The organism is Phycisphaeraceae bacterium (assembly GCA_019636675.1).
Classification (GTDB): domain Bacteria; phylum Planctomycetota; class Phycisphaerae; order Phycisphaerales; family UBA1924; genus JAHBXC01.
In genome coordinates this window covers 978,798-1,034,640 of the sequence record JAHBXC010000001.1, presented here as the reverse complement: position 1 = coordinate 1,034,640, position 55,843 = coordinate 978,798, and the positions used below count along the sequence as shown (strand labels likewise).

Annotated in this window: 57 protein-coding genes (2 of these 57 only partly in view); 23 read left to right on the top strand and 34 right to left on the bottom strand. The window is 69.5% G+C overall.

The window, feature by feature from the left end; translation table 11 throughout:
* The 3 genes from KF684_04465 to KF684_04455 all read left to right on the top strand — a co-directional run.
* Nucleotides 1–1,144, top strand: partial view of a serine/threonine protein kinase gene (locus tag KF684_04465; GenBank protein MBX3352164.1) — the 3' portion only. 266 nt of this gene lie to the left of the window's left edge; the window shows 1,144 of its 1,410 coding nt (coding positions 267–1,410); the start codon falls outside the window, past its left edge; its stop codon occupies nt 1,142–1,144.
* 172 nt (nt 1,145–1,316) lie between these two features.
* Nucleotides 1,317–1,964 carry a fructose-6-phosphate aldolase gene (gene fsa / locus KF684_04460; GenBank protein ID MBX3352163.1) on the top strand — a complete coding sequence of 216 codons (648 nt, stop codon included), beginning with the start codon at nt 1,317–1,319 and terminating at the stop codon, nt 1,962–1,964.
* Nucleotides 1,961–2,257: a hypothetical protein gene (locus KF684_04455; protein ID MBX3352162.1), complete on the top strand. Its 297-nt coding sequence runs from the start codon at nt 1,961–1,963 to the stop codon at nt 2,255–2,257. Before fsa ends, KF684_04455 begins: the two co-directional genes overlap by 4 nt.
* Before the next feature lie 46 nt (nt 2,258–2,303).
* Here KF684_04455 and KF684_04450 read toward each other — a convergent pair whose 3' ends face one another.
* Both KF684_04450 and KF684_04445 read right to left on the bottom strand, forming a co-directional pair.
* Entirely contained in the window at nt 2,304–2,690 is a 387-nt protein-coding gene (locus KF684_04450) for a VOC family protein (GenBank protein MBX3352161.1), read from the bottom strand.
* Between the two features lie 13 nt (nt 2,691–2,703).
* Entirely contained in the window at nt 2,704–3,213 is a 510-nt protein-coding gene (locus KF684_04445; GenBank protein MBX3352160.1) for a RidA family protein, read from the bottom strand.
* Nucleotides 3,214–3,673: 460 nt separating this feature from the next.
* Here KF684_04445 and KF684_04440 point away from each other — a divergent pair, with 460 nt between their 5' ends.
* Nucleotides 3,674–4,852 carry a prepilin-type N-terminal cleavage/methylation domain-containing protein gene (locus KF684_04440; GenBank protein MBX3352159.1) on the top strand — a complete coding sequence of 393 codons (1,179 nt, stop codon included), beginning with the start codon at nt 3,674–3,676 and terminating at the stop codon, nt 4,850–4,852.
* A gap of 105 nt (nt 4,853–4,957) precedes the next feature.
* Nucleotides 4,958–6,604: a MiaB/RimO family radical SAM methylthiotransferase gene (locus KF684_04435; protein MBX3352158.1), complete on the top strand. Its 1,647-nt coding sequence runs from the start codon at nt 4,958–4,960 to the stop codon at nt 6,602–6,604.
* A 10-nt stretch (nt 6,605–6,614) separates the two neighbouring features.
* Here KF684_04435 and dacB read toward each other — a convergent pair whose 3' ends face one another.
* The gene (gene dacB, locus KF684_04430) at nt 6,615–8,108 is read right to left on the bottom strand and encodes a D-alanyl-D-alanine carboxypeptidase/D-alanyl-D-alanine-endopeptidase (GenBank protein MBX3352157.1); all 1,494 of its coding nucleotides are present in this window, start codon (nt 8,106–8,108) and stop codon (nt 6,615–6,617) included.
* A gap of 170 nt (nt 8,109–8,278) precedes the next feature.
* On the opposite strand from dacB, the gene metG reads away from it, so the two are divergent.
* From metG to KF684_04415, 3 genes are all read left to right on the top strand, one after another.
* Complete coding sequence (gene metG / locus KF684_04425; GenBank protein ID MBX3352156.1) at nt 8,279–8,650, top strand: methionine--tRNA ligase subunit beta; 372 nt, start codon at nt 8,279–8,281, stop codon at nt 8,648–8,650.
* Between the two features lie 127 nt (nt 8,651–8,777).
* Nucleotides 8,778–9,296, top strand: coding sequence for a hypothetical protein (locus tag KF684_04420; GenBank protein ID MBX3352155.1), 519 nt, complete (start codon nt 8,778–8,780; stop codon nt 9,294–9,296).
* Nucleotides 9,297–9,373: 77 nt separating this feature from the next.
* The gene (locus KF684_04415; GenBank protein ID MBX3352154.1) at nt 9,374–11,161 is read left to right on the top strand and encodes an anion permease; all 1,788 of its coding nucleotides are present in this window, start codon (nt 9,374–9,376) and stop codon (nt 11,159–11,161) included.
* A 4-nt stretch (nt 11,162–11,165) separates the two neighbouring features.
* Here KF684_04415 and KF684_04410 read toward each other — a convergent pair whose 3' ends face one another.
* From KF684_04410 to gcvH, 8 genes are all read right to left on the bottom strand, one after another.
* Entirely contained in the window at nt 11,166–11,732 is a 567-nt protein-coding gene (locus tag KF684_04410; protein ID MBX3352153.1) for a hypothetical protein, read from the bottom strand.
* A gap of 34 nt (nt 11,733–11,766) precedes the next feature.
* Nucleotides 11,767–14,715, bottom strand: a complete 2,949-nt coding sequence (gene uvrA, locus KF684_04405) for an excinuclease ABC subunit UvrA (GenBank protein ID MBX3352152.1) — start codon at nt 14,713–14,715, stop codon at nt 11,767–11,769.
* Between the two features lie 305 nt (nt 14,716–15,020).
* Nucleotides 15,021–15,533 (bottom strand): EamA family transporter, encoded by a 513-nt coding sequence (locus KF684_04400; GenBank protein ID MBX3352151.1) that lies wholly within the window; start codon nt 15,531–15,533, stop codon nt 15,021–15,023.
* A gap of 96 nt (nt 15,534–15,629) precedes the next feature.
* Nucleotides 15,630–17,774, bottom strand: a complete 2,145-nt coding sequence (uvrB, locus tag KF684_04395) for an excinuclease ABC subunit UvrB (protein ID MBX3352150.1) — start codon at nt 17,772–17,774, stop codon at nt 15,630–15,632.
* Nucleotides 17,775–17,812: 38 nt separating this feature from the next.
* Entirely contained in the window at nt 17,813–20,392 is a 2,580-nt protein-coding gene (locus KF684_04390) for an ABC transporter permease (protein ID MBX3352149.1), read from the bottom strand.
* The gene (locus KF684_04385) at nt 20,322–21,071 is read right to left on the bottom strand and encodes an ABC transporter ATP-binding protein (protein ID MBX3352148.1); all 750 of its coding nucleotides are present in this window, start codon (nt 21,069–21,071) and stop codon (nt 20,322–20,324) included. Before KF684_04385 ends, KF684_04390 begins: the two co-directional genes overlap by 71 nt.
* Nucleotides 21,072–21,186: 115 nt before the next feature.
* Nucleotides 21,187–21,999, bottom strand: coding sequence for a hypothetical protein (locus tag KF684_04380; protein MBX3352147.1), 813 nt, complete (start codon nt 21,997–21,999; stop codon nt 21,187–21,189).
* Between the two features lie 172 nt (nt 22,000–22,171).
* Complete coding sequence (gene gcvH, locus KF684_04375; GenBank protein MBX3352146.1) at nt 22,172–22,546, bottom strand: glycine cleavage system protein GcvH; 375 nt, start codon at nt 22,544–22,546, stop codon at nt 22,172–22,174.
* Between the two features lie 406 nt (nt 22,547–22,952).
* Here gcvH and KF684_04370 point away from each other — a divergent pair, with 406 nt between their 5' ends.
* Genes KF684_04370 through KF684_04360 form a run of 3 tightly spaced genes read left to right on the top strand, consistent with a single transcriptional unit; the run spans nt 22,953 to nt 25,275 of the window.
* Nucleotides 22,953–23,744 carry a sugar phosphate isomerase/epimerase gene (locus KF684_04370; GenBank protein ID MBX3352145.1) on the top strand — a complete coding sequence of 264 codons (792 nt, stop codon included), beginning with the start codon at nt 22,953–22,955 and terminating at the stop codon, nt 23,742–23,744.
* The gene (gene cmk, locus KF684_04365; protein MBX3352144.1) at nt 23,744–24,529 is read left to right on the top strand and encodes a (d)CMP kinase; all 786 of its coding nucleotides are present in this window, start codon (nt 23,744–23,746) and stop codon (nt 24,527–24,529) included. The genes KF684_04370 and cmk overlap by 1 nt, the downstream gene beginning before the upstream one ends.
* Complete coding sequence (locus tag KF684_04360; protein ID MBX3352143.1) at nt 24,526–25,275, top strand: 1-acyl-sn-glycerol-3-phosphate acyltransferase; 750 nt, start codon at nt 24,526–24,528, stop codon at nt 25,273–25,275. The genes cmk and KF684_04360 overlap by 4 nt, the downstream gene beginning before the upstream one ends.
* Before the next feature lie 88 nt (nt 25,276–25,363).
* On the opposite strand, the gene ruvB is transcribed toward KF684_04360, so the two are convergent.
* Nucleotides 25,364–26,389 carry a Holliday junction branch migration DNA helicase RuvB gene (gene ruvB, locus KF684_04355; protein MBX3352142.1) on the bottom strand — a complete coding sequence of 342 codons (1,026 nt, stop codon included), beginning with the start codon at nt 26,387–26,389 and terminating at the stop codon, nt 25,364–25,366.
* Nucleotides 26,390–26,428: 39 nt separating this feature from the next.
* Nucleotides 26,429–26,830, bottom strand: a complete 402-nt coding sequence (locus KF684_04350; GenBank protein ID MBX3352141.1) for a hypothetical protein — start codon at nt 26,828–26,830, stop codon at nt 26,429–26,431.
* Between the two features lie 120 nt (nt 26,831–26,950).
* On the opposite strand from KF684_04350, the gene KF684_04345 reads away from it, so the two are divergent.
* The 5 genes from KF684_04345 to KF684_04325 all read left to right on the top strand — a co-directional run bounded on the left by KF684_04345 (nt 26,951) and on the right by KF684_04325 (nt 33,190).
* Nucleotides 26,951–27,865 (top strand): MBL fold metallo-hydrolase, encoded by a 915-nt coding sequence (locus KF684_04345; protein ID MBX3352140.1) that lies wholly within the window; start codon nt 26,951–26,953, stop codon nt 27,863–27,865.
* 39 nt (nt 27,866–27,904) lie between these two features.
* Complete coding sequence (locus tag KF684_04340; GenBank protein MBX3352139.1) at nt 27,905–28,609, top strand: hypothetical protein; 705 nt, start codon at nt 27,905–27,907, stop codon at nt 28,607–28,609.
* A gap of 9 nt (nt 28,610–28,618) precedes the next feature.
* Nucleotides 28,619–29,851, top strand: a complete 1,233-nt coding sequence (locus KF684_04335) for a hypothetical protein (protein ID MBX3352138.1) — start codon at nt 28,619–28,621, stop codon at nt 29,849–29,851.
* Between the two features lie 184 nt (nt 29,852–30,035).
* Nucleotides 30,036–32,717, top strand: coding sequence for a DNA gyrase subunit A (gyrA, locus tag KF684_04330; GenBank protein MBX3352137.1), 2,682 nt, complete (start codon nt 30,036–30,038; stop codon nt 32,715–32,717).
* Nucleotides 32,718–32,842: 125 nt separating this feature from the next.
* The gene (locus tag KF684_04325) at nt 32,843–33,190 is read left to right on the top strand and encodes an STAS domain-containing protein (protein MBX3352136.1); all 348 of its coding nucleotides are present in this window, start codon (nt 32,843–32,845) and stop codon (nt 33,188–33,190) included.
* Between the two features lie 104 nt (nt 33,191–33,294).
* On the opposite strand, the gene KF684_04320 is transcribed toward KF684_04325, so the two are convergent.
* A complete protein-coding gene (locus KF684_04320; protein ID MBX3352135.1) occupies nt 33,295–34,074 on the bottom strand; it encodes a UvrB/UvrC motif-containing protein in 780 nt (259 codons plus the stop codon).
* Nucleotides 34,075–34,427: 353 nt separating this feature from the next.
* Here KF684_04320 and KF684_04315 point away from each other — a divergent pair, with 353 nt between their 5' ends.
* From KF684_04315 to KF684_04305, 3 genes are read left to right on the top strand one after another with little or no spacing between them, the layout of a single operon-like run.
* Nucleotides 34,428–35,408, top strand: coding sequence for an RNA polymerase sigma factor RpoD/SigA (locus tag KF684_04315; GenBank protein ID MBX3352134.1), 981 nt, complete (start codon nt 34,428–34,430; stop codon nt 35,406–35,408).
* A gap of 55 nt (nt 35,409–35,463) precedes the next feature.
* Nucleotides 35,464–36,198, top strand: coding sequence for a methyltransferase domain-containing protein (locus KF684_04310; protein ID MBX3352133.1), 735 nt, complete (start codon nt 35,464–35,466; stop codon nt 36,196–36,198).
* On the top strand, nt 36,195–37,331 hold the full coding sequence (locus KF684_04305) for an FAD-dependent monooxygenase (protein ID MBX3352132.1): 1,137 nt from the start codon (nt 36,195–36,197) through the stop codon (nt 37,329–37,331). The genes KF684_04310 and KF684_04305 overlap by 4 nt, the downstream gene beginning before the upstream one ends.
* A gap of 64 nt (nt 37,332–37,395) precedes the next feature.
* Here the strand turns inward: KF684_04305 and KF684_04300 are convergent, their stop codons facing one another.
* Entirely contained in the window at nt 37,396–39,444 is a 2,049-nt protein-coding gene (locus KF684_04300) for a S9 family peptidase (GenBank protein ID MBX3352131.1), read from the bottom strand.
* 394 nt (nt 39,445–39,838) lie between these two features.
* Here KF684_04300 and KF684_04295 point away from each other — a divergent pair, with 394 nt between their 5' ends.
* Nucleotides 39,839–40,291, top strand: coding sequence for an Hsp20/alpha crystallin family protein (locus KF684_04295; GenBank protein MBX3352130.1), 453 nt, complete (start codon nt 39,839–39,841; stop codon nt 40,289–40,291).
* A 124-nt stretch (nt 40,292–40,415) separates the two neighbouring features.
* Nucleotides 40,416–40,829, top strand: coding sequence for an Hsp20/alpha crystallin family protein (locus KF684_04290; GenBank protein ID MBX3352129.1), 414 nt, complete (start codon nt 40,416–40,418; stop codon nt 40,827–40,829).
* 215 nt (nt 40,830–41,044) lie between these two features.
* Here KF684_04290 and KF684_04285 read toward each other — a convergent pair whose 3' ends face one another.
* The 4 genes from KF684_04285 to KF684_04270 all read right to left on the bottom strand — a co-directional run bounded on the left by KF684_04285 (nt 41,045) and on the right by KF684_04270 (nt 43,811).
* On the bottom strand, nt 41,045–42,238 hold the full coding sequence (locus KF684_04285) for a DUF58 domain-containing protein (protein ID MBX3352128.1): 1,194 nt from the start codon (nt 42,236–42,238) through the stop codon (nt 41,045–41,047).
* A gap of 126 nt (nt 42,239–42,364) precedes the next feature.
* Nucleotides 42,365–42,937, bottom strand: coding sequence for a hypothetical protein (locus KF684_04280; GenBank protein MBX3352127.1), 573 nt, complete (start codon nt 42,935–42,937; stop codon nt 42,365–42,367).
* The gene (locus KF684_04275) at nt 42,934–43,518 is read right to left on the bottom strand and encodes a DUF1643 domain-containing protein (protein ID MBX3352126.1); all 585 of its coding nucleotides are present in this window, start codon (nt 43,516–43,518) and stop codon (nt 42,934–42,936) included. Before KF684_04275 ends, KF684_04280 begins: the two co-directional genes overlap by 4 nt.
* Nucleotides 43,515–43,811, bottom strand: coding sequence for a hypothetical protein (locus tag KF684_04270; protein ID MBX3352125.1), 297 nt, complete (start codon nt 43,809–43,811; stop codon nt 43,515–43,517). The genes KF684_04275 and KF684_04270 overlap by 4 nt, the downstream gene beginning before the upstream one ends.
* Nucleotides 43,812–43,846: 35 nt before the next feature.
* Between KF684_04270 and KF684_04265 the strand changes: the two genes are divergently transcribed.
* Entirely contained in the window at nt 43,847–44,353 is a 507-nt protein-coding gene (locus tag KF684_04265) for a hypothetical protein (GenBank protein ID MBX3352124.1), read from the top strand.
* Between the two features lie 95 nt (nt 44,354–44,448).
* Here KF684_04265 and KF684_04260 read toward each other — a convergent pair whose 3' ends face one another.
* The 15 genes from KF684_04260 to KF684_04190 all read right to left on the bottom strand — a co-directional run bounded on the left by KF684_04260 (nt 44,449) and on the right by KF684_04190 (nt 55,073).
* Nucleotides 44,449–45,060: a hypothetical protein gene (locus tag KF684_04260; protein ID MBX3352123.1), complete on the bottom strand. Its 612-nt coding sequence runs from the start codon at nt 45,058–45,060 to the stop codon at nt 44,449–44,451.
* Nucleotides 45,057–45,347: a hypothetical protein gene (locus KF684_04255; protein MBX3352122.1), complete on the bottom strand. Its 291-nt coding sequence runs from the start codon at nt 45,345–45,347 to the stop codon at nt 45,057–45,059. Before KF684_04255 ends, KF684_04260 begins: the two co-directional genes overlap by 4 nt.
* Nucleotides 45,344–45,613 (bottom strand): hypothetical protein, encoded by a 270-nt coding sequence (locus tag KF684_04250; protein MBX3352121.1) that lies wholly within the window; start codon nt 45,611–45,613, stop codon nt 45,344–45,346. Before KF684_04250 ends, KF684_04255 begins: the two co-directional genes overlap by 4 nt.
* 229 nt (nt 45,614–45,842) lie before the next feature.
* On the bottom strand, nt 45,843–46,082 hold the full coding sequence (locus KF684_04245) for a hypothetical protein (protein ID MBX3352120.1): 240 nt from the start codon (nt 46,080–46,082) through the stop codon (nt 45,843–45,845).
* Nucleotides 46,079–46,975 (bottom strand): hypothetical protein, encoded by an 897-nt coding sequence (locus KF684_04240; GenBank protein ID MBX3352119.1) that lies wholly within the window; start codon nt 46,973–46,975, stop codon nt 46,079–46,081. The genes KF684_04245 and KF684_04240 overlap by 4 nt, the downstream gene beginning before the upstream one ends.
* Before the next feature lie 18 nt (nt 46,976–46,993).
* Nucleotides 46,994–47,983 (bottom strand): DNA adenine methylase, encoded by a 990-nt coding sequence (locus KF684_04235; GenBank protein MBX3352118.1) that lies wholly within the window; start codon nt 47,981–47,983, stop codon nt 46,994–46,996.
* 203 nt (nt 47,984–48,186) lie between these two features.
* The gene (locus KF684_04230; GenBank protein ID MBX3352117.1) at nt 48,187–48,645 is read right to left on the bottom strand and encodes a hypothetical protein; all 459 of its coding nucleotides are present in this window, start codon (nt 48,643–48,645) and stop codon (nt 48,187–48,189) included.
* Nucleotides 48,642–49,277, bottom strand: coding sequence for a hypothetical protein (locus KF684_04225; protein ID MBX3352116.1), 636 nt, complete (start codon nt 49,275–49,277; stop codon nt 48,642–48,644). Before KF684_04225 ends, KF684_04230 begins: the two co-directional genes overlap by 4 nt.
* Nucleotide 49,278: 1 nt before the next feature.
* Nucleotides 49,279–50,601, bottom strand: coding sequence for an AAA family ATPase (locus tag KF684_04220; protein ID MBX3352115.1), 1,323 nt, complete (start codon nt 50,599–50,601; stop codon nt 49,279–49,281).
* Between the two features lie 11 nt (nt 50,602–50,612).
* A complete protein-coding gene (locus KF684_04215; GenBank protein MBX3352114.1) occupies nt 50,613–50,930 on the bottom strand; it encodes a hypothetical protein in 318 nt (105 codons plus the stop codon).
* Entirely contained in the window at nt 50,927–52,702 is a 1,776-nt protein-coding gene (locus KF684_04210) for a transposase family protein (protein MBX3352113.1), read from the bottom strand. The genes KF684_04215 and KF684_04210 overlap by 4 nt, the downstream gene beginning before the upstream one ends.
* 85 nt (nt 52,703–52,787) lie before the next feature.
* Nucleotides 52,788–53,204: a carbon storage regulator gene (locus KF684_04205; protein MBX3352112.1), complete on the bottom strand. Its 417-nt coding sequence runs from the start codon at nt 53,202–53,204 to the stop codon at nt 52,788–52,790.
* On the bottom strand, nt 53,204–53,710 hold the full coding sequence (locus KF684_04200) for a hypothetical protein (protein MBX3352111.1): 507 nt from the start codon (nt 53,708–53,710) through the stop codon (nt 53,204–53,206). Before KF684_04200 ends, KF684_04205 begins: the two co-directional genes overlap by 1 nt.
* On the bottom strand, nt 53,707–54,612 hold the full coding sequence (locus KF684_04195; protein MBX3352110.1) for a DUF3102 domain-containing protein: 906 nt from the start codon (nt 54,610–54,612) through the stop codon (nt 53,707–53,709). Before KF684_04195 ends, KF684_04200 begins: the two co-directional genes overlap by 4 nt.
* Nucleotides 54,609–55,073, bottom strand: coding sequence for a hypothetical protein (locus tag KF684_04190; GenBank protein ID MBX3352109.1), 465 nt, complete (start codon nt 55,071–55,073; stop codon nt 54,609–54,611). The genes KF684_04195 and KF684_04190 overlap by 4 nt, the downstream gene beginning before the upstream one ends.
* A gap of 291 nt (nt 55,074–55,364) precedes the next feature.
* Here KF684_04190 and KF684_04185 point away from each other — a divergent pair, with 291 nt between their 5' ends.
* A protein-coding gene (locus KF684_04185) for a helix-turn-helix domain-containing protein (GenBank protein MBX3352108.1) crosses the window boundary here: on the top strand, nt 55,365–55,843 show its 5' portion. Its footprint extends 151 nt past the window's final position; only the first 479 of its 630 coding nucleotides appear in the window; the start codon lies at nt 55,365–55,367; the stop codon falls past the right edge of the window.

Below are 55,843 nucleotides of genomic sequence, written 5' to 3'. Positions count from 1 at the left end.
GGTCGCCGCCGGCGAGCCCGAGCCCGCGAAGACCTCGCTGGGCACGATCCTCGTCGCGAAGCAGATCATCACGGCGCGCCAGCTCGACCGCCTGCGCGCGCAGGTCGACGCCGAGCGCAGCGGGCAGGCGATCCCCGGGTACTCGATCCTGGGCAAGCTGGGCGCCGGCGCGATGGCGACGGTGTTCAAGGCGCGCCAGCTCTCGCTCGACCGTCTCGTCGCGATCAAGGTGCTGCCGCGCAAGTTCTCGAGCAACCCCGACTTCATCGACCGCTTCTACGCCGAGGGGCGAGCGGCGGCGCAGCTGAACCACCCCAACATCGTGCAGGCGTACGACGTCGGCAAGGCCGGCGAATTCCACTACTTCGTCATGGAGTACGTGGAAGGCGCGACGGTTTACGACCAGATCGTGCAGCGCAAACGCTTCACCGAGGCCGACGCGCTCGACATCATCATCCAGGTCGCCGAGGCGCTCGAGCACGCCCACGCGAAGGGCCTCATCCACCGCGATGTGAAGCCCAAGAACGTGATGATCTCGAAGGAAGGCGTGGTCAAACTCGCCGACATGGGCCTGGCCCGCGCGATCTCTGATCGTGAAGCCGCCGAGGCGGAAGCCGGCAAGGCCTTCGGCACGCCCTACTACATCTCGCCCGAGCAGGTGCGAGGCGAGGTGCACGTCGACCAGCGCGCCGACATCTACTCGCTCGGCGCGACGCTTTACCACATGCTCACCGGTCGCGTGCCCTTCGAGGGCAAGGACCCAAGCGACGTGATGCGCGCGCACCTCAGGTCGCCGCTGACCTCGCCCGACCACATCAACCCGCGACTGACCCCGGACGTCAGCGAGGTCATCGAGATGATGATGGCCAAGCGCCCCGAGGACCGCTACCAGAACGTCAGCGACCTGCTGACCGACCTGAAGGCGGTCCGCAAGGGCGACAAGCCGGTCCACGCGCACAAGGTGCTCTCGGGCGCGCCCGAGACGCTCTCGGCGGTGCTCCAGCAGGTGCAGATGGCCGAGTCGGAGATCCAGCGCGACAAGACCCGCGCGCCCTCGCCCTTCTCGCACCCGGTCGTGCAGGTCATCCTGCTCGTCGCCCTCGCGAGCATCGCGCTCAACATCGTGCTGCTGGTCACTTCCTGACAGCGGAAGGCAGCGGGGAACAGGGAGCGGGGAGCAGGGGGGGACAGCCATACTCTCGAAGGAGTCGGACGCCGGGCGCGGTGAATCCGCGCCGCGAGCGAGGTAGGATCACGCCGGCGCGATCGTTCGCGCCCAGCCCCCCGCACGCCGACCGAGCCGGAGCCCGCCACCGATGGAACTCTACATCGACACCGCCAACCTCGATGAGATCAAAGAGGCCCACTCCATGGGCGTCCTCGACGGCGTGACGACCAACCCCTCGCTCATCGCGAAGGAGAAGATCGACTACGGCAAGCGCCTCGCCGAGATCTGCGAGCTCGTCGAGGGCCCGGTCTCCGCCGAGGTCATCGCCACCGAGTTCAAGGCGATGGTCAAGGAAGGCCTCGAGCGCGCGAAGATCGCCGAGAACATCGTCGTGAAGCTCCCCAGCACCGTCGACGGGCTGAAGGCCTGCAAGCACCTGACCGACGAGGGCATCCCGACGAACATGACGCTGTGCTTCCAGCCGATGCAGGCGATGCTCGTCGCCAAGGCCGGCGCGTTCCTCGTGTCGCCCTTCATCGGGCGCCTCGATGACATCTCCGAGGACGGCATGGACCTCATCGCGCGCATCCGCGCGATCTACGACAACTTCGGCTTCGACACCAAGATCCTCGCCGCCTCGATCCGCAGCCCCAAGCACGTCGTCGAGTGCGCGCTGGCGGGCGCCGATGTCGCCACGATCCCCTTCTCGGTCATCAAGCAGTTGATGAGCCACCCGCTCACCGATTCCGGCCTCGAGAAGTTCCTCGCCGACTACAAGAAGGCGTTCGGCGGGTGAAGTCGCCACAGGAACAAAAGAAGGACGACTTCCTGTTCATGCTCGGCTGGATGGTCGTGCAGGCCGGGATGCTCATCGACGATGTCGAAGCGGGCGTGCTCGAACTCGACCGCGACGCGGAGCACATCGCCGCGATGATGGGGTTCATTCAGGAAAAACTGAACTACGCGTGGCACATCCGCAGCCACGACGGTCGCCTCGAGCCCGACAACCCGAAGTACGACGCACTGGGCGACCTGATCCCGCGCTGGCACCCCGAGCACCGGCTGATCGACCCGTTCGGCAAGGCGTGAGCGGTCTTTCCCGGCTCCCCACTCCCTTTTCCCTGCTCCCTTCCCCTCACGGCTGATACAGCGCGCACGCCGCCCCGCCCGGGTCGCGGATGACGCAGTAGCGCGACGGGCCCATCGACTTCACCGGCGTGAGCGCTTTGCCTCCCAGCGCCTCGACCTCGCGCAGACTCGCGTCGATGTCCTCGACCAGGAAGTACACCATCCACACCGGGGGCAGGTCGGCGTTGGCCCCTCGCGCGTGGCAGACGCCCCCGACGGGCTTCTCTCCCCCAAGAGGCGGCATCATGACAAAGTCGCTGTAGCCGCCCATGTCGAGCGGGTGGCTCTTCCAGCCCAGCACGCGCTCGTAGAACGCGCGCACCTCGTCGGCGTTGGGGACCGTCAGGTCCATCCAGCCGGCGGTTCCGAAGCTCGGCGCAGGGGTCTCGCTCATGGCGTGGTCCTTCTCACTGTGGGGGGCGACGGATCTCGAAGAGGAACTCGATCTCGACCGGCGAGTTGAGCGGCAGGGCGATCGACCCCACCGCCGCGCGCACGTGACGCCCCGCATCGCCGAAGACTTCGATGAGCAGTTCGCTGGCGGCGTTGGCGATCCGGGGCTGGTCGGGGAAGCCCGGCTCGCACGCGACCCAGCACCCCACGCGCACCACGCTGGCGATCGCGTCGACGCCGCCCTCGTTCATCAGGAACGCGTGGGCGGCGGCGAGCCCGTTGATCGCGCAGCGCCGGGCGCAGGACAGGGCCTCGTCGACGCTGACCTGCCCGGGGACGGCGCCCTGGGCGAGCAGCTTCCCGTCCAGCAGAGGGATCTGTCCGGAGATGTAGAGCAGGTCGCCCACGCGCCGGGCCGGGACGTACGCCGCCACCGGGCGGGCCGGGGAGGCGAGCGATATCCCCAGATCCGCCAAGCGCTTGGAAGGCAGGACGGCAAGGGGCGGCTGGGGCAGTTGCGTCATGAGGCGTTCCGTGCGTCGGCAGTGGGGGGTGGGTGACCGGGATTGGCGAGACGCGGGTCGAAATTCCCGAAACCAGCGGGGTTGACCTGCGTACCGTTTGCTGTAGCGTATCGCTACGACATCCCGAACGGTGCGGGCAGGCCCAGATTACCACACACCATGCCCTGATTGACGACGGCTTTCGCCGTTGACTGATTCCAGGGCCGACACGCACCACGACATCCCGAAGCTCGCGATCTGAATCAAAGTGCGAGCGATCCCGAACGAGCACGGCGTCGACGCGATCGCGTCCCAGCGCCGGGAGGGCTTCGTCGGAGCGTGTGAATCCGAATCGTGCGCATGGACTGCGTCCATCGAATCGGATCGGCCTTGGTTGTTCCCCGTTATTGGGTTTTTTTCAGTCGTCGGCGAGCGGTGCATCGTGCATCGAACTCGCCCCAGTCACTCAGGAGATTCGCACATGAACACGTTTGCCCAGAAGACCAAGAGGGCGGCGGGCTTCACGCTGATCGAGCTGCTGGTGGTCGTTTCGATCATCGCGCTGCTCATCGGCATCCTGCTCCCGGCGCTCGGTCGCGCTCGCAAGCAGGCCCAGCAGCTCACCTGCGGCACGCAGGTCCGCGAAATGCAGCGCGGCCTCATCAACTTCGCCCAGGACAACAACGAGAACTACCCCATCCCCTCGACCCTCGACCGCCTCAACAACACCGAGAACATCGGCGGCACCGCCGGTCAGCCCTCGACCAACGTCAACCTCTCCCAGCAGATCAAGAACCGCTCCGGGGCGATCATGTCGATCCTCATCTTCGAGGGTCAGGTCGTCCCCCAGATGGCTGTCACCCCCGCTGAGGTCGACGGCGCCATCCGTCCCGACAGCAACTTCCAGACCGGCCAGCCCGGCATCGCCGCCAACCCCGCCCTCGCGCTGTGGGACCCCGCTTTCGTCGGCACCCGCGACCAGCAGGACGGCATGTGGCAGCTCCCCAACTCCGGCCAGATCGGCCAGGGCACCCGTAAGGACGACATCACCACCGCCGGCGCCGGCTCCAACTTCTCCTACGCCCACACCCCGGTCATGAGCGGCCAGCGCCTCAACTACTGGCGCTCCAGCTTCAGCGCCAGCGAGATCGTCATCGGCAACCGCGGCCCCGTCTACATCGAGTCCACCACCAGCGGCGGCGGCTCCGGCCAGCGCCTCAGCCAGACCTGGCAGCTCATCGGCACCCCGGCCAGCGGCGGCAGCGCCGGCGCCAACCCCCTCGCTCTCATGGGCTTCCAGTCCCCGACCCTGCTGATCCACGGCGGCAAGCGCGAGTGGGCCGGCAACCTCGGCTACAACGACAACCACGTCGAGTTCTCCAACTCCCCGACCCCCCAGAACGTCCGCATCTCCTACCTCGGCGGCTCCAGCGGCACTGAGGAGCAGGTCCCGGACAACGTCTTCTTCGACGAGCAGTGGGAAGTCAACGAGGGCGCCCTCACCCCCTCCGGCCGCTCCAACGTCTACCTGCGTCAGTGGGCCCAGAGCGTCGGCCAGGGCAACCTCGGCACCATCCAGAGCTCCGGCCAGTTCCCCGGCGACTGGCAGGGCAACGCCCCCACCTGGGACGGCAAGACCTCCTGGGGCTTCGGCAACTAAGCCCGCCTATCACACTGTCTGACAACCGTCTGACAATTCACGGGCCGCTCGCCAACGCGGGCGGCCCGTCTTCATTTCCCGCCCTCCCCCTACACTCCACGCCCCATGACCCTCGCACGCTCCGTCTATCTCGAGACCTTCGGCTGCCAGATGAACGAGCTGGACTCCCAGCTCGTCGCCGGCGCGCTCCGATCGCTGGGCTACCGCTTCGTCGACTCCCCCGAGCACGCCGACGTCGTCCTCTACAACACATGCTCCGTCCGTGAGCACGCCGAGCAGAAGGTCTGGAGCCGCCTGGGCGAGGTCAAGCAGCGCAAGATCCACGAGCCCCACGTCGTCGTGGGCGTGCTGGGCTGCATGGCGGAGCGCGACGGCGTCGACCTCCTCCGGCGCATGCCGCAGGTCGATGTGCTCTGCGGCCCGGCCGAGCTCGACAAGCTCCCGTCGCTGCTCGACAACGCGGTGCGCACGCGCGAGTCCCTCCTTGCCGACGAGTCGCACCCCCATCACTGGGCGCGCAGCGCCAAGCAGGTGGCGCTCCAGGGCGCCGCGTCGCGCCGCTCGAGCACCCTCGCCGCCGCCGAGGACACGCTCGAACTTCTCGACCTGTCTCGCGCCGTCTCGCCCACCGACCACGCCGGCAGCGCCTACGTGCGCATCACGCGAGGGTGCAACAAGTTCTGCACCTACTGCGTCGTGCCCCACACCCGCGGCGCCGAGATCCACCGCCCGCCAGACCACATCGTCGACGAGTGCAAGCGCCTCGCCGACGCCGGCGTCCTCGAGGTCACGCTCCTCGGGCAGACCGTCAACCACTACCGATTCGAGCACGGCGCCGCCGTCAGCGTCGGGGGCGTCGTGCAGCCGCAGAAGGGACGCACCTACAAGGGCGCGCACAACCGCGACGCGTTCGCCGGCGAGCGCGTGACGACCTTCGCCGACCTGCTCGCGCGTATCCACGACGAGGTCCCGGCCATCCAGCGCCTGCGCTTCGTGACCAGCTACCCGCGCGACTTCGGGGACGACGCGCTCGAGGTCATCCGCGACCACCCGCGCCTCTGTCGCTATCTGCACGTCCCGGCGCAGAGCGGCAGCGATCGCATGCTCAAGACGATGAACCGCGGGTACACCATCGCCGAGTACGACGAGTTCCTCCATCGCGCGCGCTCGATCCTGCACCAGCCCGAGATCGGGCGCCCCCTCATGGTCAGCGGCGACATGATCGTCGGCTTCTGCACCGAGACCGAGGAAGACCATCAGGCCTCGATGCGACTCATCGAACGCGCCAACTACAAGAGCGCGTTCATCTTCAAGTACTCGCCCCGCCCCGGCACCGTCGCGTACGACAAGATGCCCGACGACGTGCCCGACGAGGTGAAGCGCCGGCGCAACAACGAGATGCTCGCCCTCCAGGCGAGCGTCAGCGAGCGCGTGATGCGCGAGCTGGTCGGGTCGACCTTCGAGGTCATGGTCGAGGGCGTCAGCCAGAAGCAGGCCAGGCGCGCGAAGCGCGCCGCCGACGCGTCGGGCGTCTCGCTCACCATCGGGGGCAAGGACCCCCGCGCGACCGCGACGGTCGACGAGCCGGCGAGCGCCGAGCCCGTCCAGCTCGCGGCAAGGACCGACGCCGACGCGATCGTCCACTTCGACTGCCCGCCCGGGCGTTCCGCGGCCGACATGATCGGCCGGATCGTGCGCGTCAAGATCACCTCGAGCAGCGCGCTGTCGCTCAGCGGCGAGCTCGCGGGCTGAGCCGGGTCGCTCAGTCGCCGCCCAGCGCGCGGTCGCCCATCACGCGGTCGGTCAGCGCGCGATCGATGTGCATCACGATGTCGTCCTGCGCCTGCCGGATCGCCGCGAGCGAGACCTTGGCGGGGAAGTCGTTGACCATGATCGAGAAGATCAGGCGCCTGCCGCTGCCGGAATCGGTGACATAGCCCGAGAGCGTCGAGACGTTGCGGATGTACCCGGTCTTCGCGCGGATCTCGTGCGTCGGGTCCTTGCCCTGAAAGCGGTTGCGCAGCGTGCCGTCCATCCCGGCGCGAGGCAGGGACTCCAGGAACAGGCGCTCGCGCGGGTTGGCCGGGTCGAAGGTCGCGAGCCAGCGCGCCAGCACGCCGGCGCTCACTCGGTTGTCGCGGCTCATGCCCGAGCCGTCGGCGATCTGCACGCTCGCCGCGTGCGCCGGGCCCAGGCGGCGCTGCAGACTCATGCGGACCACCGCCGCGCCGCCGGCCCACGAGCCGGGCATGCCGGTGACCTCGTGCGCGAGGCGCTTCAGCAGCGCCTCGGCGTAGAGGTTGTGCGAGGACACATTGCAACGGCGCAGCGCGACTTCGAGCGGAGAGCGCACGACGGCGATGACCTCCCCGCCCTCGAACCGCTCGTGCTCCTCTGCCAGGCGCACCGTCGGCTTGGGCTGCCCGGCGCGCGAGAGCCGGTCGGCGAGCATGTCGCCCACGAATCGCGCCGGGTCGTGCAGCGCGACCTCGACCGGCTGCGCCAGCGGGTGGCGCACGTTGCCGTGCACCGAGAACTGGTTAGCGAGCGTTGGCCGGGCCACCCAGATCGTGTTCTGCCCCTCGGTGCGTGTCTGGGCGCGGTTGTTCATCTCGACGAAGGGCGCCGAGGGCTCGAAGGTCAGAAAGGGCGCGGCGCCGTCCGCCGTCGGCTGGGCGTAGACCGACAGGACATTCGCGTGGAAGTTGAGCCCGCTGACCTGCGCGCAGTACCAGCGGTTGAGCTGGTCGGGAGGCCACGACGCGTGGAACAGCTCGCGGTCGAAGACGCGGTCGTCGATCACGATCTCTCGCACAGTGCGCCCGGTCTTGGTGATCGCGCCCACCCAGACCTGCAGAAACTCGTCGGCCGACAAGCGCATCTCTTTCAGCAGCTCGGGGTCGGCCAGCGCCGGGTCGCCGGCGCCGCGCACGATCAGGCGCTCTCCATCGAGGATCAACTCGGTCCGGAACGCGAAGTCCTCGCCCAGGATCGTCGCGGCGGCGCCGCTGATGAGCACCTTCATGTTCGACGCCGGGATCAGCGCCTCGTCCGGGTTGATCGAGACGATCATCCGCCCCGTGTCGCCGTCGAGCACCGCGACGCCCACGCGCGCCTGGTCGAGACCCGCCGCCCTCAGGACGCGATCGATCCGCGTCTGCAGCGTCTGCGCCGACGCGAGGGGGGTCAGCACCGCCGCGATCAGCAGCGTCACGGCGAGATGGCTCAGCCGACGGGTCGCGATCCTCGTCGTCACGGGTCTCTCCTCGGGGGTTCGTTCGGGCTCTCGTTTGACGGCGTGCGCCGCCGGTCGGTTCGCGCCGGGGCGCACAACGGGGCCCCTTGTCATCGGAGCGATGGGGCGCCCGGCTACACTTGCCGCCACTGTTCCAGCACACACAGACGCGTCACGAAAGGACCCCCGCCATGGCTGAGCCCAAGCCGATGATCGCCTTCGAGGACTTCGCCAAGGTCGATCTGCGCGTCGCCAGGGTCGTCCACGCCGAACCCCACCCCAACGCCGACCGCCTCCTCAAGCTCCAGCTCGACGACGGCAGCGGCACTCCCCGGCAGATCTGCGCCGGAATCAAGGGCTATTACACCCCCGAAGACCTCATCGGGAAGCACATCGTCATCGTCGCCAACCTCGAGCCACGCACGATCCGCGGCGAGGAATCCCGCGGCATGCTCCTGGCCGCCAGCGACGCCCCCAAGGACCCCTCGGCGCCCCAGACCGAGCGCAACGTGGTCGTCCTGACCCCGATGAAGGACATCGCCCCCGGCTCGATCGTCTCCTGACGGCGCGCGTCCGAGCGAGCACCGGCCCCACGCGATGAAATCGTCCCGTTCCCTCCCCGAACGGTGTGGTACCCTGTGCCGCACCTCTGTCGGTGCGCACCAGGCGGAACGAGGAAAGGGAAAACCCATGAAGTGCAGCATGCTCGGTCTGGCCGCGGCCCTTGCGATCGGCGCGGCGTCGGCGTCTCTGGTCTCCAGCGTCGTCGCCCAGCAGCCCGGCGCCCCGGCCCAGGCGAACAACGGCGCCCCCGGCTTCCCGGATCTCGCCTCTGGCCTGCGCGAGACCCAGGGCGTGCTGGGCGTCGAGGTCGCGCGAACCACCACCGGGAAGAACGTCATCTTCGCGTGGTTCGAGAACAAAGAGGCCGCCAAACGCTGGTACTACTCCGACATGCACCGGGGCGTGATGGAGGGCTTCGCCAACATGGCGCCAGAAGCCATGGAGCCTATGGCCGATGTCCCCGACGATGTCCCCGTCCTCTGCATCGCGTCGGTCACCCCGGCAACCAAAGACAAGCCCGGCCCCGACGGAGGCCCGTTCTCGCAGATCGCGATCGAGCTCTACACCACCCTCCCCGGCGGCATCGCGCTGGGCGGGTCGTTCTCGCCCGACTCGCTGAAGGTCAAGGGCCTCGAGCGATTCTGACCTGAACCGGCTTTCACGCGCGCGGCCCGCTACGCTGGACGCTCGGGCGCTGTCGGCCCGGACGCACCGGAGCCACCATGCGCGACGAGATCCTGATCTTCTCGGTTCTGGGCGTCACGCTCGCGATGTTCGTCTGGGGTCGCGTCCGCTACGACCTCGTCGCGATGATGGCGCTGCTGGCAGTCACGATCCTCGGGCTCGTCGACCCCGCCGTCGCGTTCCTGGGATTCGGGCACCCGGCGGTGATCACCGTCGCCGCGATCCTCGCCGTCAGCAAGGGGCTGCAGAACGCCGGCGTCGTGGACATCATCGCCAAGGCGCTCAAACGCGTCGGGAACCGCCCGACGGTGCAGGTCGGCGCGCTCGGGACGACCGCCGCGATCTGTTCCGCGTTCATGAACAATGTCGGCGCCCTCGCGCTGCTCATGCCCGTCGCCCTGCGCATGGCGCGCAGCGCCAAGCGATCGCCGGCGTATCTGCTCATGCCTCTCGCGTTCTGCTCGCTGCTGGGGGGGCTGATGACGCTGATCGGCTCGCCCCCCAACATCATCGTCTCGTCCATGCGCAGGCAGGCGACGGGTGAGCCCTTCGGCTTCTTCGACTTCGCACCGGTCGGCGCAGGCGTCACGATCGTCGGCATCGCGTTCATCGCGCTCCTCGGCTGGCGTCTCCTCCCCGATCGCAAACCCGCCAACGGCGACACGATCGGCTTCGACATCGCCGAATACACCGCGGAACTCACCGTCACCGAAGACTCCAAGTTCCACGACGCCACCATCCAGGAACTCGCCACCGCCGTCGACGCAGACTTCGTCATCCTCGCCATCCTCCGCGGCGAGCGCCGGCTCTCAGCGCCCAGCGGGTTCGAAACCATCCACAAGGGCGACACCATCCTCGTCGCCGCGGACCACGAAGCAATCAAGGCCCTGCGCGACGCCGGCAACTTCGAACTCGCCGGCGAGGACAACGCCAAGGAGGACGAGACGGACGCCGCGAAGGACCTGACCGTGGTCGAGGCGATCGTGGGGCCCGGTTCCGTCCTCGCCGGGCGCACGCCGGCGCAGCTCAATCTGCGCTGGCGTTACGGCGTGAACCTGCTGGGCGTCTCGCGCCAGGGCTCTCGGGTGCGAGGGCGCCTGCGCGACGCGCGACTCCAGACGGGCGATGTGCTGATGCTGCACATCCCGGCCGACAACACGAGCGAGACGCTCTCGATGCTTGGCTGCCTGCCGCTGGCCGAGCGCGCCATCGATCTCGCCAAGCCGCGACGCCTGCTGCTGGGGACCGGCATCTTCGTCTGCGCCGTCGCCGCGACCGTGGTCGGTCTGCTGCCGGTGCAGATCGCGTTCGTGCTCGCCGCCGTGCTCATGCTGCTGACGAAAGTCGTCACCCTGCGCGAGGGCTACGACGCCGTCGACTGGCCCGTGATCGTGCTGCTGGGCGCGATGATCCCGCTGGGCGACGCGCTCGAATCGACCGGGGGCACGCAGCGCATCGCCGATCTGATGCTGTGGCTGGGCGAGGGTCGCGCGCCGATCGTGGCGCTGGCGATCCTGATGATCGTGACGCTGCTGCTGTCGGATGTGGTCAACAACGCCGCCGTCGCCGTGCTCATGGCGCCCGTCGCGGTGCGTCTCGCCGAAGGGATGAACGCGTCGGTCGACGCCTTCCTGATGGCGGTCGTCCTCGGCGCGTCGTCGGCGTTCCTCACGCCCATCGGGCACCAGTCCAACACGCTCGTGCTCGCGCCCGGCGGCTACCGCTTCGGCGACTACGCGCGCATGGGCGTGCCCCTGACGGTGATCTATGTGATCGTCGGGCTCGCGGCGATCGTGGTCGTGTGGCCGCTGCGGCCCGAGGGATGACGGGCTACGCCGTCTCGTCGATCACGGGGTCTGGAACGGAATCCTCCACCCGCGCGAACTTCATCGCCCACTCCGGGGCGCCCAGCGTGCGCCCGTCGACCTTCGCCTTCGTCAGTCGCATGCTGTAGCGCCCGGGCGCGGGCTGGACATCCGTCACCCGCTCCCACGGGATGCTGACGACCTTCGCGCCCGTCCAGCGCATCGGCATGAAGGGGATCAGGTGCAGGTGGTCCTCGTCCGCCGCCAGCGCGAGCGCGTTGTTGAAGCGGAAGAACTTCCCGAAGAGCACCGACTGCCCGAGTTTCACCACCGCCTCCCGCGACTGCGGCGCCGCCGGGTAGCGGCGCTCGAGCGGCTTCCACAGCAGCCAGGTGAGCAACCAGAAAATCGCCATCGGAGCGCCGAGGACGATCGGCACGACCCATGCCGCCTGGCCCGGTGATAGCGCCGCCAACAGCGCGAACACAACCAGGAAATCGACCGTGAAGATCACGACGATCACCAGATCCATGTTCATCCCGCCGCTGGGCTTGGCGAGCCGGTCCTTGATGTCTGTCACGCGGTCGTCCATCGGCACGGTTTTGTAGCCCGGGACCGCCCGCCCGTCACCCCGCGAGCATCGCCTTCAGATACCGCCCGGTGTAACTGCCGGGCGCCTTCGCGACCTGCTCGGGAGTGCCCGACGCGACGATCGCCCCGCCCTTGTCGCCCCCCTCGGGGCCCAGGTCCACGATCCAGTCCGCCCGCTTGATGACATCCAGGTTGTGCTCGATCACCACCAGCGTCGCCCCCGTGTCCGCCAGACGGTCGAGCACCGCGCACAACTTCCGCACATCCTCGAAGTGCAGCCCCGTCGTCGGCTCGTCGAGGATGTACAGCGTGTTCCCCGTCGCCCCGCCGCCCAGCTCCGCGGCCAGCTTGATCCGCTGCGCCTCGCCCCCGCTCAGCGTCGTGCTCGGCTGGCCCAGCGTGATGTACCCGAGCCCGACATCGTTCAGACACTGCGCATAACGCAGGATCTTGGGCATGTTCTCGAAGAACGCGCACGCGTCCTCGACCGTCATGTCGAGCACCTGCGAGATCGTCTTCCCGCGGTAGTGCACCTCGAGCGTCTCGCGGTTGTACCGCGCGCCCTTGCACACCTCGCACGAGACGAACACATCCGGCAGGAAGTGCATCTCGATCTTCTTCAGCCCGTGCCCGGCGCACGACTCGCACCGTCCGCCCTTCACATTGAACGAGAAACGCCCCGGCTGGTAGCCACGGATCCGCGCCTCCTTCGTCTGCGCGAAGATCTTGCGGATGTCGTCGAACATCCCGGTGTAGGTCGCCGGGTTGCTCCGCGGCGTCCTGCCGATGGGCGTCTGATCGACCTCCACCACGCGCTCGATCTTCGTCAGCCCGGTCACGCTCTTGTGCTCGCCCGGGCGAGCACGCCCCAGCCCGAGTTTCGCCTTCGCCGCCTGCAGCAGGATGTCGTTGACCAGCGTCGACTTGCCCGACCCGCTCACGCCCGTCACGCACACGATCCCGCCCAGCGGGAGCGTCGCGTCGATGCTCTTGAGGTTGTTCTGCTTCGCGCCCTTGATGACGATCGCCTTCTTCTCGCTGACGGCGCGCCGCTTCTCGGGGACCTCGATGCGCATCACGCCCGAGAGGTACTTCCCGGTGAGCGTGCCGCTGGTGGCGATGTCGTGCAGCGTGCCCTGCGCGACGATGCGCCCGCCGTGCACGCCCGGGCCGGGGCCGACATCGAGGATGTGATCGGCGGACCGGATCATGTCCTCGTCGTGCTCGACGACGATGACGGTGTTGCCGATGTCCGCGAGGTGGCGCAGCGTCGCGATGAGCCGGTCGTTGTCGCGCTGGTGCAGGCCGATGGTCGGCTCGTCGAGCACATAGCACGCGCCGACGAGGCCCGAGCCGACCTGCGTGGCGAGCCGGATGCGCTGCGCCTCGCCGCCAGAAAGCGTCGCGGTCTTGCGATCGAGCGAGAGGTACTCGAGCCCCACGCCCTGCATGAAACCCAGGCGGTTGCGGATCTCCTTCACGATCGGCTCGGCGATGGTGAGTTGTTCCTGCGAGAGCGTCATCGACCCGATGATCCGGGCCGCGTCGTCGATGGTGAGCGAGGTGAAGTCGGAGATCGTGAACAGGTGCTCATCTCGCGAGAGCCCGTGCGCCGCGCGGCGCTCCATCACGCTCGCCGGCAGCGCCTCGGTCGCGCGGATGAACACGCTCAGCGCCTCGATCTTCAGCCGGTCGCCCCGGCAGACCGTGCAGGGCGAGTCGCTGAGGAACTTGCTCAGCCACTCCTTGATGTTCACGCTGTCGGTCCGCTTCCACCAGTCGGTGGTGATGGGGATCACGCCGTCGAACTTCGATCCGTATTTCTTCGCGTCGGCGGCGGTCGTGCCGTGCAGCAGGATGCGCCGCTTGTCCGGGTCCATGTCGCGCACCGGGGCGGTGTACGACACGCCGAACGACTTGCAGAACTTCTTGAGTTTCCGCCCGAACCACACGCGCACCGGCCCGAGTTTCGCCCACACCTCGATCGCGCCCTCGGCCAGGCTCTCCCCGTCGTCGGGCATCACCGTCGCCTCGTCGAACTCCAGCACCGTCCCCAGGCCGTCGCACGCCGGGCACGCGCCGAAGGGGGAGTTGAACGAGAACAGCCGCGGCTCCAACTCCTCCAGCGCGCAGTGGGGGTGCAGTGAGCACGCGTGCTTCTCGGAATACACCGTGTCGGTCCACGCCGCCTCGCCCGCGTCGTTCTTCTCCTCGCGTGCGACGATCACCACGCCCTCGCCCACGCGCAGCGCGGTCTCGATCGATTCCGCCATACGCTGGCGCGCCTCGGCGTTCACGACGACGCGGTCGACCACCGCCTCGATGGTGTGCTTCTCGTAGCGCCCCAGGTTCAGCGGGTTCTCGCCCGGCTCCTTCAGGGCCTCGCGCAGATCCACGAGTGCGCCGTTCGCCCGGGCACGCACGAACCCCTGCGACTGCAGCGACTCCAGAACCTCGCGGTGGAACCCCTTCTTGGCGCGCACGACCGGGGCGAGCAGCATGAGCCGAGACCCCTCGGGCAGCGACGCGACGGCGTCGACGATCTGGGACGCGTTGGCGGCACGGATCGGCTGGCCGCAGCGCTCCAGAACCTCGCCGTTCTTGCCGAGTTTCGTGGGCTCCCAACAGGTGGCCCGCCCGACGCGCGCGAAGAGCAGGCGCAGGTAGTCGTAGATCTCGGTGGAGGTCGCGACCGTCGAGCGGGGGTTGTGCCCGCTGGTGCGCTGCTCGATCGCGATGGTGGGGGGGAGGCCCTCGATGTCGTCGATCGCCGGCTTCTGCATCCGGTCGAGGAACTGGCGCGCGTAGGCGGAGAGCGACTCCATGTACTTGCGCTGGCCCTCGGCGTAGATCGTGTCGAACGCGAGAGAGGACTTGCCGCTGCCCGACAGCCCGGTGACGACGACGAGGCGGTCGCGCGGGATGTCGACATCGATGTTCTTGAGGTTGTGCTCCCGGGCGCCGCGCACGCGGATGGCGCGCAGCGGGTCGAGGCGGCTCCCGGGGGCGCCGACCTTGGGCGCGTCCGCGAAGGACACGGGCGAGGGGCCGGGGACCTTGCGCTCGAAGCGCGGGATCGCACCCCCGGAGAGCGGCGTCTCGGGCGCGTGGTTGACGCCCGGTTCGGGCGCAGTGACCTCGACCGGCTTGCCCTTCTTCGAGGCGGGCTTGCGGGTGGTCGACGGCTTCGTCTTGGCGGTCTTCTTGGCGGGGGGCCGGGTGGGCAAGGGGCTGGTCACTCCCGTGGATTCGCGTGAGGCGAATGGTAGGAGTCAGCCCCAGCGGACCTTTACCTCGGCGCCGCGCCGACAGGTGATTCTTCGGTCGCCGGCGCGGGTGAAGCGACCTTCACGCTCTTGCTCGACAACAGCACCACCCCGACCACGATCAACGCCACCCCGATCAATTTCTTCGGCGTCACTGACTCCCCGAACAAGGGCACGGCCAGCGCGAACGCCAAGGCCGGGGCCAGCGCGAAGGAGATGGGCTTGACGACCGAGATCTCCCCGAAGTTCAGGGCCGCGTAGAAGAAGATCAACGCCAGCGAGCCGGCGATCAGGCCCGTGCCCAGGATGAGCTTGAGCATCGTGCCCGTCCCGGCCCTGTGCCAGCCGGTGGGCTCGATCTTCGCGATGTGCACCGCCCAGTAGTACGCGATCCACAGCGCCGGCAGCGCCACCGCCGCCCGGACGGCGGCCACGGTGATCGGGCCCACCTTCCCGGTGCTCAGGACGGACTTCGAGAACAACTCGCCCACGCCCCAGCAGACGCCGGCGAGAACCGCGAAGAGGATCGCTTTCATGACGAGAAGCGTAGCGACCCGCCCCGGGTCTGCCCGCGACCGCGATCGTCCCCTTCCCCCTGCTCCCCACTCCCCACTCCCTGCTCCCTTCCCCAATCAATCCGTCCGCTTCATCCGCTTGCGCTTCCGCTTGACCGCCCCCGGCTTGCCCGGCGTGGCGCGAGCGCCCTCCTCGCCGTACAACTCGCGCTCGAGTTCGCTCATCTTGACGCGCGTGCGAGAGGGGTCGGCCTTCTGGATCTTCTTGATCGTCTCGACCTGGTCGCGCAGGGCGGCGGCCTTCTCGAACTCCAGGCGCACCGCCGCCTCCAGCATCTCGCCCTCCAGGTCCTTACGCAACTCGACGATGTCGAACGACTCCTCGTCGGCCTTGAGATTCTGCTTCGCGGTCTTGCGCCCCCGGAGTTCGTCCTCGATGCCGCGACGGATCGCCTTGCGGATGGTCTCGGGCGTGATGCCGTGCGACTCGTTGTAGGCGACCTGCTTCTCGCGCCGCCGGTCGGTCTCGCCGATCGCGGCACGCATCGAGGGCGTGACCTCGTCGGCGTACATGATCGCGCGCCCGTTCACATTGCGTGCCGCACGACCGATCAACTGGATGAGACTCGTCGGCGAGCGCAGGAACCCCTCCTTGTCGGCGTCGAGGATCGCGACCAGCGACACCTCGGGCAGGTCGAGCCCCTCGCGCAGCAGGTTGACGCCCACGAGCACATCGAACTCGCCGGTGCGCAGGTCGCGGAGGATCTCGAGCCGGTCGAGCGTCTCGATGTCGCTGTGGAGATAGCGCACCTTGATCCCCTGCTCGTCGAGGTAGGTCGCGAGTTGCTCGCAGAGGCGCTTCGTGAGGGCCGTCACCAGCACGCGTTCGCCCTGCGCCACGCGCTCCTTGCACTGTTCGAGCAGGTCGGGCACCTGGCCTCGCGCCGGCTTCACCTCGACGACGGGGTCGAGCAGCCCGGTGGGGCGGATGACCTGCTCCGCGATCTCGCCGCCGGTGCGCTTGAGTTCGTAGGGCCCGGGAGTCGCGCTCACATACAGGCAGCGCGGCACGATGGTCTCGAACTCTTCGAAGCGCAGCGGGCGGTTGTCGAGCGCGCTGGGCAGGCGGAAGCCGTGCTCGACGAGGGTGGTCTTGCGCGCCTTGTCGCCGTTGAACATCGCGGAGATCTGGGGGATGGTGACATGGCTCTCGTCGATGATGAGGAGCCAGTCGTCGGGCGTCCCGCCGTCGAGTTCGGCGGATCGCCGGAGGTAGTCCATCAGCGTGTACGGGCGCTCGCCCGGCAGGCGACCGTCGAAATAGCGCGAGTAGTTCTCGACGCCCGGGCAGGTGCCGACCTCTTCGAGCATCTCGAGGTCGAACTTCGTGCGCGCGAGCAGGCGCTGGGCCTCGAGGAGTTTGCCCTCGTGGCGGAGCTGCATCACGCGCGTGTCGAGTTCGGCGCGGATCGACGCGAGCGCCGACTGCAGCGTGTCGGCCGGCGTCACATAGTGCACCGCCGGGAAGATGAAGAAATGCTTCTCGGTGGCGAGGATCTCGCCGGTGGTGGGGTTGATGAACTGGATCGACTCGACCTCGTCGCCGAAGAGCTCGAAGCGCACCGCGAACTGCTCGTAGGCGGGGTAGAGCTCGATCACATCGCCCACGACGCGGTAGGTGCCTCGCTTGAAGTCGATGTCGGAGCGCTGGTACTGCATGTCGGCCAGCCCGAGCAGGAACTCGCGCCGGTTGAGCGTCTGGCCGATCTGCACGGACATCACCTTGTCGCGGTAGGCGTCGGGCGAGCCCAGGCCGAAGATGCACGAGACCGACGCGACGACGACCGTGTCCTTGCGCGAGAGCAGATTGCTCGTCGCGGCCAGGCGCAGTCGGTCGAGATCGTCGTTGCGCGACGAGTCCTTCTCGATATAGATGTCGCGCTGTGGGATGTACGCCTCGGGCTGGTAGTAGTCGTAGTACGAGACGAAGTACGACACCGCGTTGCGCGGGAAGAGATCGTGCATCTCTTCGTAGAGCTGCGCCGCGAGGGTCTTGTTGTGGCTGATGATGAGGGTGGGCCGGTTGATCTGCGCGATGGTGTTGGCCATCGTGAAGGTCTTGCCGGTGCCGGTGGCGCCCAGGAGCACGACCGCGGGTTCTCCCGCTCGGAAGCGCTGGACGATCTGCGCGATGGCGGTCGGCTGGTCGCCGGTGGGCTTGAAGGGAGAGACGAGTTCGAAGGATCGGGGTTGGAAGGCCATGCGGGTGTGCGATTCTAGGATCGCGCCGCGCGTGCCCCTCAGCCGCGTACGCTGCCGAGCAGTTCGCGGGGCTTGAGCCGGGAGAGCGCCAGGACCGGCGCCGCCGCCGCGAGCAGCGCGAGCGTGACGAGGATGACGCACCCGACGAGCATGGGGCCCACGGGTGGCTGCAGGCGCAGCTCGAGCCCGGCGAGGAGCCGGTTCATCGCGGCGGCGCCCCACGCGTGCTGCAGCCCGAGCGCCGAACCCAGCACGCACGCGCCCAGCGCGAGCAGCAGCACCTCGGCGAGCACGAGGCGCGTGACCAGCGTGCGGTCGGCCCCGATGGCGCGCAGCACGCCGAACTCGAACCGTCGGGCCTCGATCCCGGCGACGACGATGTTGCCCACGCCCAGGCAGGCGATGAGCATCGCGCCGACGGCGACGAAGGACATCACGCGCAGCGTGCTGCCGCCGACCGAATCGATCAGGTCCTTGATCTCTCGCCCGGAGCCGACCACCAGCAGCGACGAGCCGAGCGCCTTGCGGATCTCGCGGATCGCCTCGCGGTCGGTCACCTCGTCGCTGAGGTCGATCTGGATCAGGTTGACGCGGTCGACGCCGAACCGGTCGCGCATGTCCTCGCGGGTGCCGAAGACCGAGTGGATGGCCTGGGCGTAGTACTCCTGCCCGATGTCGAAGTACTTGCTGGCGATGTCGAGCCCTGGGGAGGAGATGACGCCCACGATCTCGAAGTCGTGCTGCTGCCCGTTGTGGTTGACGGTGTAGGTGTCGCCCACGCCGTAGCCGCGTGCGATCTTGAACTCGCGCGCGACGAGGATCGCGCCGCCGGCCTTGAGTTTCGGGAGCGCGGTCTGGACGGAGCCCTCGTCCCAGGTCAGGCGGGTCATAGCGAAGAACGGCTCTGGCTCGAAGGCGATGAACGAGGTCTTGAGCGGGTTGAGCGCGCGGACGCCGAACTCGGAATCGATGCTGAGCAGCGAGATCGCGCAGGTGTTCTCGACGAAGGGGAGGTTGGCGACGCGCGCGCGCGCGTCGTCGTCGATGCCAAGCCACCCGTGCGCGAAGGCGTCGGGGAACTGGATGCGATCGGCCCAGCCCAGGAACGCGCGTCCCTCGGTCCACAGGGCGGTCATCATCGCCAGCCCGACCATCAGGGCGGCGGCGGTGAAGCCCTGCCGGAAGGGCGTGGCCAGCACGCTCGAGCGCACGAGTCCGCGCGGGAGGTTCATCGCGCGGTCGATGATCGGCGAGAGCGCGAGCGTGATCGACGCCACCACCGGGGGGCCCATCAGGAAGTACCCCACGATCATCAGCGGCATCGCCAGCGTGGTGTAGAGCCAGAACAGGCGCTGCCCGTCCTGCGCGGTCGCCACGATCAGCGCCTGCGCCGAGAGCAGGGCCAGCGCCACGATCATCGAGAGCACGAGGACCTTCGGGCGTGGCTTCGCGGCCCGGGCGGCCAGGGCGCGCAGGGGCCTCACGCGCGACGCGCTCCACGCGGGCCACGACGAGCCGATCACCCCGGCGAGCAGCGAGCCGACGAACGCGAGCGACAGCCCGTACCACGACAGCACGAACCCGGCGGGCAGGCGATCGCGGAAGATCACCGCGAGCACGAACGCCAGCGCCGCGCCGAGCGGCGCGCCGAGCAGCCCGCCCCCGGCGCCCACGATCACGCCCACGACCACCTGCGCTCGCGCCAGTTGCCCGCGCGACGCGCCGATGCAGCGCATCATCGCCAGCTCGCGCGTGCGCTCCAGCAGGTTGGTCGTGAGGCCGGTCAGGATGATGAACGCGGCGCAGATGAAGGTCAGCACCGCCGCGATCAGCAGCCCGAATCGCGAGGAGTTGACCGACTTGTCGAGCCCGCTCGTGAGTTTCTCGGTCGGCTGCACGATGATGTCGGCCGGCATCCCCTCGGGCGGTGCGATGGTCATGGCCGCGTCGGGGTTGCGCAACGCGATGTCGATCTGGTCGAGCCGGTTGGGGCGGGAGGTGATCTCCCAGAGGTCGTCGAGGGTGACATAGGCCTCGAAGCGGTGGGCGGCGGCGAGCGTGCCGATGGGTTTACGCGCGAGCACGCCGACCACCGTGAGAGTGATCTGCTCGCCGAAGCGTTCGACCTCGAGCGTGTCGCCGACCTGGACCTGGAGTTCGTCCTGCAGGGCCTGGTCGATGACGATCTCGCCGTCGGCGGTCACGCGCCGGCCCTCTTCGAGCTCGAGCGAGCGAAGGGCGTATTCGGAGGGCGGGTCGATGCCGTGGCCCACGGTGACGGCGCGGGTGTCCTTCGCCTCGTTCCAGAGCGGGATGGGCCCTCGCGAGCGCGGGGCGGCGATCTTTGTCTCGGTCCAGGCGCGAGCGAGTTCGAGGATCGACGCGTCGAATGGCTTGTCGTCGGTGCGCCGGAAGCGGACATCGGCGGCGCCCACGGTGGTCTCGACGCGCTTGGCGAGCGTCGCGGTCACGGTGCTGCTGGCGCACGCGACGGCGGCGATGAGCGACGCGGCGAGCGCGACGGCGAGGGACAGCAGCGCGGTGCGCTTACGCCGTCCGTCCAGACTGTTGAGAGCGAGTCGCCAGGCCGGCGGCATCGAGGTTCTCGCGTTGGACATCGACGCGCCCGGTGACGCGCCCGTCGTGGAGGATGAAGACTTCGCGGCAGTGGGCCGCCGCCGCCGGCTCGTGCGTGACCATGACGATGGTCATCTCTCGCGCGTCGGCCAGTTCGGCGAGGAGTCGCCAGAGGATCTCGGAGTTCTTCGAGTCGAGGGCGCCGGTGGGTTCGTCGGCGAGCAGCACCTTCGGGGAGAAAAGCAGGGCCCGCGCGATGGCGACGCGCTGCTGCTCGCCGCCCGAGAGGGCGTCGGGCCGGTGGTCGGCGCGCTTCCAGACCCCCAGCGTCTCCATGAGTTCACGCGAGCGCTCGCGCAGGAAGGACGCCGGCTCGCGCGCGAGCAGGCCGGGCAGCTCGACGTTCTGGCGCGCCGTCATCGTGGGGATGAGGTTGAACTGCTGGAACACCACGCCGATCTCGCGCCGCCGGAACAGCGTGAGCTCCTTCTCGGAGAGGGTGTCGATGCGCCGCCCGGCGACATGGAGCTCGCCCTTGTCGGGCGTGTCGAGCGCGGCGAGCAGATGGAGCAGCGTGGACTTGCCCGAGCCGGAGGGGCCCATGATCGCGTAGAAGCCCGGCTCGTCGATGGAGAGCGTGGCGCCGCGGAGCGCGTCGATCGAGCGATCGCCCAGGCGGTAGGACTTGTGGACTTCGAGGGCGTGGATGAGCGCTGACACGGTGTGGAGGGTAGGCGGGGCGGGCTTCGGAGCGTTCGGTAGGTTGTTGGGCTCGTCGCCGCCCGGGTTGCGGGCGACGAGAGAATCAGCGCGTCACGAGCCCGCCTCCTGGTCCTCAGCGACGCCGGCGCGCGAGGAGCAGCGTCATCGCCGCGAGCGCTGCCGCGCCGGTCGCCGGCGCCGGCACGAGCAGGTCGATGTTGTCGAACCAGCCGGCGGCGGGGCCCCCGGAGAACGAGCCGCCCCCGAAGAACTGGAAGTTGTCTGAGAACACGACGACCTCTTCGACGAGCGAGCCGGCGAAGATCGACGACGAGTAGATGACCGAGCCGCCGTACGCGTACTCGATGGTGTCGCTGTCGGCGTCGACGGTGACGGTGAGCGTGTTCCACTGGTTCTCGACCCAGGAGACGCCGGTGTCGATGAACTCGAACACGTCCGGGGCGGTCTGATCGAGGATGAAGATGCTGCCGAGATAGTCGAAGGAGACGCGGAAGGTGAGCAGCGCGCTGCTGGCCGGGGCCTGCCCGACGATGTCGTAGTTCGCGCCGCCGTTGTCATCGATGAGCGTGTCGATGGTGAACACATACGAAGGACCGACGGGGTTGAAGGTGGGGCTGAACCCGCCCACGAAGTCGCCCGCCGGGGCGGCGGTCGTGCCGGTGAGTCGCATGGCCTGGCCGTTGTTGTCGGCGCGGAGCGCGACATCGGTTCCCAAGGGGTAGTTATTGAAGACCTGCCAGCCGTTCTGCGCGTTGAGGTCGCCGACGGTGTAGCCCTCGACGGTCTCGAAGCCGATGAAGTTGGAGTCCATCGTGACGCCGCGCATCACGCCGGAGGGGCGCGAGAGGGCGTCGACGGAAACAGCGGCGATCGCGGGGGTGGCGAGCGCGCAGACAAGAACGATCGCGCCGAGGCGGGTGGTCATCTCTAGGTCCTCCGTGTGTTCGCGGCGTGCGGCGATTCCGCGCGCCGGTGTGATCCCTGAGCGGGGTGTATCGGCACACGAAGAGGGGGCGGCCAGCGCGGCGTGCAAAAACACGGGAGACCCCCGGCAGCGCCGGGGTCTCCCGCTGGTTGTTCCGGTTGCCGCGGGTTGTTCAGTGCTTGCTGTCGTAGGCGCCGGCGTCCATGAGCTTGTTCATGGGGGCCTTATCGGTCGGCTTGATGCGCACGAGCCAGCCGCCGCCGTAGGGGTCGGAGTTGACGAGGGAGGGATCGTCGGCGAGGGCGGTGTTGACCTCGACGATCTCGCCCCCGACCGGGGAGTAGATGTCGCTGGTGGCCTTGACCGACTCGACCTCTCCAACGATGTCGCCGGGCTTGAAAGAGAAGCCCTTGGCCTTCATCTCGACATAGGTGATGTCGGTGAGCTCGTCGACGGCGTGCTGGGTGAGCCCGAGGGTGATGACCTCGCCCTCGTCGCGCAGCCACTCGTGGGTCTCGGTGTACTTGCGGTCGGCGGGGCTCTTCATCGGGAGGGTCTCTCGGGGGTCTGGGGTGGATCGGTCGTCGCCGGTGTGCCGGCGGCGGGGCGTCATGCTATCGGTCGTGACGCGATCGGCAACCGAGGGCCGGAGCGCAGGGCGGAAACTGGCGTATGCACGAAACCGCCGGGAGAGGGGGGTCGTATGAATCGATGACGCGAACAGTTTCTCTCCACCGCAGGGTTCTCCGGCGGGAACAGCCAGCCGCGCCGCTCGCGATGACAGGGTCTGAGGCCGAGAAGTCCTCCGGAGCCCGCGCCGAGTGGCGTGGCGGCGTTTTTGGGGCAGGGATGGGGACGCCGGCGCGGAGCGGCTTGCCGATCCCGAACGGTTGGCTACAGTGGCCGCGCCGGGCGGGCGAAGCCCCGCCCCGGGCTCGGCGTGACTTTACCTGATGCTGCTGATCCTCTCCGCCAACTCGCTGCGAGCCAAAGTCAAGGCCAAGACCGGGCTTGCGCTCCTCGACCTGCCCCGCTACGCGAGGACCGAGCTGGATCTGCACGGGGTCATGATGCCGACCTCGTTCTTTGCAGGGGCCGACGCGAAGACGATCGATCGCTTCCGCGACGAGGCGGACAAGGCCGAGTGCCCCTGCCTGGTGCTGGTCGAGAACGACCCCCAGAACATCGGCGGCAGCGAGGCGGCGTACGAAGCGGCGCTGGACCGGATCTCGCGTGTGCTGAAGGCGGGCCAGCGCCTGGGCTGCAACGCCGTGGGGGCGCCGATCCTCGCGCCCAGCGCCGAGAGCGAGTTCGAGCTGATCGCGGCACGGACTCGCCGGCTTCTGGATCGCGCCGACCGGATGCAGATCAATCTGCTGCTGGTTCCCTGCAAGGGGCTGACGAGCACGCCCGAGGGGATGACGGGGCTGATCAAGAAGGTCGGAGGGTTCCGGATCGGCTCGCTGCCTGACTTCGAGCAGGCGGCCGGGCAGGGCCCGGACGTGACCGAGACGCTGCGCAAGATCGTGCCGTACGCGAGCGCCGTGGTCGCTTCGGCCGGTGATCTGGACGAAGCCGGGAAGCACAAGCCCTACGATCTGTCGAAGTGCATGGACGCGTTGATCGCTGTCGGCTACGACGCGCTTCTGGCGGTCGAATACCGAGGCAAGGGCGACCCGGCGGAGGGCGTCCGCGCGATCAAGAACGCGCTGGAAGCAGCGATCGAGGCGGCGGCGAACAAGTGATGACCGGAAGCGACCAGCAACACGCGCGAGCCGAGGGGAGCGCGGGACGCTCCGCGCGCTCGTCGCCTTCGGGCCCGCGAGAGGTGATCATCACCATCGACGGCCCGGCCGGCACCGGCAAAAGCAGCGTGGCGCGCGAAGCGGCGCGCCGGCTGGGGCTCGACTTCCTCGACACTGGCGCGATGTACCGGGCCGCGACGGCGATCGCGCTGGACCACGGGGTGTCGCTCGACGATGAGCATCGCGTCGTGCAGATGGCGCGCGACGCGCACCTGCGATTCGACTGGACGAGCGACCCCCCGACGCTGATGGCCTTCGGGCGCCCGGTGGGCAGGCGACTGCGAGACCCGGATGTTGACGCGCATGTCTCGTCGGTCGCCGGGCTTCCTCGCGTGCGCGAGCTGATGGTCGAGATGCAGCAGAGGATCGGGCGTGAGCACCCGCGCCTGCTGACGGAAGGACGCGACCAGGGGTCGGTGGTGTTCCCCGGCGCGTTGATCAAGATCTTCCTCGAGGCCAGCGTCGACGCGCGCGCGAAGCGCCGCGCCGATCAGCTGCGCGGCGCGTCCCCCTCGGCGCCGGTGGACGAGGCGCGCATCGCGCGCGAGCTCGAACAGCGCGACCGCTCGGACCGCGAGCGCGCCGTCGGGCCACTGATGTGCCCGATCGACGCGGCGGTGCTCGACACGTCGGACATGAGTTTCGAGGAGGTTGTCGCGACGGTGGTGGGCATGGTGCGCGACGCGATCGCGCGCGAGCAGGGCGAGGGGAGTGGGCGTCGGTGAGCGACGAGCGTGTGCCGCCCGTTCAGTCCGAATCGCGCCCGAGAGGCCATGACCACGCCATCGACCGTGCGATCCTGCGTGATCGTTGGTGGCAGCCCGGGCTCTATCTCGTCGTGCAGAAGATCGTGTGGGTGTTCCTGAAGGTATGGCTGCGCACGCGCGTGGTCGGCGCGAGGGGCGTGCCGCGCGAGGGCGGGCTGCTGATCGTGTCGAACCACACGAGCTACCTCGACCCGCCCCTGATCGCGGTGAGTCTGCCGCGCCGGTGCTGGTTCATGGCGAGGTCGACGCTGTTTCGCAACAAGGGCTTTGGTGCGCTGATCGCCGGGCTCGGGGCGTTCCCGGTGGAGCGGGCTTCGGACCGGGCGCCGCGGGGCGCAGACGCGGCGGGCGGCGGCGACGTGAAAGCCATCCGCACTGTGCTCGAACAGCTCGATCGGGGCCACCCCGTGCTGCTTTTCCCCGAGGGGTCGCGCGCGAACTCGCCCGAGCTCCAGCCCTTCCAGCGAGGCGTCGCGGTGCTGCTCAAGCGATCGAAGTGCGCCGTGCTCCCGGTGGGCGTCAGCGGCGTGTTCGAGGCGTGGCCTCGCGGCAGCCGGCCACGGCTCTTCCCAAGGCGCGTCGTGGTGCGCTTCGGCGAGGCGATCTCGCACGAGGACCTGATGAAAGACGGCGGCGACGCGGCGGTGAAGCGCCTCGAGGCGACGATCGGCGCGCTGCTCGCCGCCAACGAGCGAGAGCGATGAAGAGAAGAGATTCACCGCGGAGTGCGCGGAGGACGCGGAGGGGGGGAGGGTGGGAGAGATACGGTGCGCGCGCGAGCGTTCGCTGTCTTTACTCGAACAACTCGGCAGGGGCGGCGGCGGGCATGCCGATGTGGTCGGCGCCGGCCTTGGTGAGCTGGCGCCCGCGCCGCGTGCGCGCGACGAAGCCGAGCTGGAGGAGGAACGGTTCGACGACGTCCTCGAGCGTGCCGGCGTCCTCGTTCATCGTGGCGGCGACCGCTTCGAGCCCGACGGGCCCGCCGCGGTAGGTCGTCGCGATGACTTTCAGGTAGGTGCGGTCGAGCTCCTCCAGCCCGGCGCGATCGACGCCCTCGAGCGCGAGCGCCTCTTCCACGCACGCGTTCGTGATGCGCCCGTTCGTGCGGACCTGCGCGTAGTCGCGCGCGCGCCGGAGCAGGCGGTTGGCGACGCGCGGCGTGCCTCGGCTGCGATGCGAGATCTGGTCGAGCGCGCCGCGTTCGCAGTCGCCCACTCCAAGCAGGTGCGACGAGCGTTCGAGGATGAGCAGCAGGTCGGCGCTCGTGTAGTGGCGCAGGTGGTGGCCGATGCCGAAACGGCTGCGCAGCGGGGCGCTCACCATGCCGGCGCGGGTGGTGGCGCCGATGAGCGTGAAGGGCTTGAGCGTCAGTGACACGGTGCGCGCGTGCATCCCGCCCTCGACCGTGACATCGATGCGGAAGTCCTCCATCGCCGGGTAGATGAACTCCTCGACGGCGGGGGGCAGCCGGTGGATCTCGTCGATGAAGAGGACATCCCCCGCGTCGAGTCGCGTGAGCGCGCCGACGAGGTCAGCCGCTTTCGTCAGCGCGGGCCCGCTGGTGACGAACGCGCGTGCGCCCATCTCGGCGGCGATGACATGCGCGAGGGTGGTCTTGCCGAGCCCGGGCGGGCCGTGCAGCAGGACGTGCTCCATCGGCTCGGCGCGGTGTTTGGCGGCGGCGACGGCGATCTGGATGCGCTCGACCAGGTCGGGCTGGCCGATGTACTCGGCCAGACGCGTGGGGCGCAGCGACCAGTTCTGCTGCTCGTCGAGCGGCGAATCGGGCGTGGACGCGATGATGCGCTGAGTGGCCATCCTTGGAAGGCCAGTGTAGCGGACGCTCCGAGGGCGGGGTTACTCACGGCGCACGGCGGTGACGACGCCGTCGGTCAGCTCGATCTGCACACGACCCCTCGCGGAGTTGGTGGTGCGGATCTCCTCGCCGTCCTCGATGACGACGACCGTGCCGCGGGTGGACGACGAGCCCCGGTAGGTCCAGAGCTGGCGGTTGTCGCCCAGGGACTCGCGCGACGCCGGCTGCCCGAGCAGCGCGCGGACCTCGGATTCGGTGGTCGAGTGGAGCGTGATCTGGTCGAGTCGGGCGTTCGGGACAGCCGCGTAGCTCACGATGACGCGCTCGGACTTGACGACGATGCAGCCGGGCATCGCGGCCCCGGCAACGGCGATGAGCGCGGCGACGACGCCGACCCTGGCGAGCGGGATGACAACGGAACGGACCGGGGACACGTCTGACATGGGCTGCCTCTCTTCGTGGGGATCGCCGGTTCTTCCGGGAACGGTACGCCCGGTTTCGCTGGCGCCGGCCAGCCGCTAGGGTTCTGCGAGTCCTTACCCCCGGCGGAAGCGAGGCGTGCGATGAGCGGATGGTCCTGGCGAATGCTGCGCTGCGGCAGGTTCAAACTCGACGGCGGCGCGATGTTCGGCGTCCTGCCCAAGCCGGTCTGGACGCGACTGGTCCAGCCCGACGAGCGCAATCGCATCCCCCTGCAGTGCAACTCGTTGCTCCTGGAGCGGGATGGGCAGCTCGTGCTCGTCGAGGTGGGCATCGGCGACAAGACGCCCGACAAACTGCGCGACATCTACGAGCTGGAGCGTCGGTCGGTGCTCGACGCGCTGCGTGAGGCCGATTGCCGCCCGGAGGACATCGGGCATGTCGTCGTGACGCACCTGCACTTCGACCACGCCGGGGGGCTGACCCGGCTGGCGCGTCCGGGCGAATCGGGCGACCCGAAACGCCCTCCCCTGGCGTTCCCGAACGCGAAGGTCGTGAGCCAGCTCGTGGAGTGGGAAGACGCGAAGGCGAACCGCTCGACGATGCACGCGACCTACCTGCCCGACCACCTGACGCCCGAGGTAGCGGAGCGCCTGGTGCTCGTGGACGGCAAAGCGCCCCCGACCAGCGACCGGGAGGGCCTGCCGGCGCCCGACCGGTGGTTCGAGTTCACGGAGGTCCTGCCCGGGATCGAGGTCTTTCGCGTGCCGGGCCACACCTGGGGCCAGCAGGCGGTCAAGATCGCGTGCGACGACGGGCGGACGCTGGTCTATGTCCCCGATGTCATGCCCACGGCGTGGCACGCCTCGCCCACGGCCAACATGGCCTACGACGTCGAGCCGTATGTCTCGATGCTGCAGCGCCGGGCCCTGCTCGACCTTGCGGCCGCCAACGGGTGGCTGCTCTGCCTCGACCACGAACCGGGGGAAGCGGCGGTGTTCCTCGTAAGTCCTGATCCCGACAAGCCGGGGAAGCACCTCCTGACGCCGCAGGGCTGACGCGCGAGGGGGGGCGCCCCCGCTACACTTCAGCGAGAGATGCCCCGCACAGCCACGGACAGCCCGACGCCGACCATCGATCCACGCGACGGCGAGAGCAACGGCTCGTCCTGCGCCGCTCCCGAGGGGGCGATGCTCCCGGTGCCCGACCCGACCCAGGGGCGCGAGGCGCTGCGCACGGCGCCGGCGGTGAAGAAGACCTGGTTCGACGGCGTCGAGGCATGGATCAGCCGGCTCGCGTCGCGCAACAACTTCTGGCATCGCGTGACCTCGCTGATCTGGCTGCCCTACGCGTTCCGCTCGGGCATCAAGGTCAAGCGCCTCGACAGCAGCACCTTCACCGCGGTGCTCCCCTTCAAGCGGTTCAACCGCAACTGGTACAACGCGATGGCCGGCGCGGCCCTGCTCGCCAACAGCGAGATCAGCGGCGGGATGTATGTGTTCGGCGTCGCGGGCGGCGACTACACCGTCGTCTGCAAGCGCCTGAGCTACCGCTTTCTGCGTCCGTGCTTCGGGCCTGCGCTGTACAAGATCACGCCCCGCCAGGACGTCGCGGAGCTCGTCGGCGCCCAGCGCGAGTTCAACATCGACATCGACATCGAGATCGTGCAGCAACTCCCGATCAACCGCCCCGAGGGGCGGAAGGGGCGCGAGGTGCGCGTGGGTCGCTGCGAGGCGACCTTCCACTGCACGCCCAAGATCGATGTGAAGGCGCGCAAGGCACGGATGAAGGCCGAGCGGTAATCTGACCGCATGGCCGACGGCGCACCAACCAGCAGGACATCTTTCATTCCTTCGGCGCTCTTCCTCGCGTGCTCGTGGACGTGGGTGGTGGGCATGTGGCTGCCCGTCATCCTGGTGCGTCACTTCGGGTGGGGGGGGTGGGTCGCGTTCGTTGTGCCGAATGTAGTCGGCGCGATGAGCGTGGGGCTGGTGTATCGGACGCGCGAGCAGAGCGAGGCGTTCGTGGCTCGCCGCGTGCGTGCGATGCGGGCCTTCAGCAAGGTGACGATCGCGCTGCACGCATTCGTGCTGACATGGCTCGTGTCGTGGTTCATGCCGCTGGTGTGGTCGCTGCCCGGGCTGCCCACGACGATTCCCGGCACGCGCGTGCCGACGGGCGGGATCCTGGCGATCTCGTTCGCGCTGACGGCCTGGGCCGCGGGCTGGGCGCTTTCGAAGCTGCGGTTCGCGCACGCGTGCATCGCGGCGGGGGTGGTGTGGGTGTCGAGCGTCGCGTTGCTTGCGCTGGCGGTCCAGACGACCCCCTCGACGCGCGCGTGGCCTCAGGCCGTGGGCGACACGCCCCTGGCTGAGCTCGCGTGGCTTGCGCCGGTGCTGGTGTTCGGCTTTGCGCTGTGCCCGTATCTCGACCTGACCATCCACCGGGCCCGTCGAGAGACGCCGGGCAAGGCAGGGGACCGCGCGTTCGTCCTCGGGTTCGGGGCGCTCTTTCTGGCGATGGTCGCCGGGACGCTGGTGTACGCCCAGCCCTGGATCGACTCGCGCACGATGAGCTTCTACATCGTCGCGCACATCGCGCTGCAGTCCTCGTTCACGATCGGCATGCACCTGCGCGGGCTCCGCGACACCTCGCCCGACCCGGGCGCTCGCACCACGATGACAGCGATGCTGACCGGTGTGGCGCTGGGGCTGGCGCCCTCCACGGCCCTGGCCGGAAAGCTGTTCTCCGGGACGGCGCTGGAGCCCCTGACGACGATGGACGGGATCTACCGGGCGTTCATGGCGTTCTACGGGCTGCTGTTCCCGGCGCTGCTGTGGACCTGGTCGGCGTCGCGCCGGGACGACCGTCGCGCCACGCTGGCGGCGCTGTTCTGCGTCGGGCTGGCGGCGCCGATGTTCTGGACGGGGTTCATCGAGGGGCGCTGGTTCTGGCTGGCGCCCGGGCTGCTGATCGCCCTGTCGGCGCCCCTTCTGGCGAGGGCGCTGCCGGCCCCGGTGGGCGCGGTTTCGGCGCGTCGCTGAGCGGGAAAAACGCGGGGCAATCTGCTAGTATCCGTGCTCGCGGACGACCTGCGGGAGTGGTCGCTTCGACCCCTCGCCGCGCAGGGGCCGATCCGGCCGACGCGAGACGAGAAGCAACCCCCCGACGCCCCCGAGCGCGCGCCTGCGGCGCTGTCCCGGCGCGTCGTTCGGAGACGCCGCCGCGATGTCCGAGCTGCCCCCCAGCGTGCCCGAATCCGTCGACCCAGACCCCTTCCGCGGGCTCGTGGTCGACCTCAACATCGAGCGCGAGCTGAAGGACTCGTACCTCACCTACGCGATGAGCACGATCATGGACCGGGCGCTGCCCGATGTCCGCGACGGGCTCAAGCCCTCGCAGCGGCGCATCCTCGTCGCGATGCACGACCTCAACCTCGGGCCACGCGCCAAGCACCGTAAGTGCGCGAAGATCTGCGGCGACGTGTCGGGCAACTATCACCCCCACGGCGAGGCGGTCATCTATCCCACCCTCGTGCGCTTCGCCCAGGAGTGGGTCATGCGCACCCCCCTGGTCAACAAGCAGGGCAACTTCGGCTCCATCGACGGCGACCCCCCGGCCGCGATGCGATACACCGAGGCGCGCATGAGCGAGGCCGCCGGCGAGATGCTCGCCGACCTCGAGCTGGGCACCGTCGACTTCCAGGACAACTACGACGGCACGACGACCGAGCCCGTCGTGCTCCCGGCGCGCCTTCCGAACCTGCTCGTCAACGGGTCGACCGGCATCGCCGTCGGCATGGCGTGCTCGATCCCGCCCCACAACCTGGGCGAGGTGCTCGACGCGGTGGTGGCGCTCATCGACAACCCCGAGCTGTCGCTGCAGGAGCTGCTCCAGATCATCCCCGGGCCTGACTTCCCCACGGGCGGCGTGATCCTCGGCCGTCGGGGCATCGTCGAGGCCTACGCGACCGGCCGTGGTCGCGTCACGGTGCGAGGCGAGGTGCAGGTCGAGCCCCTGCCCGGCTCGCGCGATCGCCAGCAGGTGGTCATCACCTCGCTGCCCTACCAGCTCACCGGGTCGGCGCTGATGCACAAGATCAGCGACGCGGTCAACGAGGAGCGGATCAAGGGCATCAGCGAGGCGCGCAACGAGGCGGACATGAAGAACCCGGTGCGCATCGTCTGCGAGCTGCGCAAGGGCGTCGACCCGGCGGTCGTCGAACAGCAGCTGTACCAGTTCACGCCGCTGCAGCAGACCTTCTCGATCATCAACATCGCGCTGGCCGGGCGCCGCCCGATGACGCTCTCGCTGCGCGAGATGATCCAGCACTACATCGATCATCGCGTCGAGGTGATCCGCCGGCGCACGGCCTTCCTCCTGCGAGAGGCCCAGAAGAAGGCGCACATCCTCGAGGGCCTGGTCTACGCGGTCTGCGACATCGACGAGGTGATCCGCATCATCCGCGCCTCCGCGTCGCGCGAGGACGCGATCCAGGCGCTGATGGACCGCAAGTTCCGCATCCCGCCCGGGCACCCCTTCGCGCCGAAGATCCCTGCCCGGCTCATGCGCACGCTCGAGGTCGCTGGCGGCGGCATGCTCACGCGCGTGCAGGCCGAGGCGATCGGCGCCATGCGACTGATCCAGCTCGTCGGCCTCGAGATCGAGCGGCTGGTCGCCGACTACACGAAGCTCGTCGAGCAGATCGAGGACTACGAGCACATCCTCGCCAACCAGAGCCGCGTGTTCGCGATCATCAAGGACGACTGCGCCGACATGAAGTCGCGCTTCGCCAACGAGCGCCGCACGAGCATCGAGGAGCACGAGGGCGACATCGACTTCGCCGACCTCATCGAGCAGAAGGACGTCGTCGTCACCATCTCCCACGAGGGCTATGTCAAGCGCGTCGCGCTCGACACCTACCGCCAGCAGGGTCGCGGCGGGGTGGGGATCATGGCGTCCGACAGCAAGGACGAGGACTTCATCGAGCACGTCTTCGTCGCCAGCACGCACGACGACCTGCTGGTGTTCACGAACACCGGGCGCGTGTTCACCATCAAGGTCTACGAGCTGCCCGAGATGTCTCGCCAGAGCAAGGGCCGGGCGCTCGTCAACCTGCTCGAGCTGCGCGAGGGCGAGAAGGGGCGCGCGTTCCTCACGATCCACGATTTCGAGAAGAGCAGCGACTACCTCGCGTTCGTCTCGGCGCAGGGCGTCGTGAAGCGCACGGCGCTCAAGGAATACAAGAACGTCAACCGCACCGGCATCATCGCGGTGGGACTGAAGGACGGCGACCGCCTGCTCGACGTCGTGCTCACCAAGGGCGACGACGACCTGCTGCTCGCGACGAGCGGGGGCATGTCGATCCGCTTCAACGAGCAGGACGCGCGGCTCATGGGGCGCTCCGCCGCCGGCGTCAAGGGCATCGAACTGCGCGCCGACGACGAGGTCGTAGGCGTCGCGCCGATCCGCATGACCACCGGCCCCGACGGGGCGCGTGCCACGATCGACCCCGAGATGTACCTTCTCACCATCACCGAGGGCGGCTACGGCAAGCGCACCCCGGTCGACGAGTATCTCGTCCAGCCCGAGGACGGCCCGGCGCGCGCGCAGTCGCGAGGCGGGAAGGGGCGCATCGACATCCGCACCGGGGGCGACAGCGGCAAGGCCGCGGTCTCGCTGTGGGTCAAGCCGGGCGACGACGTCGTGGTCGTGTCCGAGCAGGGCATGCTCGTGCGCGTCCCGGCCGACACGATCCGCGAGACCGGTCGCGGCACCAAGGGCGTGCGTGTCGTGCGTGTGCGCGACGACGATCGCGTGGTCGCCGCCGCCCGCGTGCCGGGCAACGACGCGCAGCCCCCCTCGGACGGCGCTGCAGGGCCCGGCGGGCCCGAGTCCCCCGGCGCGTAAACCGTGGCGAGATCATCGGAACCGCGCGGCGGGCGCGGGCGGAAAGGTTGATTGTGGAAAACCCCGGTGTGGGGCGCCACGCCGCCGCCTCGGCGCGGTACGCTGTGGCAACGCGGAGCGTTTCTATGCCTACTGAATGGTCAGACGACATCCTGCTCTCGGAACTCGCGGACGAGCCGGCGCTCTCGGAAGAGATCAACGCGGTCGTGGCGCGACTGAACCGGGAGAGCGAGACCGCGCCGCATGTCGTTCTGAACATGCGCGACGTGACGTATCTCAATTCGTCGAATATCGCGCAGCTCCTCACGCTGCGCCGCGAACTGCGAGAGCGTCAGCGCTCGCTGCGTCTCTGCTCGATCGCCGACTCGGTCTGGCAGCTGTTCCTGGTGACCGGGCTGGACAAGGTCTTCGTCTTCGCCCCCGACCCGGCCAGCGCCATCGCGTCGCTGCAGCTCGAGGATGAGACCGTCTAAGGGGAAGGCAGTAGGGAGCAGGCAGCGGGCAGCAGGGGGAGATGCTCACTGCCGCATCCGGGTGGTTGTCTCTTCCTGCTCCCCGCTCCCTATTCCCTGCTCCCTCACTCTGCCAACAACCGCAGCTCATCTCGCAGGATGGCCGCGAGTTCGTAGTTCTCTTTGCGAAGCGCCTCCTGGAGGCGTTTGCGGAGTTCTTCCTGCTGGCTGACGGGGAGTTTGGGGGCGAGCTGGTCGCGCATGCCGCGGAGGACCTGGGCCTCGTGGCTCTGGTCGAACGCTTCGGGCGGGGCTCCGCCCTCTTCGAAGACGGTGCGCATCTGGTCGAGCCCGTCGTCGATGTGGAACATCGCGAGCTTGGCCTCGTTGGCAGCGACGGCGGCGCTTGCGAGGGCCCGGGTTCGCATCATCACGAGGTACGGGCGGAACTGCTCGAGCACGGCGCGGTCGTCGTCCTCCTGCGCAAACTCGCGGCAGAGGTCGAGCACGCGCAGGTTATGGGTCGTGTCGCGGACCACGCCCTCGAAGTCTTCGAGCACGAGCAGGCTGATATAGCGGTGGTAGTACTGCACCGACTCCTCGCGGAGCATGCGGCAGGCCTCTTCGTCGAGGGTGAAGCCCTCGGGGGCGGAGTGCTCGGCGAGGTGGTCTTCGAGCCGGGACTCGTGGTAGTCGAGCAGACTGTCGTAGCCCATGGGTCGCTGGCCGTCGGGGCGCCCCTCGGTCTCCATCTGGAGGATCCCCAGGTCGACGCGCATCTGGACCTTCGGGAGGCCATCGTCGCCCTGAACCAGCCGGACATTGATCTGCCCGGGCTCAAAGGGCCAATCCTGAAGGATCTTGGTCAGGTCGTACGACATCGTCTCCTTGGTTCTTTCGTCCATGGGCGGCACGCGGGCGAGGAACGGACCGAAAAAACGCCATCCAGCGGCGCGTCAGATCCGAAACGAAGACTATACGGAAGTCCGGCGCCCGACGCGATCGTGCGGCCGGGTTGGGAGCGCGGGGCGCCGCGGGCGCCGACTGGGTAATTTCGCACGCAAACGCAAGTCTGGTAGGTGGTTGTGCGTTTGCTCGGAGGATTGTCGCCCTCAAGCAGCGACGGGCGCTGGTCGATGGAACCGCGACCGAACAGACGCGAATGGAACCCTGAGGAACCCCCCACGAGGGGCCCACCCCCTGCGGGAGCGCGAAGAAGGCCGGCTCCCGGCATCCGGCCGCCGGCCTGAGAAATCCGATGGGCAAGTCCGAACTCCAGACCGACCTTCAGCTCTACATGAGGCAGATCAACGAGATCGGCCTCTTGAACGCGGACGAGGAAAAGACCCTCGGCTGGGCGATCATCAACGACGATTGCCCGGAGTCGAGAGACCGTCTGGTTCGAGCGAACCTGCGCCTGGTCGTCTCGATCGCGAAGAACTACGCGAACCGCGGCCTGTCGCTCACCGACCTCATCGAAGAGGGCAACCTCGGCCTGATCCGCGCCGTGGAGGGTTTCGACCCTGCGCAGGGCGCGCGCTTCAGCACCTATGCCTCGTGGTGGATCAAGCAGGCGATCAAGCGGGCCCTCATCAACGCCGTCCAGCCGATCCACGTGCCGGCCTACATGGTCGAGCTCGTCGCGAAGTGGAAGCAGGTCGTGCGTTCGCTCGAAGAGGAACTGGGGCGTCCCCCCACGACGGCGGAGGTCGCCGGCGCGATGCGCCTCCCGCCGCGCAAGGTTCGGGTCATCCGGCGAGCCATCAAGGCGATGGGCGCGCCCACGCAGGGCCCTTCCGGAGCGCAGGGTGAGTCGTTGTCGGTCAGCGACATCCTGCCCGACACCCGGCACGAAGGCCCGGCGGAAGAGGTCGTCCGCCACGACGAGATCAACACCGTGTTCCGGCTGCTCGACGCGATCGACGACCGCGAGGCGACCGTGCTGCGTCTTCGCTTCGGGCTCGACGGCCAGACGCCCCTGACGCTCAAAGAGATCGGCGCCGAGATCGGGCTGACGCGCGAGCGTGTGCGCCAGATCGAGTGCGAGGCGCTCAAGAAACTCGGGCAGCGGCTCGAGGACGACAAGCCATTCTCCTACGTCGACCCCCCGAAGCGCAAGCGCAAGGGCAAAGCCAGCGACAGCGCCGACACGCTCGACGAGGACGGGATCGAGTCCGTCGACGACCTCTCGGACGACCCGCCACGGGACAACGACAACCGGCTTCGACGCGCCAGCTGACCCGGCGGGCGGCGGGTGAATCCCGGCGCCACGCGCCGTCGGATACGCTCCCGTCATGCCCCGCGTGCGCACACCAGAACTGATGGACGCCCCCGGCGTCCGGCGCGACGAGCTGGACTCGGCGCTCCGGTTCATCCGCTTCGTGAACAGGCGCCTGGGCGGGTCTCGGGCGCTCATCGCCTGCCTGTCGCGATGGTGCACGAGATGGCCGACGGATCGGCCCGTCACGCTGCTGGATGTCGCGACCGGCTCTGCGGATATCCCCATCGCCGCCCGGGCGTGGGCGCTGTCGAGGGGATACGACCTGCGTATCACCGCGATCGACGCGCACGAGACCACGCTCGAGCTGGCGCGCGAGCACCTGTCCCGCCAGCCGGCGCCGATCCGCGAGGGCGTCACGCTCGAGCTGCGCGACGCCCTGCGCCTGACCGACCACTACGCGCCCGGTTCGTTCGATTACGCGCACGCCGGCATGTTCCTGCATCACCTCGACGACCTGGAGGTTCTGACGGCGCTGCGCATCATGGACCGGCTGGCGTCGAGGGGCGTGGTCTGGAACGATCTGGCGAGGTCGCCCTTCGCGCGCGTGGGCGTGCGAGCGCTGACGCTGGGGGCGCCCCCGATCGTGCGCCACGACGCGCGTGTCAGCGTCGAAGCGGGGTTCACCCGCGCCGAGGCGCTCGACATCGCCCGTCGCGTCGGGCTCGCCTATTGCACGCACCGGCTGATGTTCTTCGCGCAGCGATTCGTCGTGTCGGGCGAACGCCAAGGCGCGTGGAGTCTTCCGTGACCACGAGCCGCCCACCCTACGACGCCGCGGTCCTCGGCGCGGGCCCCGCCGGGTGCGCGGCGGCGATCTCGCTGGCGCGTCGCGGCATGCGCGTCGCGCTCGTCGAACGCAAGGCGTTCCCTCGCGTCAAGGTCTGCGGCGAGTGCGTCTCGCCGGCGTCGACGGGCGTGCTGGAATCGCTGCTGTCGCCGGGGGAGCTTCGCGCCGCCGGCGCGCGCGTGCTAAATCTGTACGCCATCGAGCTGGGCGATCGGTCAGTCGAGTGGGCCACGCCCCGACCGGCGTGGGCGCTGAGCCGCGCCGCGCTGGATCAGGCGCTCGCGACGAAAGCGAGCGAAGCCGGCGTCGAGGTGCTGCAGCCGGCCGGCGTGCGCGCCGTCGACTATGACGACGGAGGCGTGCGAGTGCTTGTCTCCGGGCGCGACGATCCGATCGCGGCGTGCGTCGTCGTGCACGCCGATGGTTCCGGGCGGTTCGACCCGGCCGGGCCGACGCCGATGCGCGTCGGCGTGCTGGGCGTGAAGTGCCACTACACGCCGCCCCCGGGGGAGCCCGTCGTGGGCGTGCGGATGCGCGCGTGCGACGGCGCGTACCTCGGCACGGTCGGCGTCGAGCGCGGGCTGGCGACCTGCGCGATGACGGTGCGAGACGCGGTCGTGTCGCGGTTCGTGAACGACCCGGCCCACGGGTCGCGAGACGCGGCGCTCGACGCGATGACCCGCGCGCTCTGGCCCGCGTTCGCGGATCGTCGGCGCGTCGGCGCGTGGCACGTCTGCGGCGTCGCGGGGAGCGCGTACATCGAGCCGGGGAACCCGAGGTCGTTCCGGGTCGGCAACGCGGCGGCGGCGGTCGAGCCGGTGGGGGGCGAGGGCATCGGACTGGCGCTGTGGAGCGGCGCAACGCTCGGCGAGATCCTCGACCCGCGCGACGACGCGTCGATCGCGCGGGCGCAGCGGGAGTACGCGCGCCGCTACCGGCAGCGGGTGCGGATCCGGCGCCCGTCGTGCCTGCTCGCGGCGGGAGTGCTCATGCGTCCTTCGCTGCTGCGCGCCGCGTGGCCGCTGCTCGAGGCGCCCGGCGCGTCGGACGCGCTGATCCGCGCGTTCTGGGCGCTGTCGGGGAAGCCGGCGTAAAAACAAGAAACGCCCGCGGTCTGCCGCGGGCGTCTGGTCGTGCGGGTGTGTCGATGTCAGCGTGTCAGCGCTTCAGCGCGTCGGAGAGGCCCTTCACGCCGTCCTTGCCCTCGGGGACCTTGATGGTCGATCCCTCGAAGTCCTTCTCGGTGATCGGCTGGGCGCGCCCGCCGAGGTGCTCGGCGAGGAACGACTCGGCGACGGCGAAGAACGACATGCGGTTCTCGGGGCGGGCGAAGCCGTGGCCCTCGTCGGGGTAGAGCACGTAGGTGACGGGGATGTCCTTCTCCTGCATCGCGAGGACGATCTGGTCGCTCTCGGCCTGCTTCACGCGCGGGTCGTTGGCGCCCTGTCCGATGAGCAGCGGGCGCGTGATGCGATCGACGTAGTTCAGCGGCGAGCGTTCCTCGAGGAGGGTGCGCCCCTCGTCGGTGTTGGGGTCTCCCATGCGCTTGTAGAAGATCTCGCGCATCGGGCCCCAGTAGGGCGGGATGGAGTTGAGGAGCGTGTTGAGGTTGGAGGGGCCGACGATGCTCACGCCGCAAGCGAAGACATCGGGCGTGAAGGTGAGCCCGGCGAGGGTGGCGTACCCGCCGTAGGACCCGCCCATGATGGCGACCTTGCCTCGCTGGGCGACGCCCTGCTCGACCGCCCAGTCGACGGCGTCGAGGAGGTCGGTGTGCATCTTCTTGCCCCACTCGAGGTTGCCGGCGTTGAGGAAGTCCTTGCCGAAGCCGGTGGACCCGCGGAAGTTGACGCTGAGGACCGCGTAGCCGCGGTTGGCGAGCCACTGGTGCTGGGAGTTGTAGCCCCATGCGTCGCGGGCCCAGGGGCCGCCGTGGACGAGCAGGACCATGGGGATGGAGCCCTTGTCGGGCACGCCGTTGTTGTCCTTGTCGAGCCAGGAGGGCAGGGTGAGGTAGGAGACGAGTTCGAGCCCGTCGCGCGAGGGGATCACGACGGGGTGCATCGTGGAGAGCGTGAGGCCCTCGAGACGCTTGTTGTTGGTGAAGAGGAAGGTCGGGGTCTTGGTCTTCCGGTCGTAGAGGTAGTAGCGGACGGGGCCGTTGTCCTTGCTGACGGCGATCGTCCAGCGCGTGTCGTCCTTCGAGCGGCTCGTGAGCGAGATCTCGCCGTCGCCGACGCGGGAGCGGATCGCGTCGAACTCGGCGCCGATCGCGGTGTCGAGGTATTCCCACTCGTTGCGCGTGTAGTTGAACGAGACGGCCTCGATCTTCTGCGTGATCGGGTTGACGATCGCGCCGCTGACGTCGGCCTTGTCGTGGGCGGCGATGGCGGTCGCCTCGCGGGTCTTCAGGTCAAACGCCATGAGGCGACTGGTGTTGCTGTCGCGGCTGTCGGTGAGGTACAGCGTGTTGCCGTCCTTGCTGAAGCCAAGGGGCGAGGTGCTGTTGGCGTCCTCCATCGCGACGGTCATGAGGGGTTCCCACTCGTTGCTCTGCGCGCGCAGGAAGTGGGTCATCCCGCCGTCGGGGTTGAAGCGCGACGCCATGCGCACGCGGAACTGCTCGTCGGTGAGGTAGCCGGCGAACATCTGGTCGTTCTGCTCGATGAGCTTCGACTCGCCGGTGCGGATGTTGACGCGGTGCACATCGAAGACCTGCGGGTCGCGGTTGTTGGTGGTGACGAGGATCTCGTCGGGGAACTCGCGGCTGACCTCCTGGATCGCGGCGCGCGCGCCCGGATACGGCGTCAGGTCGCGCATCTCGTTGGCTTTGGTCAGGTCGACGGCGAAGACATGGAAGTTCTCGTCGCCGCCCTTGTCCTGCATGAACAGGATGTGGTCGTTGTTCTGCGCCCACGAGAAGATGCGGATGCCACGCACGCGATCGCTCGTGACCGGGCGGGCGGCGTCGGGGTTGTCGGCCGGGCCGACCCACACATTCAGCACGCCGCCCCAGGGCGCCAGGAACGCGATGCGCGTGCCGTCGGGGCTGATCTGCGGCGCGGCGCGATCGGGGTTGCCGAAGAGCACATCGCGCTCGATCAGCGGCGCGGGCTCGACTGGCTGGAACGCGAGGGCCGGCGAGGCGAACGAGACCGACAGGGCCGCGGCGGTGAGCAGCGCGGGGCAGAGACGGGGTCGTGTCATATCCAAGAGACTCCTTGCTGGCTTCAGAGACGCGTCGGGGCCGGCTCGGCGCCGGCACGACGATTCCACGAGATGGGGAGTGTACGAGCCATTGACGCACCCACGGCAGGGGGGGCGGCTCGCGTCCGTTCCGTTGATTCTTGGGACGCGGGCCCGACCGGTTGCGTTCTCGGCGCGAACAACGATCGAACGCCGTCGCCGGTCGGGCGCCAAAGCGGCAGCGTGGCATGGCGCGGTTGTCAGGGCGGCGCCGGGCGGGCTCTGCCCGAACCGGCTCCCGGGGCCCGGGGGGCGGTTTTTCCGCGTGGCACGGCGGTTGCCTTTCCCCTCTCGTCGCGTCGCGGATGAAACGCCCCGCGCCGCGGCCATTGAGAACCAGCAAGGAGAGACACGAATGCTCGCACGAACCATGCTCACCAACGACGCCTTCGCCCGCATGACCCGGGAGATGGACCGCCTCTTCGAGACCCTCACGCCGCGCGCCGGCGTCACGCTCGCCCCGCTGGCGAACAAGGGCTGGGGAGCGCCGCCTCTCAACATCTGGTCCGACGAGGGCGCGCTCTACGCCGAGGCCGAGCTGCCCGGCGTCGCGATGGACAACATCGAGGTCCTCGCGACCACCGATTCGCTGACGATCCGCGGCTCGCGCGAGGTCGCTCGACGCGAGGAGAACGAGCGCGTCATCCGCACCGAGCGTGCCGCGGGCGCGTTCGAGCGCAGCGTCGCCCTGCCCGTCGAGATCGACGCCCAGCGCGTCAGCGCGACCCTGCGCGATGGCGTCCTCACCGTCACGATGCCCAAGGCGCAGGCCGTCCTGCCGCGGCGCGTGCAGGTGACCGCCAACTAACCGTGGGACACAACGCCCGAAGTGAACACCAACGAACACCCCATCCCTTCCCGACCGAACACCCCGCGCGACCGGGCCGTTGAAACGCCCTGGCCCGGCGCGCTCCTGATCTGGAGTTCTGACCATGGCACGCAACGCCTCTATGACCTGCACGACCGACGCCTGCGGCTGCGAGACGCCCGCCGGCGCGACCTCTCGCGCCGCCGAGTGGACCTTCCGCCCGACGGTGGACGTGATCGAGACCGAGAACGCGTACCGCATCGTCGCCGACGCCCCGGGATCGTCGGCTGAGCGGGTGAGCGTCGCGTTCGAGGACGGCGTCCTCACCGTCGACGCCGGCGTCGAGCCGCGCGTCGCTCCCAACGCCGAGGCGCACCGCGTCGAATACGGCGTGGGCTCCTTCCACCGGCGCTTCCGCGTGCACGGCGACATCGACGCCGGCGCGATCAACGCGACCTACGCCAACGGCGTGCTCACCGTCACCCTGCCCAAGTCCGAGCGGGCCAGGCCGCGCCGGATCCCCGTGTCCGCCGGGTGAAAGAAATCCCGCGCCGGCCCGAAGAAGGGGCGCGAACACGGCGCGCCTCGCCCTCGTAGAACGGGCTGACAGCGAACTTCTCCGCGGCCGCACACACCCGCGGATCGCCCTCCCCCGGGAGGGCAACAACTCCCCTGTTTCCTCTCTTCCTCCCGCTCCCCGGTCGCGGAAACGCCACTGGGGAGCGTTGTTTTTGGGGAGCGTTGTTTTTCGCTTTAGCGCAGCGCCTTCTTCGTGCGCTTCCCGGTGAGGTAGCTCTCCATCACTGCGGCGCCCAGGTCGCCGGCGGTGCAGTAGAACGCCACGCCGCGGGTCAGCCGGGTGAGCTGGTCGATGAACCCGATCCAGTCCATCGTGTAGTACTCCTCGATCAGCGCGAAGCTCGAGAAGCGCACGCCCATCTGGTGGAGCAGGAACGCCTCGCGCAGCGTCGCTTCGGCGGTTTGGCGCGCCGGGGGATAGATCAGGTTCAGGATCTCGCCCCCCGGGCCGGCCGGGGTGTCGGTCAGGTGCGCCGTCGGCTGTCCGTCGGTGATGATGAACACGTGCTTGTTGGCGGCGCCGCGGCGCATCAGCGTCGAGCGGGCCAGGCGCAGCGCGTGGTGCAGGTTCGTCATGTGGGGGTGCGTCTGGTCGGCCTGCGACAGCGGCACGCGCACGCGCACTTCCCACTCGTGCGTCGTGATCGGCTCGGGCATCACCAGCGGGATCTCGCTCTCCTTCAGCGGGCGCGCCACCGACGCGAAGCCGATGAAGTCCACGCTGTCGAGGGGGAACTTCCGCCGGATGAGACCCCTCAGGCCCATCGCGACCTGCTTGGCGGCCATGTGGCGCCCGTAGCGCGCCATCGAGCCCGAGAGGTCGAGCAGCACGCACACAGCGGCGTCGGTGCGCGACTCGAGGTTGTGGACTTCGAGGTCGTCGAGCGAGAGGCGCAGCGGGAAGGGGCTCGCGGCGCGGTCCGCGTCGTCGCGCGCGTCGAGCATCGTTCGTTGCAGGGCGTTGCGCACCGTGGCGTTGGCGTCGATGTCGGAGAGGGGGTCGCCGAACTGGTAGGGGCGCGTGCCGTCGGCGCGCTCGCCGGCGCGCCCGGGGTCGGGCGAGTCGTGCCCGTCGCGCACGCCGGGCTTGAGCTGGCGGAAGATCTCGAGGAACGCGCTGTGCTGCATGCCGCGGAGCATGCGAGGGGTGATGCGCAGTTGCCCGGTCTTCTCGTCGCGCTCGAGCAGCCCCGACGCGAGCATCTCCTGGAGGAGCGCCTGGATGTGCTCGTCCATCGAAGGGAGCGCGTCGAGGGCCTGCTGTCCGAACTCGAGGAAGAGCTCGATCAGGCCCGGCGGCGGGAACAGCTCATCGGGGGAGAGGAACTTCCCGTGCTCGCCGTCGAATTCGCCGTACTCGTAACGCACGGGGAAGGGTAGGGGGGGAGGCGCGGGGTGCGCACTCGCGCGATAGGGGTTGGGGGTTTTTGGAAATAACACCCGGCGACAGTCGGCAACAGGGCCGGGAATCCGGCCCCGACGCCGCGGTCTGCGCTACACAGGGAGCAGGCCGTCGTCGGCCCAGTCATCGGGCGCGGGCTTCGCAGGGCGGACCCTGACGCCCGCGTCGCCGCGACGGTTGCCCCTGGGGTAGTAATGGGGGATGCCCGTCGCCTCGAGCTCGCGCTCCTCCGCCTCGCGCGGCACGCCGCACTTGCGGTAGATGGCGAGCGTCGCCTTGTACAGGCGGAGCTGGTCGCCCGTGTCCAGGTGCTCGAAGGGCACGGCGGTGTCGCGCCCGGTGTGCGTGCGCCACACCTTCCGCGTCCAGAGGGGGTGGTGACGCCAGCCCGTGGGCACGGGCCAGCTCGACGCCTTGGCGAGGCGGTCGGCCAGGTCGAGGGAGCAGCTGGTGCGCAGGGCGACCTTGCGCCCCGGCTTGTGCCCGGTCGCCCTGGCCATGTAGTCGCCCAGCTGGCGTAGTTGCGCGTCGGTCATGTCCCTGCAGCGCTCGACCCCGGTGACCTGCAGATAGCACGCGCGCATCGCGGCCTCGTCGGTGTCGAAGAGCACGCGCGAGGCCGCCTTGATCTGACGCAGCTGATTGTTGCGGGACTCGCGGATCATGGCTGGTCCTCGGCGGGGCTCGCGTAGGGCGTGAGGATCGAGTCGAGGGGGAGATAGAGGGGGTGTCCCGGCTGGCCCCTACTGGTCATGTGGAGCGCCCTGAGCTTGAGGCGCTGACAGCCGACCATCTCCTCGACGAACATCGGGCCGGCCTCGAGGTGCTCGCCGTGCGCCCCCCACGCGGCGACGACCATCGGGCGACAAGCTCCTCGCCACAAGTCCACCAGGTGAGCGCCGACGAGGTCCTGCACGGGGCAGTAATCCCAGCGGCCAGCGTCCTCGGGGCAGGTGTGGGCGCGGAGTTCGGAGGGGCTCGTCGCGATGAGGGTGAACAGGTTGATGACGGTGAAGCCGCCGTAGCCCCAGCGCTGCGCGAACGCGATGCACTTGCGGATGGTCGGGTCGTCACGGTCAGCGCCCGCCGAGCTCGGGTTGAGCATAACCCACCAGAGGCGCGTCGTGTCTGGCTTCGGGCCCCACGCGCGCGTGAGCCAGTGGCGGCGCGAACCGGAAGGCGAGAAGAGCGCATCGCTGCGGTCGCCGGGCGGGTAGAGCATCGGCGTCGGGGGCTTGTTCTTCATCCCGCCTTCCCCTGGGGCAGAGCCGCCCCGTCGAAGTGGTCGCGCAGAGCGCGGAGGTTCGCCGCCACGATCATGAGAAACACCGTGTTCTCGCGCGGGTCGCGGCGGAACAGACGCTCCTCGACGAAGGAACCCCGCTCGAGGCGGGATGCGATCTTGTGGCGCAGCCACCAGAGCCGGTCGTCGGTCTGGGCGGAGCACCAGTCGACGGCGTCCTCGAAGACGCGCCTCGATCGCCGGTCGGCGTCGGGGTTGAAGGTCAGCGGGATGATGAGGGTGAGGTCGGTGCTCATGGACGGCCCCCCGCCCCGGGCGTTACTCTCGGGGCATGACCAAGGTGCTCTTTGGGATGACGACGGGGGTGATCCTCGCCGCTATGGGGGCGGCGATCACCCAGGACCTCTCGCTGGTCTGGTACATCGTTCCCGCGATGCTGTTGTTGACGGTGGTCGCCGCCGGCGCCGAGCGTGGGCTGCGCGCCCGAGCACGGCGCATCCGAGAGCGGGAGAGGTTCCCCCTTGAGGCCAAGTGGCTCCTGGTCCAGATCGCCAACTCCAAAATGCAGGGCGTCATGCACAGCAGCTCGATGAACGACGAGACCCTCATAGTGGACAAGGGGATCACTGGCTATATCCCCGGCACGCCGGATGCGCGACGCCGAAGGTGCCAGGTCCTCTTCGCCGCCGTGGAGTTGCTCGAGGGCGAGGGTGCGCTTCGGCTCACCGATGCGAACCGAGGTTCCCGCACCTGGAAGCTGACGGCCAAGGGGGACATGCTGGCCGACAGCTTCCGAGGGGAGATACCCGAGGGGTACGACCCGACGGAGCCGGGCTGAGCGCGTGAAAAAAGGCGGCGGATCGCCGAAGGCAATCACGCCGCCCTTCCGGGGGCGCTCACAAGATACCACGGCCTGGTCGGGGGTCAAGGGGGTCACGCCATCGCCTTCCATTCCCGCGCCTGGCGTTCCTCGTGCGTCCGAAGGAACGCCGGGCTGCGCTGGCGGGGCTCGACGAAGGGGAGCCCCAGCTCCTCAAACACCGTCTCCTCGTGGGGGCAGCGCACCATCTCGCCCTTGAACTTCAGCAGCCCGTCCTTGAAGCGGTAGCCGCCCCCCGGCGCCGAGCCCAGGCGGTCCATGCCCACCAGCGTCACCAGGTCGCGGGTGAAGTCCGAGGGGCCCGTGCGCAGCAGCGAGATCCATCCGTAGTTCCACGGGAAGCACAGCCACAGCTCGATCTTCAGCGCGGGGTTCTTGCGCGAGCGGACGGTCACGCCGCGCGAGGTGGGCGTCAGCGACGAGTCGAGCGTCCAGAGCTCGCAGTCGCGGACGCTCGCGAGGAACCCCGCCGTCCAGCCGTCGAAGCGGCCCCCGAGGTCCGTGTCGTAGCGCGGCTCGAGGACCAGGTCGATGTCGCTGACCTCGGGCTTGCCGCGACGCACCGAGCCCGCCACGAGCCGACGCGTCGTGTGCGGCGCCAGCCGCTCGAGGGCGATCTCGGCGACCTTCTGCGCCATGGGCAGGGGAAGGGTGATCTCGCTCATGCGCCACCCCCGCCGGAGGGATTCACCGCGGAGGGCGCAGAGGGCGCGGAGGAGGGAGAGTGGAGGCGGGCCAGTCGATCCCGCACCATCGAGATCGTCGGGCCGCGGAGCGCCGGGCCGACATCCGCGCCGCAAGCGAAGACCGACGCGAGCGCTGTCGCGATGGGCTCAACGATGTGCTCGTACTCGTCGATCGCGGTCGGCGGCGCGCCGTGGTGGCGCGTGTAGGCCTGCGTGTAGAGGTCGAGGGCCATCGAGTTGAAGACGGCGGCGGCGGCGGTCGTCACGGTTCACCCCCCTCGCCTGCTCCCGACGCCGCGTGGTCCTCCCCCTTCGGCGACTTCTCGACGCCAGCGTGGATGGCGTCGAGGAACTCGACGGCGCGTTGGCGAAGAAAGATCGGGTAGTGCACGCGCGCGTCGTACTGGTCGAAGGGCACGCCGATCTCGGCGGCGGCCTGGGCCTGCGTGACGGACTGCGTCATCTCGATGACCACGGGCATCGCCGCGAGCACCTGCTCGAGCGTGTGGAGGTTGGGGCCGAAGAGACTCATGCGCCACCCCCGTCGGAGGGGGAAGAAGCCCCGCGACACACGGGGCAGACGCCCGTGCGCCCGCAATAGTCACAGTCGCGGCTGTGCTGGTCCTCAGGGACCTCGTCGTCGATACGGTCGCCCCAGCCAGCGCACTCCATGCAGCTCCCGGCGTGCTCGCCGTCGCAGCACTGCACGCACTCACAGGGCTCCTCCCCATTGCCCATTGCCGATTGCCTCTTGCCCTTGTTCATGCCCCACCCCCTCGCGCGATCTTCACGCTGCGCGGCTGGGCGGCGCGGGCGACGGCGAGGCCCGACCCTGCGCTCTTCGCCTTGCGCTTCCTGCACGCTGCCGGGGCTTCCGGGGGCGCCGGCGTGCGGGTCTGCTGGATGATCTGGGCGACGCTCGCGGCGACGGACGCGACGAAGTCGTCGTCGCCGGTGACCTCGATGTGGACGATGCGGGCGGTGTTGCTGTCGCGCTTCATGCCCCACCCCCCGCCGGCGCGACGCCGAAGTCCCGGGCGGACTTGTCCGCGGGGTAGGCGTCCGCAAACGCGTCGATCACGCAGCCGGCGCCGACGAAGCGGAGCATGTCGAGCGCGGCGCGGTGCGCGCCCTGGAAGGTGGAGAGGTCGACCGGGTTGGGCTCGAAGGTCGCGGCGATGGTGACTGCGCCCTGGTCGCCCGCGTCGCCGGCGAGGTCGTCGGCCCCCGGAAGCACGCCGTCGTGCACCAGGATCACGGCGAAGCGGGGCGCGGGGAGCGCGGGCTGTTCATCGGGCAGCGGCGTCGCCGCCGCCGCGGCGCGGGCCTCGAGCTCGGTGGTGAAGAACATGGCGTCGCCTTCGCCTCCCCAGATCGACCAGCCATCCGACCCGAGCACATACGCCAGCTCGACATTGTCGTGGTGAGTCTTCGCGCCGGCGACCCAGCCACGAGTTCCGTCGTGGGCGATCGTGAAGTACACGACGATGCCCCGCGTGGCGAACAGCTCGTCGGCGCTGGGGATGCGCGCGATCCCGTTGAGCGCGAGCGCGGCGCGGGCGCGGCGCACGAGGATGGCGAGCGGGTCGTCGTCGTTGCGCTCGTCGATCCCAGCCGCGGTCCGGTCCGCGACAAGGTCGGCGAGGATGCGCATCGGGGCGTCGTCGATGATGCCCTCGTCGTCGGGGTAGAGAGCGGGGTCGGGCGCGTCGGCGATCGCCTCGCGCATGGCGGCGTCCAGCGCATCCAGGACGCGCCCCAGGTCGTGGAGCAACTCGACCTCGGCGGGCTTGCCCTCGACCGCGCGCTCGCGCACGCGCTCGAGGATGCCGGCGTTCTCCTCGCGCAGTCTCTCAAGAAAGACGGTGTTCGATTCGTGCGTGCTCGTGTTCATGCGTGCTCTCCTTGCCGCTCACTCAATGAGCGGGCCGTTGATCAGAAGGACCTCGGGCAGCACGGCCTTGCGCAGGCCGGGGCTGCTGCCACCGAGGGTGTTGGTCTGTGGGACGGGGTGCTTGATCCACCCGCGCTCGCGCGGGTAGAGCTCGTCGAGCCAGGGGTGGTCGAAGTACGACACGACCACGCGCGCGTGGCGCTTGGAGGTCAGCGCCGCCGCCAGCCCCTCGTGCTGCTCGCGCGTGAAGGCGTGGTGATACTGCCCGCCCTCGACGATGTAAGGCGGGTCGCAGTAGACGGCGACGCCGGGCTTGTCGGGGATGCGCTCCGCCACGAGGATCGCGTCGCGCTGCAGGATCTCCACGCCGGCGAGGCGCTGATGCCAGAACCGGATCGAACGCGCGACATTGGGCCAGGGGTTCGACGCGCCCGGCGACCAGTGGACCCCGAAGGAGTGAGAGTTCGGGCGACCGGCGACGCCGCTTCGCCCCTGCCAGCCGAGCAGCAGCGTCAGGTACGCCGCGTCGACATGGGCGTCGGTGATCTCGCGCGCCTCGCTCGAGGGCGCGACGGGCCAGAGCCCCGTCTCGGGGTCGAGCATCTCGCGCTCGCGCTGCACCGCGGCCTTGAAAACCGATTCGTGGATGAGCGTCCGCGCCGCCTTGCGGCGCAGGTCGCACCAGCGCGGCGAGGCGACGACCCGGGCCAGGTTGACGATCGCGCCGTAGAGGTCGACGACGATCTCGGGGCGGGCACGCGGCTTGGCGAGCAGGAGCGCCATCGACCCGGCGCAGAGCTCGTAATAGGCCCGATGCTCGCCCAGCTGGTGGACGATCTTCGGGGCCAGGCGTCGCTTGCTCCCGTAGTACGGAAGGAGCGACCCGAGCCGTCCCGGGCGCTTGGTCGGGGTGGGCCCCGACTTCGCGACCCGGCGCGAGAGCTCGAGGACGGCGGGGTCTATCCCCCGCTTGCGGGAGGGGACCTTGGGGGTGTTTGCGGTCGGCACTGGTCATCGCTTACCCTCGCGGCCTGATGATGCGGGCTGCCCCTTCAGGGGGCGGCTGTCCCGAGCGTGGGGCGACAAATCCGGGGTGTTAGCGCATCCCGTGTGCCGGTTATGACCTCGCGGCCTGCCGGCACGCCCCTCCTCTTGCGAGACGACCTGTCGGATGCCGACGGCGTTCAACCTCAAGGTTTGCGCGACTTCGATCACGCCGCGTCCTCCCAGCGCTCGTCGTCGCGCTTGTCGCCCCGGCGCTTGGCGTGCTTGCCCAGGTCGCGCTCGTACGCGTTGCGCGTGCGGCGGGCCCAGCGCATCCGCCGGCGCAGCCGCGACCGCTTGCCCGCGCGCTTGGGGGCCTCGACGCGCGGGGCGTCGGGGTAGACCGTGACCAGCGTGCACAGCGAGTTGCCGAACACGAACACGATCCCGTCGAGGCGCCAGCGGCGCCGCTCGGGGTCCTCGGGGACGCCCTGCAGGATGGCGCGCGCCGCGTAGACCTTGAGCCAGTCACAGATCCACTCTTCGCCGCGCTCGATGGCCTCGCGCCGGTCGGCGCAGGCGGCGGCTGCAGCGTCGCGCATGAGGCGCGACGCGCACCGCTGCATGGCGTGGTAGGTGATCCAGCCGCGGTACTTGCCCCCGCGCGTGAGCCGTTCAATGGTCATGACGCCCTCCTCAGCGCGTGCGCCAGACGCTCGCGGTGCAGCGCCTCGTCGACGGATTCCGCGACGCGGATCGCCGCCTTGTCGCTCTCGCTGGGCGCATCGATGCAACGGCGCAGGCACTCCTGCACGCTCGAACGCTGGCAGCCCATCGTGTGGGCGGTCTCGGCCTGGCTCAGGTCGCAGGAGCGGAGAAGGGCGAGCATCCACGCCTTGCGCCCGATCGACCACGCCGCGCCGTGTCTCCCCGCCCGACGGACCGAACCCTCGTGCTCCTGGGCCAAAACAGCGCAGAGCTCGGCGGCGCGGTTGGGGCTGGGGCGGTTCGGCGAGCCGTCGATCCCGCGCACCATCAGCCACGCGCCCGCGTCGACCGCGACCTTGCGCCCGCCGCGCGTGTCGCTCTCCTGGCGCAGGCGGTTGATGGTGGCGTCGACCGTGCGGAACGAGACGGCGATCGCGTCGGCGGCCTGCGTCTCGTACATGCCCCGGGCGTGCACGAGCAGCCAGACCAGCCCCTCACGCGCGAGCAGGGCGTCGGCCTTGCGGCGTCCGGGCCCGAGCAGCTCGCTCTCGGGCACGCCCGTCACGGCGGCGACGGCCTCGACCAGGTCTTCGACGGCGGCTCGCCTCATCTCACACCCCCCTCTGCGCCGCGTCGTCGATGTGGCGCGCGCCGACCTTCGCGTCGGCCAGCTCGTGCGCCAGCACCATCGCGCGGCTCAGCAGGTGCTCGACGGCCTGGGGCACCAGGTGGTCGGCCTTGAGCGCGCGACGCACCGCCGAGGTCCAGTCGTCGTCAAAGACCCGCTCGAGCTTCCCGCCCGCCGTCTCCACGCGCGCCCGCACATAGTGGGCCAGGGCGTTGCCCAGCGGGCGCAGCTCGATCACGGTGAGCCGGCGGGCGACCTCTCGGTTGTCCGGGTCGCGCAGCGTGTCGGAGAGGGACCGGCCCGTCGCGCTGGCGCTCGCGTCGTCCTGGCCGACGAGCAGCACGGGCAGGCGCTCCGCCCAGCCGTCCTGCAGGGCCTCCCTGATGCGCTTGAGGAACTTGAGGATCGCGTCGGGCACGCCGTGGCCCTCCTCGATGTAGAGGACGGGCATCGCGTCGCGTTCGCCCGCGATCTCGACCACCTCGCGCAGGCGACGCATCGCGCGTTCGACGCTGGTGGGGATCGTGATGTCGAGCTTGAGCGAGCGCCGGATGTCGTCGATGAGCGCGTAGATGATCGAGTACTCGCTGACGCGGCGGGTGTCCGGCGCCATCACCCGGCACACGATCAGGCGCCGCTCCTTGCTCAGCTTCTCGAGGGCGGCGTGCGCGAGCATGCTCTTGCCCACGCCACTGGGGCCCTTGACCAGGCAGTAGCCGCCGCGCGCCAGCGCGCTGCGCAGCTGGCGCTCCTTGGCTTGGAAGTCGGAGGTCTGGTAGAGGTCGCTCACCCCGCGCGGCGCGGCGAAGGGGTCGGCGCCCGGGGGCAGACCGAAGTGGGCGAGCGTGTCGTCGGTCAGCGGCATGCGTGTGCTCCTCTTCCAGGCGTCCAGCCCGGTGCGTGTGTTGAGTGATGCGTCGAACCGCCGCGCGTGCGTGGGGTGGCGCGGGGCGGCGCCGGGCGCGGCGACCACGGGCCCGCCGCGGATCGCGTCGGGCAACATGCGCCCGTTCTGGGGCAGGTTCGAGCAGCGGCGCTCGACGCGCACCGCCAGGGGCGACAGCCAGTCGCCCTCTTCGGCGCCGAAGTCCGCGGCGCGCAGGCGCAGCGCGTCGAGCGTGTCGAGCAGCGCGTCCAGCTGCACGGGCGTGAGCGCGCGCAGGTTGCCCGAGGCGAAGTCGTTGAGGCGGGTCTTGCTGCAGCCCTTGAACGGGTCGCCGCACAGCCGCTGGATGCGAGAGAGCGTGACGCCGCCGGCGAGGCGCGCGTGGCGCGTCAGAAGCCACAGGTTGCGGCGGGGGCCCATCTGGTCGCGTCTCATCGGCGCACCACCAGCAGGGCCTTGCCCTCGTCGCTCAGCCCCCGATAGTGGAGCCCGCGGTCGCTCAGCGCGTTGGACCGCTCGCGCAGCGCGGCGCACGCCACGCGGTACCGATCGACGATCTTCTCGGCGTTGTCGGCGAAGTCGCCGCTGATGCGCATGGCCTCGACCAGGTGCTCCGCCGTGTCGCACTGAACCACGCGCGTCAGCGTGCCGAAGGTGCGCATCGCGTCGGTGCACAGCAGCACGGCGCGGTGCGCGTCCATCACGCCGCGCACCTGCTCGGCCTCCTGGGGCGAGAGGGTGGGCTTCATGCCGCCTCCTCGCGCTGCTCGAGGGCCTCGCCCGTCTCGAGGGCGTGGTCGAGCTCGCGGCGCGACACGCGGTCGCGGCCCGCCATGACCCGGTCGAAGAGGTCGGACCCGTGGAGCAGCCCCACCTCGAGCAGCGCACGCTTGACGGCGTGGGCGTCGACGGTTTCCACGACGCGTGCGCCGCCGCCCCCGCCGTTGTCGGCGTCGGGCTCGGCCAGGTCGGGGCGCACGATGACGCCACCGGGGGCGAGCGTGGCGCGTCGGCCCTTCGAGCCGATCCACTCGCCCGGACGCGCGCCGGTGGCGCGGTCGTGCTCGGCGATGGCGTGGGCCTGGATGCGCGCCGCGGCGGCGAGCTCGTCGGCGGCGGTGACGGGGACGCTGAGCGAGGTCAGCGACGCGTGGATCTCGGGAGGCACGCGTGGCAGCTCGTAGCGCTCGCGCCCGCTCGGGGCGAGCACGACCACCGACTCGCCCGTCGCGGCGCGCTGACCGGCTGGCGTGTCGAGCAGGACGCTCACGCGCTGGCCGATCCAGTCGATGTAGGGGCGGACAAGCGGGAGCGCGATGCGCTCGCCGGCGATCTGCAGGCAGCACCCCTCGCGCTGCACCCGCACCCCGTCGTAGCGCGTCAGGCGCAGCTCACGCCAGAGCGATTCATCCGGCGCCGCGAACCGCCACTCACCGCGCGCCAGCTGCTCCTGCGCGCTGGCCATCCACGCCTCGATCGGCGTGGCGCCGGCGAGGGCCTCCATCGGCGAGTTGTTCAGCTCGACCTCGATGGAGCGCAGCAGCTCGCGGGCCTCGACGAAGGAGCGCGGACGGTGCCCGCGCATCAACTCCTGGTAGCCGTTGGTCCGGCGGAAGAGCGCCTCCACCTTGCCTTTGCCCCACGCGGCGCGGGGGCGGTGCGTGACCAGCGTCACCCCGAACGCGCGCAGCATGCGGCGGGCCAGCGCGGAGTTGAGGCCCGAGCCGTTGTCCGCGTAGACCACGGTCGGTATGCCCGAGAGCGGGCGCTGGGGGTCGTCGCTGCGACAGAACACCTCGCGCGCGCTCTCGATCACATTGCGCGCGGTTTCGCCGTCGTAGAGGGAGAGCCTGCAGCAGCGCGAGTGATCGTCGACCCACGCGAGCACATGGGCCCGCGCCTTGTCCGACGCCTTTGCTGCCGCCTTCTTGTCGGTGTCGGGGAGGTAGGTGAAGTCCCCGCTCGCGTCGACATAGAAAGAGCCCAGCGGGGTACCATCGAACTGGAAGCGGGCGCCCGCGCGTCGCGCGTTGAACCTGCGCACGACGCTGGGGCCGTTGCGCTCGGCGCTCGCGCCGCGCAGGGCGATGTTGCGCTCCTTGAGGCGCGCGTAGACCCACGAGGGCTTGACGCCCTGGGGGATGAGGCCGCGGTGCTCCAGCTCGCGCAGGGCAGTTTCGACGGGCACCTTCGCCACGGTGACGGTTTTTCCTGGCGCGTCGATCGCGGCGGTGGCGTCGCGCTGGCACGCCCTGCCGGCGAGCCCGGTGACCAGGGCGACGACCATCGCGAGCTGCTGCTCGGAGAGCACGCGCGCACGGGCGCGGCCCGCGTCGCTGCGCGGGGCGCGGCTGCGCTCGCCCCGCGCGGTGAGGATCTTGGAGATCTGCCCCACGCTGACGGCCCACGATTCGTCCTCGCGCACCAGCCGCTCGCGCAGCCGCGAGAGCGACTCGTTCGGGTGCTGCTCTCGCAGTCGCACGATGGCGGCGTCGCGCCTGGTGGTGTCGAGTCGGGGCATGGGCTTCCTCGGGTGAGGGGTGAAACGGGTTCCGTCCTGGAACGCGGGGGCGTCGCCTGTCGGCGGCGTCCCGCGCGCACGGGGGTCAGGCGTGCGCGGGGGGAAGAGAGAGAGCGTTCACCGCGGAGGGCGCAGAGGGCGCGGAGGGGGAAAGGGGCTGGGCGCTGCACTTGCCGCCAAACAGGCGGGCCAACAGCTCGCGGGCGCGGAGGGCGACGCCGTAGTCGCTGGTGTTGGCGATGGCGGTCAGCATCTCGCGGCTGCGCGCCAGCGTGCGCACCGTCTCGGCGTCCTCGGGCGTGGTGACCACGAGGGGCGTCTGCTCGGCGGCCTGCTCGATGAGGTCGAGCTCGACCTCGGCGCGGTTGACGGCGATGGAGGACGGGGCGGTGATGCCCAGACGGATGCGGTCGCCCGCGATGCGGGTGACCTGGATCACGACGGGCGCGCCGTCGATGCGCAGCACGATGGCCTCGTGCTCGCGGCGGGTCATGACGAGCATCACGCGCCTCCCTTGTGAGAGGGATTCACCGCAGAGGGCGCAGAGGACGCGGAGAGAACCTTGGACGCGTAGTCCAAGGCGAGCTGCAGCTTGTGGCGAGCTTCAGCCACGATGCCCATGCCCTTGGCCCAGCGGAGCGCTTCCATCGCCCTATCGGCGGCGTGGCAGAGTCGGCGGACGGCCTCGCGCAGATCGTCGGCGGAAGGCGCGGAGCAATCGCCGGCCCACTCGTGCAGACCGACGCTCTCCCAGTTCTGGCCGACGAAGGGATCTCTACCGTTGAGGATGCAGTGCTTGAGTTGGAAGCGGAGTTCCCACCGGCCCCCACAGAGGTTGCACTCGTAGTCCTTCAGCACCTCGAACATGTCGCCGTTGCCGTAGCCCCGGTGCGCGACATTGGCCTTGCCACAGTACGGGCACTCGTTGAGATGCGGACAACGGCGCTGCTCGCGCAGGGCCTTGGCGGCGCGTCGGATCGCGGCGTCGTGTGCGCGCGTGTCGGTCATCGCGCACCCCCGGTGCTCGCCTCGGCGAACTCGTCGTCGTCCGCGAGCTGTTCGGCGCGCTCGAGGATGTCCTCCTCTTCCGTGTTCTCGGCGGCGCCGGCGGCGAAGAGCGCGCCCAGGGAGATGAGGTCGAGGTTGGCGTCGCGGATTTCGCGCAGCGCGCTGAAGGCGTGCGCCCAGATGCGCGTGGCGCTCTCGCCGTCGCGCGTCTCGCGGATCAGCCGCTCGAAATCCTCGAGGTCGAGCTTGAGCCGTCCGAGCAGCGCGAGCAGGCGGTCGTCGGCGTTGAGCGAGAGCCCCCGCGCCGCGTCGCGCTCCGCCTCGAGCTGCTCGATGCGTTCGTCCTTCTTGGCGAGCTGCTCCTTGCCCTTCTCCTCGCGCTTCTTGAGGCGCTTGATCTCGGCCTGCAGCTCGCGGGCGCTCATCTTCTCGATGGCGTCCAGGCGCAGCGTGTCCACCACGCTCCCGTCGTTGAGCTGCTGCAGCTGGTCGTCGCTCATCCCCAGCAGCGCCACCGCCTTCGTCCTGCTGAGGTTGGCGAGCGCGGGGAAGTCGGCGAACCGCGCGGCCAGGAGCATCATGCGCTGCGCGTGGCGGGCGTCGATGCCCTGCTCTTCCAGCCAGGGCATCCACTCGCCGTGCGCGAGCTGGCCCTTGGCATAGATAAGGGATCGCCCGATCTGGACGCACCCCTCGGCGACCACGCTGGCGTTGAGCCGGACGGTCTGCTCGGTCAGGATGCGTCCGCCCTGGTCCCACGGCACCCCGGGGTCGAAGGGGGCGAGGAGGCGCTGCGTCTCGCTGTACTCGCGCTCTTCGGCGGTCAGGCGACCCGCGGGTGCGATCTGCTTCTTGCTCGGGTCGAGGACAACCTCGGCCCCGTCGTGGGCGATCTGCGTCACAACGCGACTCCTTGCGTTTGGGGTTCGGTCTGGGACTTGTCAGGGTCAAATGCGTCAGCGCTGACGCATTTGCGATCGATGGGCAGCTCGGGCTGGGTCGCGGCCTCGCGCTTGCGGAGGGCTTCGGCGCGGGCCCGGCGCATGGCGCGGAGCGACTGGCCGACCTCGTGGATGGCGTCCACGATCAGGTCGTGCTCGCGCTCGAGGCCGTTGAGGGTGGCGTCGCCGATGGCCCAGCACTTGGGGCCGGCGCGGTAGGCCTTGTCGCCGCCGGCGGCGGTGTCGGCCAGCCACCCGGCCCGGGCCATCATGGCGCAGCACTTATACCAGGCCTCGCGCTTGCCCCCGTGACGGGCGTGGAGCTTGGCCGGGTAGATGAGCAGGTGGCCCTCGAGCAGGTCGTCGAGGATGCGAAGCGCCATGGGCGTTTCCGGCTTCGCCGGAGCGGTTTCACGCGGCATGGCGTCCCCCCTTCTCCAAGGCCAGTCGCCCGAAGAGCTGTCGGGGAGACATCCCAACGGCGTCAGCGATGCGCTTCTGGGCCACGGGGTTGCGGCTCAGGCCGCGGAGCGTGCGGGACACGCAGGCATCGCTGAGCCCCGTGCGGCGGGCGATCGTCCGGGGAAGAACGCCCTTTGCGTAGATTTTCCGTTGTGCTTCGGTGAGCCGCGGGGTAGAATCGTCCGGGTGATTGTTGCAAAGGGTTTGCATTGCCCAGAATCTACGACATAGTTGGTAGAGTGTCAATAGAAATGCCCACAGAATCTTCGGATTTCCGGACCCGACTGAAGAATCTGCGCGAGGGTTCCGCCCTCTCTCAGGGGGACGCGGCTACTCGGATCGGTGCGTCGGGCGGGCAGTGGGGGAACTGGGAGCGGGGCATCTCCCGGCCCAGCATCGACGAGCTCGTGAAAATCTGCGTCGCTTTCGATGTCTCCGCCCACTGGCTGTTGATGGGCGAAGGCCCACAGTCGGCGACCGCGCTGGCGCTGTCGGTCGAGGTCGGCGGCGCCGCCGCGAGCGACCTTGCCGGGCTTCTTGAAACCATGAGCAGCGATCAGCTCGCGGACCTCGCCCGACGCAAGGCGGACGCTGAGGACGCCTACCTGCGCGGTCCGCTCCTGGAAGCGATGCAGCGGGTGCGCGAGGCGGTTGAGCGCGGGGACGCGACCTGGGAGCGGGCTCGTGCGGTCATCGCCTCCATTGAGAAGCAGATCGAGAACGAAGCCCG

Coding starts and splice junctions, on each gene's coding strand:
- KF684_04390 (MBX3352149.1), bottom strand. CDS start 20,392: ATGTCCAACGCGAGAACCTCGATGCCGCCGGCCTGGCGACTCGCTCTC.
- KF684_04350 (MBX3352141.1), bottom strand. CDS start 26,830: ATGTCAGACGTGTCCCCGGTCCGTTCCGTTGTCATCCCGCTCGCCAGG.
- KF684_04190 (MBX3352109.1), bottom strand. CDS start 55,073: ATGCCGCGTGAAACCGCTCCGGCGAAGCCGGAAACGCCCATGGCGCTT.
- KF684_04320 (MBX3352135.1), bottom strand. CDS start 34,074: ATGGACGAAAGAACCAAGGAGACGATGTCGTACGACCTGACCAAGATC.
- KF684_04370 (MBX3352145.1), top strand. CDS start 22,953: ATGCTGCTGATCCTCTCCGCCAACTCGCTGCGAGCCAAAGTCAAGGCC.
- gcvH (MBX3352146.1), bottom strand. CDS start 22,546: ATGAAGAGCCCCGCCGACCGCAAGTACACCGAGACCCACGAGTGGCTG.
- KF684_04315 (MBX3352134.1), top strand. CDS start 34,428: ATGGGCAAGTCCGAACTCCAGACCGACCTTCAGCTCTACATGAGGCAG.
- gyrA (MBX3352137.1), top strand. CDS start 30,036: ATGTCCGAGCTGCCCCCCAGCGTGCCCGAATCCGTCGACCCAGACCCC.
- KF684_04300 (MBX3352131.1), bottom strand. CDS start 39,444: ATGACACGACCCCGTCTCTGCCCCGCGCTGCTCACCGCCGCGGCCCTG.
- KF684_04275 (MBX3352126.1), bottom strand. CDS start 43,518: ATGAAGAACAAGCCCCCGACGCCGATGCTCTACCCGCCCGGCGACCGC.
- uvrB (MBX3352150.1), bottom strand. CDS start 17,774: ATGGCCTTCCAACCCCGATCCTTCGAACTCGTCTCTCCCTTCAAGCCC.
- KF684_04380 (MBX3352147.1), bottom strand. CDS start 21,999: ATGACCACCCGCCTCGGCGCGATCGTTCTTGTCTGCGCGCTCGCCACC.
- KF684_04340 (MBX3352139.1), top strand. CDS start 27,905: ATGCCCCGCACAGCCACGGACAGCCCGACGCCGACCATCGATCCACGC.
- KF684_04435 (MBX3352158.1), top strand. CDS start 4,958: ATGACCCTCGCACGCTCCGTCTATCTCGAGACCTTCGGCTGCCAGATG.
- KF684_04200 (MBX3352111.1), bottom strand. CDS start 53,710: ATGACCGACACGCGCGCACACGACGCCGCGATCCGACGCGCCGCCAAG.
- KF684_04295 (MBX3352130.1), top strand. CDS start 39,839: ATGCTCGCACGAACCATGCTCACCAACGACGCCTTCGCCCGCATGACC.
- KF684_04335 (MBX3352138.1), top strand. CDS start 28,619: ATGGCCGACGGCGCACCAACCAGCAGGACATCTTTCATTCCTTCGGCG.
- KF684_04250 (MBX3352121.1), bottom strand. CDS start 45,613: ATGAGTCTCTTCGGCCCCAACCTCCACACGCTCGAGCAGGTGCTCGCG.
- KF684_04345 (MBX3352140.1), top strand. CDS start 26,951: ATGAGCGGATGGTCCTGGCGAATGCTGCGCTGCGGCAGGTTCAAACTC.
- KF684_04445 (MBX3352160.1), bottom strand. CDS start 3,213: ATGACGCAACTGCCCCAGCCGCCCCTTGCCGTCCTGCCTTCCAAGCGC.
- KF684_04410 (MBX3352153.1), bottom strand. CDS start 11,732: ATGGACGACCGCGTGACAGACATCAAGGACCGGCTCGCCAAGCCCAGC.
- KF684_04205 (MBX3352112.1), bottom strand. CDS start 53,204: ATGCTCGTCATGACCCGCCGCGAGCACGAGGCCATCGTGCTGCGCATC.
- KF684_04265 (MBX3352124.1), top strand. CDS start 43,847: ATGACCAAGGTGCTCTTTGGGATGACGACGGGGGTGATCCTCGCCGCT.
- KF684_04400 (MBX3352151.1), bottom strand. CDS start 15,533: ATGAAAGCGATCCTCTTCGCGGTTCTCGCCGGCGTCTGCTGGGGCGTG.
- KF684_04215 (MBX3352114.1), bottom strand. CDS start 50,930: ATGAAGCCCACCCTCTCGCCCCAGGAGGCCGAGCAGGTGCGCGGCGTG.
- KF684_04245 (MBX3352120.1), bottom strand. CDS start 46,082: ATGAAGCGCGACAGCAACACCGCCCGCATCGTCCACATCGAGGTCACC.
- KF684_04415 (MBX3352154.1), top strand. CDS start 9,374: ATGCGCGACGAGATCCTGATCTTCTCGGTTCTGGGCGTCACGCTCGCG.
- KF684_04210 (MBX3352113.1), bottom strand. CDS start 52,702: ATGCCCCGACTCGACACCACCAGGCGCGACGCCGCCATCGTGCGACTG.
- KF684_04290 (MBX3352129.1), top strand. CDS start 40,416: ATGGCACGCAACGCCTCTATGACCTGCACGACCGACGCCTGCGGCTGC.
- ruvB (MBX3352142.1), bottom strand. CDS start 26,389: ATGGCCACTCAGCGCATCATCGCGTCCACGCCCGATTCGCCGCTCGAC.
- KF684_04270 (MBX3352125.1), bottom strand. CDS start 43,811: ATGAGCACCGACCTCACCCTCATCATCCCGCTGACCTTCAACCCCGAC.
- KF684_04230 (MBX3352117.1), bottom strand. CDS start 48,645: ATGACCATTGAACGGCTCACGCGCGGGGGCAAGTACCGCGGCTGGATC.
- KF684_04220 (MBX3352115.1), bottom strand. CDS start 50,601: ATGGGCCCCCGCCGCAACCTGTGGCTTCTGACGCGCCACGCGCGCCTC.
- KF684_04280 (MBX3352127.1), bottom strand. CDS start 42,937: ATGATCCGCGAGTCCCGCAACAATCAGCTGCGTCAGATCAAGGCGGCC.
- KF684_04420 (MBX3352155.1), top strand. CDS start 8,778: ATGAAGTGCAGCATGCTCGGTCTGGCCGCGGCCCTTGCGATCGGCGCG.
- KF684_04240 (MBX3352119.1), bottom strand. CDS start 46,975: ATGAACACGAGCACGCACGAATCGAACACCGTCTTTCTTGAGAGACTG.
- KF684_04450 (MBX3352161.1), bottom strand. CDS start 2,690: ATGAGCGAGACCCCTGCGCCGAGCTTCGGAACCGCCGGCTGGATGGAC.
- KF684_04325 (MBX3352136.1), top strand. CDS start 32,843: ATGCCTACTGAATGGTCAGACGACATCCTGCTCTCGGAACTCGCGGAC.
- fsa (MBX3352163.1), top strand. CDS start 1,317: ATGGAACTCTACATCGACACCGCCAACCTCGATGAGATCAAAGAGGCC.
- KF684_04310 (MBX3352133.1), top strand. CDS start 35,464: ATGCCCCGCGTGCGCACACCAGAACTGATGGACGCCCCCGGCGTCCGG.
- KF684_04260 (MBX3352123.1), bottom strand. CDS start 45,060: ATGAGCGAGATCACCCTTCCCCTGCCCATGGCGCAGAAGGTCGCCGAG.
- KF684_04225 (MBX3352116.1), bottom strand. CDS start 49,277: ATGAGGCGAGCCGCCGTCGAAGACCTGGTCGAGGCCGTCGCCGCCGTG.
- cmk (MBX3352144.1), top strand. CDS start 23,744: ATGACCGGAAGCGACCAGCAACACGCGCGAGCCGAGGGGAGCGCGGGA.
- metG (MBX3352156.1), top strand. CDS start 8,279: ATGGCTGAGCCCAAGCCGATGATCGCCTTCGAGGACTTCGCCAAGGTC.
- KF684_04440 (MBX3352159.1), top strand. CDS start 3,674: ATGAACACGTTTGCCCAGAAGACCAAGAGGGCGGCGGGCTTCACGCTG.